The 56,932-nt window shown below is 67.7% G+C and carries 55 protein-coding genes, 1 tRNA gene, 1 rRNA gene and 1 pseudogene (1 of these 58 running past the window's edge); 25 read left to right on the top strand and 33 right to left on the bottom strand.

The features are described 5' to 3' along the window. The 3 genes in view from BN976_RS14525 to BN976_RS14515 are tightly spaced (at most 35 nt apart) and all read right to left on the bottom strand, a layout consistent with a single transcriptional unit that may run on beyond the window. Window positions 1-81, bottom strand: partial view of a thiolase family protein gene (locus BN976_RS14525; RefSeq protein ID WP_011781424.1) — the 5' portion only. It extends 1,128 nt beyond the left edge of the window; only the first 81 of its 1,209 coding nucleotides appear in the window; it begins with the start codon at window positions 79-81; the stop codon falls past the left edge of the window. Between the two features lie 35 nt (window positions 82-116). Next, window positions 117-2,339 (bottom strand): acyl-CoA dehydrogenase family protein, encoded by a 2,223-nt coding sequence (locus tag BN976_RS14520; RefSeq protein ID WP_036371596.1) that lies wholly within the window; start codon window positions 2,337-2,339, stop codon window positions 117-119. After that, window positions 2,336-3,349, bottom strand: a complete 1,014-nt coding sequence (locus BN976_RS14515; RefSeq protein ID WP_011781426.1) for an NAD-dependent epimerase/dehydratase family protein — start codon at window positions 3,347-3,349, stop codon at window positions 2,336-2,338. Before BN976_RS14515 ends, BN976_RS14520 begins: the two co-directional genes overlap by 4 nt. A 110-nt stretch (window positions 3,350-3,459) precedes the next feature. On the opposite strand from BN976_RS14515, the gene BN976_RS14510 reads away from it, so the two are divergent. From BN976_RS14510 to BN976_RS14500, 3 genes are read left to right on the top strand one after another with little or no spacing between them, the layout of a single operon-like run. After that, the gene (locus tag BN976_RS14510) at window positions 3,460-4,035 is read left to right on the top strand and encodes a TetR/AcrR family transcriptional regulator (protein WP_011781427.1); all 576 of its coding nucleotides are present in this window, start codon (window positions 3,460-3,462) and stop codon (window positions 4,033-4,035) included. A gap of 26 nt (window positions 4,036-4,061) precedes the next feature. Beyond that, window positions 4,062-4,508, top strand: coding sequence for an SRPBCC family protein (locus BN976_RS14505; protein ID WP_036372248.1), 447 nt, complete (start codon window positions 4,062-4,064; stop codon window positions 4,506-4,508). Then, window positions 4,505-6,328 (top strand): sulfatase-like hydrolase/transferase, encoded by a 1,824-nt coding sequence (locus BN976_RS14500; protein WP_036371594.1) that lies wholly within the window; start codon window positions 4,505-4,507, stop codon window positions 6,326-6,328. Before BN976_RS14505 ends, BN976_RS14500 begins: the two co-directional genes overlap by 4 nt. Window positions 6,329-6,354: 26 nt before the next feature. On the opposite strand, the gene BN976_RS14495 is transcribed toward BN976_RS14500, so the two are convergent. Then, the gene (locus BN976_RS14495; RefSeq protein ID WP_036371592.1) at window positions 6,355-7,620 is read right to left on the bottom strand and encodes an amidohydrolase family protein; all 1,266 of its coding nucleotides are present in this window, start codon (window positions 7,618-7,620) and stop codon (window positions 6,355-6,357) included. A gap of 24 nt (window positions 7,621-7,644) precedes the next feature. On the opposite strand from BN976_RS14495, the gene BN976_RS14490 reads away from it, so the two are divergent. Next, window positions 7,645-8,508, top strand: a complete 864-nt coding sequence (locus tag BN976_RS14490) for an AraC family transcriptional regulator (protein ID WP_036371589.1) — start codon at window positions 7,645-7,647, stop codon at window positions 8,506-8,508. Between the two features lie 5 nt (window positions 8,509-8,513). On the opposite strand, the gene BN976_RS14485 is transcribed toward BN976_RS14490, so the two are convergent. Next, window positions 8,514-9,140: a TetR/AcrR family transcriptional regulator gene (locus tag BN976_RS14485; protein WP_011781432.1), complete on the bottom strand. Its 627-nt coding sequence runs from the start codon at window positions 9,138-9,140 to the stop codon at window positions 8,514-8,516. A gap of 111 nt (window positions 9,141-9,251) precedes the next feature. Here BN976_RS14485 and BN976_RS14480 point away from each other — a divergent pair, with 111 nt between their 5' ends. Then, window positions 9,252-9,524, top strand: a complete 273-nt coding sequence (locus BN976_RS14480; RefSeq protein WP_036371588.1) for a WhiB family transcriptional regulator — start codon at window positions 9,252-9,254, stop codon at window positions 9,522-9,524. A 5-nt stretch (window positions 9,525-9,529) separates the two neighbouring features. On the opposite strand, the gene BN976_RS14475 is transcribed toward BN976_RS14480, so the two are convergent. After that, window positions 9,530-10,402, bottom strand: a complete 873-nt coding sequence (locus tag BN976_RS14475; protein WP_011781434.1) for an alpha/beta fold hydrolase — start codon at window positions 10,400-10,402, stop codon at window positions 9,530-9,532. A gap of 199 nt (window positions 10,403-10,601) precedes the next feature. On the opposite strand from BN976_RS14475, the gene BN976_RS14470 reads away from it, so the two are divergent. Further along, window positions 10,602-10,853 carry a hypothetical protein gene (locus BN976_RS14470; RefSeq protein WP_036371587.1) on the top strand — a complete coding sequence of 84 codons (252 nt, stop codon included), beginning with the start codon at window positions 10,602-10,604 and terminating at the stop codon, window positions 10,851-10,853. 9 nt (window positions 10,854-10,862) lie between these two features. Here the strand turns inward: BN976_RS14470 and BN976_RS32100 are convergent, their stop codons facing one another. Together BN976_RS32100 and BN976_RS14460 are read right to left on the bottom strand one after the other, a co-directional pair. After that, window positions 10,863-11,846: a hypothetical protein gene (locus tag BN976_RS32100; protein WP_051558435.1), complete on the bottom strand. Its 984-nt coding sequence runs from the start codon at window positions 11,844-11,846 to the stop codon at window positions 10,863-10,865. Between the two features lie 149 nt (window positions 11,847-11,995). Further along, window positions 11,996-12,078: transfer RNA gene (locus BN976_RS14460), tRNA-Leu, on the bottom strand. A 297-nt stretch (window positions 12,079-12,375) separates the two neighbouring features. On the opposite strand from BN976_RS14460, the gene BN976_RS14455 reads away from it, so the two are divergent. The 4 genes and pseudogenes from BN976_RS14455 to BN976_RS14440 form a co-directional block, all read left to right on the top strand. Then, the gene (locus tag BN976_RS14455) at window positions 12,376-12,933 is read left to right on the top strand and encodes a hypothetical protein (RefSeq protein WP_234935331.1); all 558 of its coding nucleotides are present in this window, start codon (window positions 12,376-12,378) and stop codon (window positions 12,931-12,933) included. After that, window positions 12,914-13,339, top strand: a complete 426-nt coding sequence (locus BN976_RS14450) for a hypothetical protein (RefSeq protein ID WP_036371584.1) — start codon at window positions 12,914-12,916, stop codon at window positions 13,337-13,339. Before BN976_RS14455 ends, BN976_RS14450 begins: the two co-directional genes overlap by 20 nt. Next, complete coding sequence (locus BN976_RS14445; protein WP_011781439.1) at window positions 13,336-13,680, top strand: DUF3817 domain-containing protein; 345 nt, start codon at window positions 13,336-13,338, stop codon at window positions 13,678-13,680. The genes BN976_RS14450 and BN976_RS14445 overlap by 4 nt, the downstream gene beginning before the upstream one ends. A gap of 41 nt (window positions 13,681-13,721) precedes the next feature. Beyond that, window positions 13,722-14,828, top strand: a pseudogene (locus BN976_RS14440) (acyltransferase family protein); the annotation flags it as partial. A gap of 26 nt (window positions 14,829-14,854) precedes the next feature. Here BN976_RS14440 and rdgB read toward each other — a convergent pair. The 12 genes from rdgB to clpS all read right to left on the bottom strand — a co-directional run bounded on the left by rdgB (window position 14,855) and on the right by clpS (window position 23,966). Then, on the bottom strand, window positions 14,855-15,469 hold the full coding sequence (gene rdgB / locus BN976_RS14435) for an RdgB/HAM1 family non-canonical purine NTP pyrophosphatase (RefSeq protein WP_036371583.1): 615 nt from the start codon (window positions 15,467-15,469) through the stop codon (window positions 14,855-14,857). Then, window positions 15,469-16,251 carry a ribonuclease PH gene (gene rph / locus BN976_RS14430; RefSeq protein WP_011781442.1) on the bottom strand — a complete coding sequence of 261 codons (783 nt, stop codon included), beginning with the start codon at window positions 16,249-16,251 and terminating at the stop codon, window positions 15,469-15,471. The genes rdgB and rph overlap by 1 nt, the downstream gene beginning before the upstream one ends. A gap of 369 nt (window positions 16,252-16,620) precedes the next feature. Next, a complete protein-coding gene (locus BN976_RS14425) occupies window positions 16,621-17,835 on the bottom strand; it encodes an IS110 family RNA-guided transposase (RefSeq protein WP_036368701.1) in 1,215 nt (404 codons plus the stop codon). Between the two features lie 175 nt (window positions 17,836-18,010). Next, complete coding sequence (locus BN976_RS14420) at window positions 18,011-18,784, bottom strand: cyclic nucleotide-degrading phosphodiesterase (protein ID WP_011781443.1); 774 nt, start codon at window positions 18,782-18,784, stop codon at window positions 18,011-18,013. A gap of 58 nt (window positions 18,785-18,842) precedes the next feature. Beyond that, entirely contained in the window at window positions 18,843-19,688 is an 846-nt protein-coding gene (gene murI, locus BN976_RS14415) for a glutamate racemase (protein WP_036371582.1), read from the bottom strand. Beyond that, entirely contained in the window at window positions 19,685-20,368 is a 684-nt protein-coding gene (locus tag BN976_RS14410; protein ID WP_036371580.1) for a rhomboid family intramembrane serine protease, read from the bottom strand. Before BN976_RS14410 ends, murI begins: the two co-directional genes overlap by 4 nt. Further along, window positions 20,359-21,321 (bottom strand): cysteine synthase, encoded by a 963-nt coding sequence (locus BN976_RS14405; RefSeq protein ID WP_011781446.1) that lies wholly within the window; start codon window positions 21,319-21,321, stop codon window positions 20,359-20,361. The genes BN976_RS14410 and BN976_RS14405 overlap by 10 nt, the downstream gene beginning before the upstream one ends. 9 nt (window positions 21,322-21,330) lie before the next feature. Further along, a complete protein-coding gene (locus BN976_RS14400; RefSeq protein WP_011781447.1) occupies window positions 21,331-21,603 on the bottom strand; it encodes a MoaD/ThiS family protein in 273 nt (90 codons plus the stop codon). A gap of 22 nt (window positions 21,604-21,625) precedes the next feature. Further along, complete coding sequence (locus BN976_RS14395; protein WP_036371579.1) at window positions 21,626-22,039, bottom strand: M67 family metallopeptidase; 414 nt, start codon at window positions 22,037-22,039, stop codon at window positions 21,626-21,628. A gap of 13 nt (window positions 22,040-22,052) precedes the next feature. Further along, entirely contained in the window at window positions 22,053-23,075 is a 1,023-nt protein-coding gene (locus BN976_RS14390; RefSeq protein ID WP_036371577.1) for a P1 family peptidase, read from the bottom strand. Continuing rightward, window positions 23,072-23,656, bottom strand: coding sequence for an oxidative stress transcriptional regulator AosR (aosR, locus tag BN976_RS14385; RefSeq protein WP_011781450.1), 585 nt, complete (start codon window positions 23,654-23,656; stop codon window positions 23,072-23,074). Before aosR ends, BN976_RS14390 begins: the two co-directional genes overlap by 4 nt. Before the next feature lie 7 nt (window positions 23,657-23,663). Further along, window positions 23,664-23,966 carry an ATP-dependent Clp protease adapter ClpS gene (clpS, locus tag BN976_RS14380; protein ID WP_011781451.1) on the bottom strand — a complete coding sequence of 101 codons (303 nt, stop codon included), beginning with the start codon at window positions 23,964-23,966 and terminating at the stop codon, window positions 23,664-23,666. A 94-nt stretch (window positions 23,967-24,060) separates the two neighbouring features. On the opposite strand from clpS, the gene BN976_RS14375 reads away from it, so the two are divergent. The 3 genes from BN976_RS14375 (at window position 24,061) to BN976_RS14365 (ending at window position 28,969) form a co-directional block, all read left to right on the top strand. After that, complete coding sequence (locus BN976_RS14375) at window positions 24,061-25,395, top strand: nicotinate phosphoribosyltransferase (RefSeq protein ID WP_109489614.1); 1,335 nt, start codon at window positions 24,061-24,063, stop codon at window positions 25,393-25,395. A gap of 6 nt (window positions 25,396-25,401) precedes the next feature. Next, the gene (locus BN976_RS14370; protein WP_036371576.1) at window positions 25,402-27,402 is read left to right on the top strand and encodes an ATP-dependent DNA helicase; all 2,001 of its coding nucleotides are present in this window, start codon (window positions 25,402-25,404) and stop codon (window positions 27,400-27,402) included. Between the two features lie 109 nt (window positions 27,403-27,511). Further along, window positions 27,512-28,969, top strand: coding sequence for a neutral zinc metallopeptidase (locus tag BN976_RS14365; protein ID WP_036371574.1), 1,458 nt, complete (start codon window positions 27,512-27,514; stop codon window positions 28,967-28,969). A 19-nt stretch (window positions 28,970-28,988) separates the two neighbouring features. Here the strand turns inward: BN976_RS14365 and glgP are convergent, their stop codons facing one another. Beyond that, window positions 28,989-31,634: an alpha-glucan family phosphorylase gene (gene glgP, locus BN976_RS14360; protein WP_036371573.1), complete on the bottom strand. Its 2,646-nt coding sequence runs from the start codon at window positions 31,632-31,634 to the stop codon at window positions 28,989-28,991. Window positions 31,635-31,856: 222 nt separating this feature from the next. Between glgP and BN976_RS14355 the strand changes: the two genes are divergently transcribed. Together BN976_RS14355 and glgB are read left to right on the top strand one after the other, a co-directional pair. Next, complete coding sequence (locus BN976_RS14355) at window positions 31,857-33,947, top strand: alpha-1,4-glucan--maltose-1-phosphate maltosyltransferase (RefSeq protein ID WP_036371571.1); 2,091 nt, start codon at window positions 31,857-31,859, stop codon at window positions 33,945-33,947. Window positions 33,948-33,951: 4 nt separating this feature from the next. Then, the gene (gene glgB / locus BN976_RS14350) at window positions 33,952-36,165 is read left to right on the top strand and encodes a 1,4-alpha-glucan branching protein GlgB (RefSeq protein ID WP_036371570.1); all 2,214 of its coding nucleotides are present in this window, start codon (window positions 33,952-33,954) and stop codon (window positions 36,163-36,165) included. Window positions 36,166-36,275: 110 nt separating this feature from the next. On the opposite strand, the gene BN976_RS14345 is transcribed toward glgB, so the two are convergent. Genes BN976_RS14345 through BN976_RS14335 form a run of 3 tightly spaced genes read right to left on the bottom strand, consistent with a single transcriptional unit; the run spans window position 36,276 to window position 38,813 of the window. Further along, complete coding sequence (locus BN976_RS14345) at window positions 36,276-37,169, bottom strand: tetratricopeptide repeat protein (RefSeq protein ID WP_011781458.1); 894 nt, start codon at window positions 37,167-37,169, stop codon at window positions 36,276-36,278. Between the two features lie 13 nt (window positions 37,170-37,182). After that, entirely contained in the window at window positions 37,183-37,566 is a 384-nt protein-coding gene (locus BN976_RS14340; protein WP_011781459.1) for a DUF3817 domain-containing protein, read from the bottom strand. A 53-nt stretch (window positions 37,567-37,619) separates the two neighbouring features. After that, window positions 37,620-38,813: an acetyl-CoA C-acetyltransferase gene (locus BN976_RS14335; protein ID WP_011781460.1), complete on the bottom strand. Its 1,194-nt coding sequence runs from the start codon at window positions 38,811-38,813 to the stop codon at window positions 37,620-37,622. A gap of 93 nt (window positions 38,814-38,906) precedes the next feature. Here BN976_RS14335 and mce point away from each other — a divergent pair, with 93 nt between their 5' ends. Next, window positions 38,907-39,392 carry a methylmalonyl-CoA epimerase gene (mce, locus tag BN976_RS14330; protein WP_011781461.1) on the top strand — a complete coding sequence of 162 codons (486 nt, stop codon included), beginning with the start codon at window positions 38,907-38,909 and terminating at the stop codon, window positions 39,390-39,392. Here mce and BN976_RS14325 read toward each other — a convergent pair. Both BN976_RS14325 and nucS read right to left on the bottom strand, forming a co-directional pair. Continuing rightward, window positions 39,389-39,682, bottom strand: a complete 294-nt coding sequence (locus BN976_RS14325; RefSeq protein ID WP_011781462.1) for an Rv1322 family protein — start codon at window positions 39,680-39,682, stop codon at window positions 39,389-39,391. The two genes, mce and BN976_RS14325, sit on opposite strands and share 4 nt — an antisense overlap. Then, entirely contained in the window at window positions 39,682-40,353 is a 672-nt protein-coding gene (gene nucS, locus BN976_RS14320) for an endonuclease NucS (protein ID WP_011781463.1), read from the bottom strand. Before nucS ends, BN976_RS14325 begins: the two co-directional genes overlap by 1 nt. Before the next feature lie 45 nt (window positions 40,354-40,398). Between nucS and BN976_RS14315 the strand changes: the two genes are divergently transcribed. Then, window positions 40,399-42,009, top strand: coding sequence for an adenylate/guanylate cyclase domain-containing protein (locus tag BN976_RS14315; protein WP_036371569.1), 1,611 nt, complete (start codon window positions 40,399-40,401; stop codon window positions 42,007-42,009). Here BN976_RS14315 and BN976_RS14310 read toward each other — a convergent pair. After that, complete coding sequence (locus BN976_RS14310) at window positions 42,006-42,401, bottom strand: Zn-ribbon domain-containing OB-fold protein (protein ID WP_011781465.1); 396 nt, start codon at window positions 42,399-42,401, stop codon at window positions 42,006-42,008. The genes BN976_RS14315 and BN976_RS14310 overlap by 4 nt on opposite strands. Window positions 42,402-42,421: 20 nt before the next feature. Beyond that, on the bottom strand, window positions 42,422-43,591 hold the full coding sequence (locus tag BN976_RS14305) for a thiolase family protein (protein WP_011781466.1): 1,170 nt from the start codon (window positions 43,589-43,591) through the stop codon (window positions 42,422-42,424). A 216-nt stretch (window positions 43,592-43,807) separates the two neighbouring features. Here BN976_RS14305 and BN976_RS14300 point away from each other — a divergent pair, with 216 nt between their 5' ends. From BN976_RS14300 to BN976_RS14285, 4 genes are all read left to right on the top strand, one after another. Then, entirely contained in the window at window positions 43,808-44,902 is a 1,095-nt protein-coding gene (locus BN976_RS14300) for an acyl-CoA dehydrogenase family protein (protein ID WP_036371568.1), read from the top strand. Between the two features lies 1 nt (window position 44,903). Then, a complete protein-coding gene (locus BN976_RS14295) occupies window positions 44,904-46,097 on the top strand; it encodes an acyl-CoA dehydrogenase family protein (RefSeq protein ID WP_036371567.1) in 1,194 nt (397 codons plus the stop codon). Between the two features lie 5 nt (window positions 46,098-46,102). Then, on the top strand, window positions 46,103-48,475 hold the full coding sequence (locus tag BN976_RS14290; RefSeq protein ID WP_036371565.1) for a CaiB/BaiF CoA-transferase family protein: 2,373 nt from the start codon (window positions 46,103-46,105) through the stop codon (window positions 48,473-48,475). A 63-nt stretch (window positions 48,476-48,538) separates the two neighbouring features. Continuing rightward, on the top strand, window positions 48,539-49,471 hold the full coding sequence (locus BN976_RS14285) for a LysR family transcriptional regulator (protein ID WP_036371564.1): 933 nt from the start codon (window positions 48,539-48,541) through the stop codon (window positions 49,469-49,471). Between the two features lie 8 nt (window positions 49,472-49,479). Here the strand turns inward: BN976_RS14285 and BN976_RS14280 are convergent, their stop codons facing one another. From BN976_RS14280 to BN976_RS14265, 4 genes are all read right to left on the bottom strand, one after another. Then, window positions 49,480-50,118 (bottom strand): carboxymuconolactone decarboxylase family protein, encoded by a 639-nt coding sequence (locus BN976_RS14280; protein WP_036371563.1) that lies wholly within the window; start codon window positions 50,116-50,118, stop codon window positions 49,480-49,482. Window positions 50,119-50,183: 65 nt separating this feature from the next. Further along, on the bottom strand, window positions 50,184-51,464 hold the full coding sequence (locus BN976_RS14275) for a cytochrome P450 (RefSeq protein WP_036371562.1): 1,281 nt from the start codon (window positions 51,462-51,464) through the stop codon (window positions 50,184-50,186). Beyond that, on the bottom strand, window positions 51,461-51,925 hold the full coding sequence (locus BN976_RS14270) for a hypothetical protein (protein ID WP_011781473.1): 465 nt from the start codon (window positions 51,923-51,925) through the stop codon (window positions 51,461-51,463). The genes BN976_RS14275 and BN976_RS14270 overlap by 4 nt, the downstream gene beginning before the upstream one ends. Window positions 51,926-51,939: 14 nt before the next feature. After that, on the bottom strand, window positions 51,940-53,349 hold the full coding sequence (locus tag BN976_RS14265) for an aromatic ring-hydroxylating oxygenase subunit alpha (RefSeq protein WP_036371560.1): 1,410 nt from the start codon (window positions 53,347-53,349) through the stop codon (window positions 51,940-51,942). Window positions 53,350-53,547: 198 nt separating this feature from the next. Here BN976_RS14265 and BN976_RS14260 point away from each other — a divergent pair, with 198 nt between their 5' ends. The 4 genes from BN976_RS14260 (at window position 53,548) to BN976_RS14245 (ending at window position 56,733) form a co-directional block, all read left to right on the top strand. Continuing rightward, entirely contained in the window at window positions 53,548-54,054 is a 507-nt protein-coding gene (locus tag BN976_RS14260; RefSeq protein ID WP_051558434.1) for a hypothetical protein, read from the top strand. Window positions 54,055-54,058: 4 nt separating this feature from the next. Continuing rightward, window positions 54,059-54,658 carry a TetR/AcrR family transcriptional regulator gene (locus BN976_RS14255; protein WP_036371558.1) on the top strand — a complete coding sequence of 200 codons (600 nt, stop codon included), beginning with the start codon at window positions 54,059-54,061 and terminating at the stop codon, window positions 54,656-54,658. A gap of 84 nt (window positions 54,659-54,742) precedes the next feature. Then, the gene (locus BN976_RS14250) at window positions 54,743-56,230 is read left to right on the top strand and encodes a DNA-3-methyladenine glycosylase 2 family protein (RefSeq protein WP_011781477.1); all 1,488 of its coding nucleotides are present in this window, start codon (window positions 54,743-54,745) and stop codon (window positions 56,228-56,230) included. Continuing rightward, window positions 56,230-56,733: a methylated-DNA--[protein]-cysteine S-methyltransferase gene (locus tag BN976_RS14245; RefSeq protein WP_011781478.1), complete on the top strand. Its 504-nt coding sequence runs from the start codon at window positions 56,230-56,232 to the stop codon at window positions 56,731-56,733. The genes BN976_RS14250 and BN976_RS14245 overlap by 1 nt, the downstream gene beginning before the upstream one ends. Window positions 56,734-56,799: 66 nt before the next feature. Here the strand turns inward: BN976_RS14245 and rrf are convergent. Continuing rightward, window positions 56,800-56,913 (bottom strand): 5S ribosomal RNA (rrf, locus tag BN976_RS14240). Window positions 56,914-56,932 lie beyond the last annotated feature (19 nt).

The raw sequence follows: 56,932 nt of genomic DNA, 5'->3' as shown, positions 1-56,932 counted from the left end.
CGGGGCCGGGGTGGCCTTGTTGAGCCGTTCCGGGGGCAGCTCCACGTAGCCGACGATCGCGGCTTCCCCGCGCAGACCCATGTGTGTCTCCTGTCCCGTCGCTGTCCGACACCCGCTCAGGCGCGGGGTAGTCCCAGAATCATCTGGGCGATGATGTTGAGCTGTATCTCCCGGGTGCCACCGCCGATCAGTTCGGCGGGCAGGTGGAAGTAGGGCTCGACGATCGCCGGGTCGGAATCCTCGACGAGCGCCGCCGGTGCCGTGAGCTCCAGTGTGGCTTTGAAGGTGCGGCGCAGCATCACGTTCATGGCGACCTTGGCGATGCTCGACGCCGGTCCGGCGGCCTGCCCGTCGAGCAGCCGCATCACCTCACGCACGGCGAGCACCTTGATCGCGTTGGCATACGCGTCGGCCTCGCCGAGCGCCGCAAGCACCCGGCTGCGGTCGGGCCGGTCGGCGGCGGCGAGCCCACGCAGGATGCTGGCCCTGTCGAAGTTGACGTAGCCGCTGATCGCCACCCGCTCCTGGGCCATCGTCGCGATGGCCAGGTTCCATCCGTCGGTGGGTCCACCCAACAGCAGTTCGTCGGGAACGAACACGTCGGTCAGGAACACCTCGTTGAAGTGTGACTCGCCGGTCGCCTGCCGGATCGGTTGCAGCTCAATGCCCTCGGAGCGCATGTCGACGATGAAGTAGCCGATGCCCCGGTGCTTGGCCGCGTCGGGATCGGTGCGGGCCAGCAGCGCCCCGTAGTCGGCGGTGTGCGCGGACGAGGTCCAGATCTTGTGACCGTCGATCCGCCAGCCGCCGTCGACCTTCGTGGCGCGTGTCGTCAGCGATGCCAGGTCCGAGCCGGCGCCCGGCTCGCTGAAGAGTTGGCACCAGCCGAGTTCTCCGCGCTGTGTTGCGGGGATGAACCGCTGCTGGATGTGTTCGGGTGCCGAGCTGATCAGCGTCGGCAGGATCCACTCGGAGATCCCCAGCGACGGCCTGACCAGGCCGGGCCGTTTGGCGAACTCCTCGTCGATGATCAGCTGTTGTAGTTGGGTCGCGTCCACCTCCCACGGCCTGGGCCAGTGCGGCGCGATCAGGCCGGCTTCGGCGATCAGCGTCCGCTGGGGACCGGTGGCCAGGTTCTCGTAATCACCCTGGCGTCCCGGTCGGTCGTTACGCAACGTGCTCGCCTCATCGAGAACCGTTGCCACACTACGGCGGAAGTCGGCGTCGAGGTCGCCGAGCTTGAGGGAGACGTCCCGGTTCTGCGTTCGGCTGAGATCGCCGAGCGACTCCGCGTAGCGGCCTGCCGGCCCGATCGATGCGGCCAGACTGGTGGCCCTGCGCCAGTACAGGTGGAGGTCGTGCTCCCAGGTGTAGCCGATCGCACCGAACATCGCGAGGGTGTCGAGTACCAGATCGGGAGCCGGCGATATCGCCATCAGCGCTGCGCCCCACGCCGCGATCTGGTTCTGCGTCCGCTCCTCCGACGCCGAGCGGACCGCATCCCATGCCGCCGAGGTGGCCAGTTCGCTGTTGACCAGAAGCATCGCCGCCTGATGTTGCAGAGCCTGGAACGCACCGATCGGCTTGCCGAACTGCTCCCGGGTCCGCAGGTGCTCGGTGACGGCGTGCACGCACCAGCGGATGACCCCGGATGCGGCGCCGGCGGCGAGCGCGATCGCGACGCATCGGGCGCGAGCGTCATCGATGCCGGTGAGCACCGCACTGTCGGTGCAGCGGTAACCGTCCAGCCGCACCGCGCCGACGTCGACGGTCTTGTCCGTCCCGCGGCGTCCGACGACGTCGATCCCCGGCCCCTGCGGGTCGATGACGAACCACAGCGTCCGCTCACCGGCATCGGCCGCGGCCAGCATCGTGTGGGCCGAACGGGCGCCGAGGGTCGGAACCGATGCGCCGCTGACCTCCCAGCCGCCTGCGACCGGCACCGCACGGAAGTCGTTGTCCTCGGCGAAGATCACCGCCGCAGAGGCTCCGCCGGCGAGGGCGACGAGCAGGGTGTTCCTCGCCTCGGTGTCGTCGGCCAAAAGCGCGACCGCGCCTGCGGTCACCGTCGACTGCACGGGACCGGGCAGCAGCGCCGTCGTTGCCGCCTCCAGCATGCAGGCGGTGTCGGTCAGCGTGCCGCCCTGACCCCCGACCTCCTCTGGCAGGTGCACGGCGTGGAAACCGTTGGCGACGAACTGGTCCCACCACAGTGGAAGCTCTCCCGCGGCCAGCGCGTCGAACGACCCGCGCGTCTTGTCGATCGGCGCGTGCCGAGCCGCGAACTGTGCGACCGCGGCGGCCAGCTGCTGCTGCTCGGGTGTCAGACCGATGGTCATCGGGCCCCCTGTGCCGCACGCTGACGCCGGTCCCGGAAGAAGTGCGCGGCCGCCACGATTGCCTCCGATGTGGGTTGCGGGTGCCAGTCGAGTTCACGAACAGCCTTGGAATGGTCCATCGGCGACATGATGTGCATCAGGCGGATGTTGAGCGGCGTGAGCATGGTGTCCTTGCCGCGAAGCCGGGCCACTCCTTCGCTCAGATACCCGGCCGCCGACATCACCCGGATCGGGACACCGAACTTCGGCGGCGCGACTCCCACTGCGGCACAACCGATTTCATGTATCTCCCGAGTGCTCATGAACCGCTCGCTGACGATGTAACGCTCGCCGGTGCGGCCACGCTCCGCGGCGAGGATCATCGCGCGCGCCGCATCCTCGATGCCGACCACCTCGGCGTCGTAGCCGTCGATGTAGAACGGGAGCCTGCCCGCCACCGCAGCGGCGAGCATCCCGCCGTGCGGCGTCGGCAGGAAGTCGCCCGGTCCGTAGGTGTTGGCCACGCACATCGCGACTGCGGGCAGCCCCTTCTCCGCGCTGTACCGGAGCACCATCTGTTCGGCCTCCACCCGGGACCGGATATAGGCACCGCCCTTGTCCAGCCAGTTGTGCGCCGTGTCTTCGTCGGCCAGTCCGTCCGCGGCCAGCCCGATCGTGCCGATGGAGCTGGTGAAGACGAAGCGGTGCAGGCCGGCGCCGACCGCGACGTCGAGGACATTGCGCAGCCCGTCGACGTTGGTCCGCCACATCGGTGCCGGATCCCGCAGCCACGGACGTGCATCGACCACGCAGTAGTAGACGACGTCACAGCCGGCCATCGCGGCCCGCAGCGCGCCGGTGTCGAAGATGTCGCCGTAGTGGACTTGCACCGGCAGTCCGTCGATGCCGCGCGTCGAGCTGGTGGTGCGGATCAGGACCCGGACGTCGTCCTCGCCTGCGGCGATCAACTGCTTGGTGACGTGGGATCCCAGGAAGCCGCTGGCACCGATCACCAACTTCGTTCCCGCCATCAGGAAATCACCCGGCTTCTTTCTGCCATCAGCTTAACGAGACGCAACGTCTCGTCTTGTGGCACACTACGGGCGATGCCTCAGCGTGTAAAGCCGGTCAGGTTCTCCTGATGGCCACCGATATCGCGGCGCCCCGGCGGCGTAGTGAGAAGTCGCGCACGGCCATCGTCGAGGCGACCCGCAAGCTACTGATGGAACGTGGCTTCGACAAACTCACCATCGAGGCGGTGGCCGCACGCGCGGGCGTCGGTAAACAGACCATCTACCGCTGGTGGCCAAGCCGGCACGCACTGGTCGCCGATGTCACCCTCGAAGACGCCGACAGGATTCTGCGACCCGTCGCCCGGACCGACGACGTCGCCGCAGATCTGTGCGCATGGGCGGTCACCCTCGCCACCGCGCTGACCACCGTCCGCGGGAACGCGATGCTGCGCGCCCTGACCACCGCGGGCGTCGAGCACCAGGACACCGCGGCACGGCTGCATGCCGGCTTCAACCAGCCGATACACGACGCCGTGCGGGGCCGACTGACCGCCGAGGGACTGACCGCCGAATCGGCCCGCGACGCCACCGACGCGATCGTCGGCGGCATCGTCTACGCCATCCTGAGTGAGGGCCGATCGTTCGACCCGCACCGCGCCGAATCGATCACCCGCACGGTCATCGCCGGCATCACCACGCGGTGAGCCTCGGCAACGTGTTGAATGAGGCGGTGGCCGAAGTGAGCCGATCCCGCACCGTCTCCGCAGAGTCCGCCGCGATCTGGGCGAGGCTCGCCGATTTCGGCTCCCTGTCCGCGTGGGCCGACGGGATCGACCACTCCTGCCTGCTCAACGGTGACGATCATCCCGAGCCGGTGGGACTGACCCGACGCATCCAGAGCGGCCGCGACACGTTCGTCGAGACGATCGTGGCCTTCGAGCCGTCGCGTGTGCTCGGGTACGAGATCGCCGGTGTGCCCAAGGGATTCAGAGTGTCGAACCGATGGAATCTGGAGCCCCGCGCCCACGGCGCGACGACGGTGACCCTGACGACCACGATCCGGACGTCGCGTGCGCTGTTGCGCCCGCTCGGGGAACGTGCCTTCGCGCGGCTGATGGCGCGACGCTCGGACAGCCTGCTCGACTCGTTGGCGAAGGCAACCGAAGGGAACCCATGACCACCGAACGGCCCGACATCGTCGTCGTCATGACCGACGAGGAGCGCGCGACACCTCCCTACGAACCCGACACCGTTCGCGCATGGCGCAGTCGGACACTGGGCGGCAGAAGGTGGTTCGACGAGAACGGCGTCAGCTTCCTACGCCACTACACAGGCTCACTGGCCTGCGTGCCGAGTCGCCCGACCATCTTCACCGGCCAGTACCCCGACCTGCACGGGGTGACCCAGACCGACGGCATCGGCAAGGCACACGACGATTCCCGGCTGCGCTGGCTGCGCCGCGGCGAGGTGCCCACCCTGGGCAACTGGTTGCGCGCCGCCGGCTACGACACCCACTACGACGGCAAGTGGCACATCTCGCACGCCGATCTCATCGACCCCGGCACCGGCCGGTCGCTCGACACCAACGACGACGACGGCGTCGTCGACCCGGCCGCGGTGCACAGGTATCTGGAGGCGGATCCGCTGTCCCCATACGGCTTTTCGGGTTGGGTCGGCCCGGAACCGCACGGCGCCAAGCTTTCCAACGCCGGGATCCGCCGTGACCCGCTGATCGCCGACCGCGTGGTCGCCTGGCTGAAAGACCGCTACGCGCGGCGACGCGCGGGTGACCCCGACGCGATGCGGCCGTTCCTGCTGGTGGCCAGCTTCGTCAATCCCCATGACATCGTGCTGTTTCCGGCCTGGGCGCGCCGCAACCCGCTGCCCGCCTCACCGCTGGACCCTCCCCCGGTTCCTGCCGCACCGACCGCGGACGAGGACCTGTCCACCAAACCCGCCGCGCAGATCGCGTTCCGCGAGGCGTACTACTCCGGATACGGCCCGGCATGGTCGATCGAGCGGACCTACCGGCGCAACGCCCAGCGCTACCGCGACCTGTACTACCGACTGCACGCCGAGGTCGACACCCCCATCGACCGGGTGCGCCGCGCGGTCACCGAGGGTGGATCCGGCGACGGACCTGACGACACCGTGCTGGTGCGCACCGCTGATCACGGCGACCTGCTCGGCGCCCACGGCGGGTTGCACCAGAAATGGTTCAACCTCTACGACGAGGCCACCCGGGTCCCGTTCGTCATCGCCAGGGTGGGCGCCCGTCCGACCACGGCGCGCACCGTGACGGCGCCGACGTCGCACGTCGACCTGGTGCCGACCCTGCTGTCGGCGGCGGGCGTCGACGTCGACGCGGCCGCAACCGTGCTGGCAGAGTCGTTCTCGGAGGTGCATCCGCTGCCGGGAAGCGACCTGATGCCCGTGGTCGACGGCGCGCCGGCCGACGATCATCGGTGCGTGTACCTGATGACGCGGGACAACGTCCTCGAAGGCGACACCGGTGCGTCCGGGTTGGCCCGCGCATTGAAGCTGACCTCGAAAGTGCCTGCACCCCTGCGCATCCGGATTCCGGCCCACACGGCCGCCAACTTCGAGGGTCTGGTGATCCGGGTCGACGAAGATGCCGCGCCGGGCGGACACGGACACCTGTGGAAACTGGTGCGTTCGTTCGACGATCCCGGCACCTGGACAGAACCGGGGGTGTGCCACCTGGCGGCCGACGGCATCGGCGGACCGATGTACCGCACCGATCCGCTCGACGATCAGTGGGAGCTCTACGACCTCACCGATGATCCCGTGGAGCAGCACAACCGCTGGACCGATCCCGACCTGCACGAACTGCGCGCGCATCTACGGGCCCAGCTCAAATCCGTGCGGGCGGAATCCATCCCGGAGCGCAACCGCCCGTGGCCCTACGTCCGGCGTCAGCCCCCGCAGCCGGCACGATGGTCACCGGGGCGCGCACTGCGCCGGCTGCGGGACTGAATCAACGCACGCCGGCGAGCCGGCAATCAGGCCTGAGCGAACTGCTGCTTCTCGTTGTAGAGCCGGGCCCATTCGGCCCTGGGCCGGATCGACGTGTCGACGTCGGTGGCCTTGGCGCGTAAGGCGCCTGCCGTGGCCTGCTCCTTCGGAGTCAGCTTGAACGGATCCCAGGAGAAGAAGCGGCAGGAGTTCTCCCACGTGATCTTGTTGATATCCGAGTCCGACGCCCCCGCTGCGTTCAGTTCCGCGAGCACCTTCTCCGGGGCGTCGGGCCAGAAGCAGTCCGAGTGCGGATAGTCGCACTCCCACGCGATGATGTCGATGCCGATCTCGTGCCGCAGTTTCAGCGAGGTCTTGTCGGTGACGTAGCAGGCCAGCGAGTGCTCACGGAACACGTCGCTGGGCAGCTTGTCGCCGAAGTCGCGGCGCAGCCACTTCTGGTTCGTGTAGTGCCGGTCGCTGCGGTCGAGATAGAACGGTATCCAGCCGATGCCGCCTTCGGAGAACGCGAACTTCAGGTCGGGATAGTTGCGCATCGCCGGTCCCCACAACAGGTCCTGGGCGCACATCGCCGACACCTGGGTGGCGAGGATGATCAGGTTGTCGATGGGCGCGTTGGGCGCCATGCTGATCGCGCCGAAGCCCGTGCCGATGTGCAGGCACATCACCACGTTCTCCTCGCTCAAGGTGCGGAACACCGGGCCCCAGTAGTCGTCGTCGTGGTAGCTCGGAAGCCCTTCCAGGTGCGGCAGTTCGGGCATCGTCACCGCACGGCAGCCCTTGGCGGCCACCCGGCGGATCTCGGCGCACATCGCCTCGACATTCCACGTCGGCAGGATGGCGATCGGGATGAAGCGGTCCGGATACGAGCCCGCCCACTCGTCGATGTGCCAGTCGTTGTAGGCCGAAACCATCACCAGCGTGACGTCCTCGCGGGTCATGTTGAGATGCCGGGCGGAGAAGCCGGTGAACGTCGGGAAGCACATCGACGCGAGGATGCCGTTGCGGTTCATGTCACGGACCCGCTCGTGGACGTCGTACACCCCGGGACGCATCTCGGCGAAGCCGGCAGGATCGCGGCCCCACTCCTCGGCCGGCCAGGAGACCACGGCGTTGAGGCCGCTGACCCCCTGGGGACGGCCCTGATACATCCACTGATCGACACCCTTGTCGTCGGTGACGACGATGGGCGCCTCTTCGCGGTACTTGGCAGGGACGTGCCGCAGGAACATGTCCGGCGGCTCCACCACGTGATCGTCGATGCTCACCAGAATCAGGTCGTCTGTCTGCATATCCCAGTAGTACCGTCTCAGGACATGACCGGCTCTGCGTCTTCGGACAGGATCTTGTCCGAAGCGGCCAACCTGGGTGCGGACTCTCCGCGTCGGGTGATCGACCTGCGCCGAGGCGGCCGCGCACTCGGCGGCAGCTACCTCTACGAAGGTGACGCCCTCATCACCGGCTGGCACTCCCATGACGTGCACCAGATCGAATACGCGCTGCACGGCGTCGTCGAGGTGGAGACCGACTCCGCGCACTATCTCCTGCCGCCGCAGCAGGCAGCGTGGATCCCGGCCGGACTCGAGCATCAGGCGGTGATGAACCCGGACGTCAAGACGGTCGCGGTGATGTTCGACCCCACCCTGATCCCCGACGGCGGGGACCGGGCCCGCATCCTGGCCGTGTCGCCGCTGATCCGCGAGATGATGATCTACGCGCTGCGCTGGCACATCGAACGCAGGCCCGGCGCCGGCGACGATGACGGCGTCGCCGACGGCTTCTTCCGCACCCTGGCCGCTCTGGTCTGCGAGGCGCTCGACCACGAAGCCCCGCTGAGCCTGCCGACGTCCGACAATCCGATCGTGGCCGCGGCGATGGCGTACACCAAGCAGCATCTGGACACCGTCACCTGCGAGGAAGTCAGCAGAGCCGTGTCGGTGTCGGAGCGCACGCTGCGCCGACTCTTCGCCGAAACACTCGGATTACCTTGGCGCACTTACCTTCTGCATGCACGCATGCTGCGGGCCATGGCCCTGCTGACCGCCCCGACGCAGTCCGTGCAGGGAACAGCCACCGCGGTCGGGTTCGACAGCGTCAGCTCGTTCACGCGGGCCTTCACACAGTTCTGCGGCGAGACCCCGTCGGCATATCGCAAGCGGGTCGCCGACGCCTCTGACTGAGACCGCTATTCGGATACCGGGCGCCGAAACAGCCCCTCGCGCAACAGCGCGTCAACCGCCTTCTGCCAACGGGCGAGTTGACCGGGCGAGATGAGCGGTTCGGCGAGATGCCGGTCGAGATGCGACCGGAGGCTGATGGCGCCCAGCGCGAGCACCAGGCCGTTGATCGCGGCCCACGTGATGTCGACATCGGGGCGCAGCTCGCCCCGATCGAGCCGTTGCTGCCAGCGCGCGACGCCGACGGCGAAGAGGGTGTCGAAGATCCTGACCCCGGCGGGGCTGCCGTCGACGAGGGCGCGGCCGAGATAGGTGGCCACGTCAGGATGTTCGGAGAAGAGGGTGGTGACCCGGTCGCCGATCTCGACGACGGAGTCGACCGGCGGGTCCGCCAGGGGCCGGGACATCGTGGTGGTGATCAACCGCAGCACGTACTCGTCGACGTCGTTGATCAAGCCGGCCTTGGTGGCGAAGTGGTGCTGCACGAGCCCCAGCGACACCCCCGCCGCCGCGGCCACCCCTCGCATCGTCGTTGCCGCGGCGCCGTTCGCCGCCAAACTACGCAGTGCCGCGGCGCGGATTCTCTCGATGTTGCGCGGTTCCTCCGCGCCCGTCCGCCCGACATCCGACACCACAGTGTTCACCGTAGACAACATCGCCACCAGCTGAAGTCGACAGTACGGCAGTATTGTTCCTACGATACAAACGTATTGTCGATGACGACGGGGACGGAAGGGAAGGTGTCCATGAATTCGATACGGATCGAAGAGGAAGCATGGACCGCGCCGTGCACGCGCGATCCCGACCGATGGATGGTCACCGCCGACGAGGGCGCGAAGTCGCTGTGCCGCGCGTGCCCACGGCGCTGGCAGTGTGCCCGTGACGCCTGCGTGACGCCGGGCGCGGTGGGGTTGTGGGCGGGCATCGTGCTGCCCGAGGGGGGCCGCAACCGGCAGTTCGCGCTCAAGCAGCTCCGGTCATTGGCGGAACGCAACGGGTTCTCGGCCAGGAGGCGTTGACCCGGTCAGTGCGTCGGCGTCTCGACTGCGCTGGACTGTCCGGTCGTCGAGATGAAGTCCTCGAGCAGATCCACCACCTCGGTCGGCTTCTCGACGTGAGGAAAGTGACCGACCCCGGCCAGGATTTCGAGGCGGCAGCCCGGCCGTGCTTCGTTGAGCGCATAACCGTGTTCCACGGGGATGATGCGGTCCTCGTCGCCCCAGATCACCAGCAGCGGCAGATCCGACGTCAGGTGCAGCCGGTTGAGCGCGCTGACCGCCTGACCGCGGTAATCGACGACCGATCGTAGGGTGCGAAGGAACGCCTGGCGGGTCTGTGCATCAGACAGCGACGAGTACGCGCTCCACATCTCGGCGCCGCGGGGTGACTGGATGTTCACCGCGGAGAACCAGTTGCGGAGTGTGTTGCCGACTCTCACCACCGGCGGTGGCGCGATGACCGGCATGAGCAGCTCGGCGCCTGGCGCGGACAACAGGCGCAGCGTCCAGCCCACGTCCTGACCGAGGCCGCCGCTGCTGATCAGCACCAGCCGCTGGCAGTAGTCGGGATGCTGGTAGACGAACTGCATCGCCACCCCGCCGCCCAGCGACTGACCCACGACGGTGACCCGCGAGATGCCCAGTTCGTCGAGGAAATCACGCAGCCCCACGGCGAAGGCGCCCAGCGAGTAGTCGCTGCGCGGCTTGGCGGACTGGCCGTGTCCGAGCAGATCGGGCGCAATCACCCGGTATCGCTTCGCCAGCTGGGGCAGCACCGCGCGCCAGGTGTCGGAGCTTCCCGCCATGCCGTGAAGCAGCAGGAGCGTCTCCTCGCCGCGACCGACGTCCCGGTAGGCGACGCGATCGCCATGCAGATCCAGATACTTCAGGTCGCTCATACGCCGTAGATCCCCCGTCCTGTGCGGATTACTCGCCATCGTGGCAGAGGATCGCCGCCGACATGCGCATCCGTGGTCATTACCACGCTCTCGATCAGCAGTGAGTGAGGTCACCTGCCGCCGGGCGGGCCGAACGAGGTTTCACGGATTGACGGAGGGGTAACTACCGGAGCAGTCCGGCACCACTGAAGGAGAAGTCATGATCGACAGGGCTGAAGGCACACCCGGCTCAGACGATCCGTTCAACGAGACTGTCGCCACCACTGGGCTCTTTCTGATCGTCACCGCGATCATCGCCCTGGCCTTCGCGTTGGCGAGCTGGGGACTGTCGGAGAACCTGATCGCCCTGTTCGCAGGAGCCATCGCGGTGGTCAGCTTCACGGCCAGCATCCTGTGCTTCATGAACCAGGCCACCGACGCCGCGCCCAGCACCGGCGAGGCCACCGCCTGACCCGCGGTCTCACGCAGCCGAGGCGGCGGCGTAGCCGTCGCACGCTGTCGTGAACCGCTTCCACTGCTGGGCAGTCGGCCTGATCAGGCCCGCGATGACGTCGCCGTCGCGTATCGCGAGGTCAGGGGCGTGGCGGCGCAGCACGGCCAACAGCTCCAGCGCCTCTCCGGCCGGACTGTCCCAGTCGGATCCGAAGACGCGCCGGCGCATCAACTCCTGCACCTCCCGGATCTCGACCGAGAGTTTCCGCGCCGGAACGCGCAGGGCGTCACCACAGCGGGCGAGCTGCTCCTCGTACCGGTCCTCCCAGAACTCGAAGTCCCACCCAGCCCAGATCTCGGGCAGCTGGTCGAGAATTCCCGCCGTGTCGACCGTCTGCCACACCCCGATGGCCTTGCGGGACGGGTCGACGTGCACCCCGGAGGCCGGCTCAATCCTCAGCGAAAGCTTGGGTCGTGCTCGCCGCGGCAGCATGTCCAGCAACGACGGTCCGTACACCTCGGGATGCGAGTACTCGACCATCGGCCAGAACCGCACGCCTCCGTCGGGACCGACGACGGAGATCACCTGGCACGGCGAATACCGGTCCGGCGTCACCTCGATCCTCGGTTCGCGATCGAAATCTCGCGGTGGGCAGTCGACTCCGACATAGGCGGCGAGCTCGCGGGCGCCGCCGTACGCCCAGCCCACCTGAAACCCCGTCCACAGTTCGGCGAGTGCGGCCAGCAACACCCGCCGGTGCGGCACCCGGCCCATCAGGTCGTCACCGAAAAACAGCAGTCGACGGCGGTCGAGATCGAGCACCGCGGCGCTGCGTTCCGGCATCAGGCCGTAGAAGTCGCGATCGTCGGACCGTCGGAACGACGCGATGTGGCGCAATGCCAACTCCGGTCCCCCGATCAACATGTCGAGGATCCGCCGGTCCGCCCAATGCCAGTCATACCCTTGCCATTCGCCGTTCTCGACGACGATGACATCTCCCCAGTTTTTCATCACGCCCCCTTGTCGCGGACACACCGTGCGGTGCGTCTCTTGAGGGCGAGTGTGCGCCGAGAGTCCGACAAGTTGAGTGCGGGCGGCAGGGGCCGCTTGCATGGGGCGAGGAAATGCACTGCAATACAGCACATTTCGCAAATCGAGAGTGCGGGCGGGGGGATTCGAACCCCCACGCTCTTTCGAACACGGACACCTAAAGACCGCGCGTCTGCCGTTCCGCCACGCCCGCAGTGGGTGTGATCGTACCAATCCCCAGCCTGTCGGACCCCGTCGCTAGGTTGCGATCAAGAGCGAGGGGACGTCCGTGACGAAATCCGTTGAAGAGTTCGAGAAAGTCCAGCAGCTCATCGCGGAAGGATTGAACGACTGCGCCGTCGCTCGCGATACCGGAATACCCCGAACCACCGTCCGGGACTGGCGCCGTAGACCTCCTCGAAGGTTGAGCCATCCCAGCGACCCGTTGTCCTGCGGAGTTGTACATGACTTCGACTCACTACACGCAGCCTCCTACGCATACCTGCTAGGCATGTATCTGGGCGATGGCTGCATCTCAAAGGCATCGCGCACCTACACGCTGCGCGTCACGTGCGACAAGCGCTATCCGACGATCATCGCGCGTTGCCGTCTGGCCATCGATGCCCTGTTTCCTCGGCAGCGCGCCGGGGTCTATTGGCGCCGGAGCGGCTGCGCGGATGTGTATCAGTGCTCCAAACACTGGCCGTGCCTGCTTCCCCAGCACGGACCCGGCCGTAAACACCTCCGCAAGATCGCCCTCGAACCGTGGCAGCAGAAGATCGTCGACGGCGAGGCCGAGGAGTTCGTCATGGGCCTGATCCACAGCGACGGTTGCCGCGTCGTCGCCAACGACCGCGGTGTGCTCAGCGTCAGGTATCACTTCAGCAACCGGTCCGAGGACATCATCGGCCTGTTCACCGCCGCGCTCGACCGCCTCGGCATCACATGGCGGCGGTCCGACAAGCACACCGTCTCCATCTACCGCAAGGCCGCGACCGCCCGCATGGATGAGTTCATCGGGCCCAAGGATCTCGCGGTACCGTTGAACGGTGTCCACTACACGACGTAGGAGGCCGGCGCTCATCCTGTTGGTGATCGCCGCCGCTGCCGGCTGCCTCGCGCTCGCTTGGTGGCAGTGGACCCGCTACGAGTCGACGTCCGGCAGTTTCCAGAATCTCGGCTACGCGATGCAATGGCCGCTGTTCGCCGGATTCTGTGTGTACGCCTACTTCAAGTTCGTCCGCTATGAAGAGGCCCCGCCCGAGCCCCACCCGCACGACGCCGTCACCGAGATCCCCGCCGGCCTGCTGCCGGAACGGCCGCAACCGGCCCGCCAGGGCAGTGCCAACCGGGATGCCGACCCGGACAACAACGACCCGGACGACGACCCGACCTTGCGGGAGTACAACGCCTACCTGGCCGAGCTGGCCAAAGCCGATGCCGAAGACCAGAAGATGACAGGAACCGGTACGTGACCGCACCCCAATCCCCCGCCCCCATCACGCCCGTCGAGACCATCCGCAAAGCGCTGACCGGCTACCGCGTCCTGGCGTGGGCGACCGGCATCTGGCTGATCGCCCTCTGCTACGAGATGGTGATGAAGTATGCGTTCCAGGACGACTCGCTGGGCTGGATCGCGGTCGTGCACGGCTGGGTGTACTTCGTCTATCTGCTGTTCACCGCGAACCTCGCCGTGAAGGTGCGCTGGCCGATCGCCAAGACCGTCGGCATCCTGCTGGCAGGCACGATCCCGCTGGTCGGCATCATCGTCGAGCACTTCCAGACGCAGAACATCAAGGAGCAGTTCGGGCTCTGAGCCGGGTTTGCCCAGTGCACCCGTAGCTAGACTCGACCCCGATGTCAGCCAGCCCCGGCGTGCGCTGCGGCGCCGCCCCGGCGGGCCCGCCCGATCGCACGTCTCCACGAGATCCCGCCCTCACCGGCCTGCGCGCGGTCGCAGCGCTGCTGGTCGTCAGCACCCACGCCGCCTTCGCGACCGGCTATCTGCTGCACGGCTACCTGGGGACGATGTACGCCCGCCTCGAGATCGGCGTCGCGGTCTTCTTCGTGCTGTCCGGGTTTCTGCTGTTCCGCCCCTGGGTGAGGGCAGCCGCCGCGGGCCGGCGGGCACCGTCGGCACGCCGCTACGGCCGGCAGCGGATGCGCCGCATCGTGCCCGCCTACGTGGTCACCGTCGTCGCGGTCTTCGAGATCTACACCGTCTTCACGCCGGGCCCCAACCCCGGCCAGACCTGGCAGGGGCTGCTGCGCTACCTGACCTTCACCCACATCTACACCGACGAATACCTGGTGACGCTGCTTCATCCGGGTCTGTCCCAGATGTGGAGCCTGGCCGTCGAGGCGTCGTTCTACGTCGCCCTTCCGGCGTTGGCGTTCCTCGTCCTGCAGGTGCTGTGCCGCGGGCGTTGGCGCCCGGGCCGCGCGCTGGTGGGCGTCGCGTTGCTCGCGACCGTCACCCCCGTGTGGCTCGTCGTGGTGACCGCGACCGATCTCCTGCCCAACTCGGCGGGGATGTGGCTGCCTGCCCACCTCGCGTGGTTCGCCGGAGGGATGGCGTTGGCGGTGCTGGAGGCGGTCGGTGCGCGCTGCGCCGCGATCGTCGCGATCCCGGTGGCCGTCGGGCTGTACCTGGCGGTGTCGACCTCGCTCGGCGGCACATTCGCCGGGCCGGACCCGGCCTGGACACCGATCGTGAAGGCACTTCTGTACGCGGTGATCGCGACACTGGCGGTCGCGCCGGTGGCGCTCGGCAGCCGCGATTCGTATTCGCGGGTGCTGGCCAGCAGGCCGATGGTGTGGCTCGGCGAGATCTCCTACGAGATCTTCCTGGTCCACGTCGCGGTCATGGCCCTGACCATGCATCTGGTGCTGGGTTGGCCGCTGTTCACCGGCTCGATGCCCGGGCTGATCGCCGCCACGCTGACCCTCACAGTCCCGGTGGCCTGGCTTCTCAACCGCGTGACGAGACCTCAGATCAAGGCACGAAGCGACGGTAGCAACGCGGCCAGCGCCCTGCCCCGGTGCGACGACGCGTCCTTCTCCGCCGGGCTGAGCTCGGCGGCCGTCCTCGCCGAACCCGTCGGCAGGAACACCGGGTCGTAACCGAATCCGCCGTCGCCGCGGGCTTCACGCACGATGCTGCCCCGCCACTCACCACGCACCACCACGCGTTCGGCCTCACCGGGGCCGAAGACCAGCGCGCACGCCGACACGAACGCCGCGCCCCGGCGCTCCTCGGGCACGTCGCCGAGCTGGCCGAGCAGCAGCGCGGTGTTCGCCGCGTCGTCGCCGTGCCGTCCCGCCCAGCGCGCGCTGAGCACGCCGGGCATGCCGTTGAGGGCGTCGACCTCGAGTCCGGAGTCGTCGGCCACGGCGGGCAGGCCCGTCGCGGCGAACGCGTCGCGCGCCTTGGCCATCGCGTTCTCTTCGAACGTCGCACCGGTTTCCGGGGCCTCGTCGAACGGCGGCACGTCGTCGAGCGACAAAAGCGTCAGCCCCGACACCCCCGCGGCGTCGAGCACGCGGCGGAGCTCGTCGAGCTTCTTGCGGTTGCGGCTGGCGACAAGTAGCCGAGACTGCCCGATCAGCTTCCGAACGCCTTCTTCGCGGGCTCACCGGGCTCGGGAAGCACACCGGGATACGGAAGTTCGAGCGCGGCGCGCTGGATCTCGAACAGCTGATCGCAGGCCGCCATCGCGGCGTCGAGCATCTTGTCCAGCGTCGAACGCGGGAAGGTTGCGCCCTCGCCGGTGCCCTGGATCTCGACGAGCGTGCCGGTGTCGGTGGCGACGACGTTCATGTCGACCTCGGCCCGCGAATCCTCGGTGTAGGGCAGGTCGACGCGGATGCGGCCGTCGACGACGCCGACGCTGACCGCGGCGATGGCGCACGACAGCGGCCGCGGATCGGACAGCTTGCCTGCCGCGGCCAGATAGGTGACGGCATCGGCCAGCGCGACGTAGGCGCCGGTGATGGCGGCCGTGCGGGTGCCGCCGTCGGCCTGCAGCACATCGCAGTCGATCGCGATGGTGTTCTCGCCCAACGCGGCCAGGTCGATGCAGGCGCGCAGGGACCTGCCGACCAGGCGGCTGATCTCCTGGGTGCGTCCGCCCACCCGGCCCTTGACCGACTCGCGGCCCGAGCGCTCATGTGTGGCGGCCGGAAGCATCGCGTACTCGGCGGTCAGCCAGCCCTGGCCGGAACCCTTGCGCCAACGGGGCACACCCTCGGTGACGCTCGCCGTGCACATCACCCTGGTCTGGCCGAACTCCACCAGCACCGAACCCGCGGGGTGCGTCGTGAAGCCGCGGGTGATGGTGACCGGGCGCAGTTCGTCGTCGAGTCTGCCGTCTTCTCGTCTGGACACGGGCCAACCCTAACTGGCTGTAGGTCGTGTCAAGAACCGGTTTGGGCGTGATGGGTCGACATCCGGGGTTTTCGGGTGTGGTGGTGATGCTCTGGTGTCGGCGGTGAGGCTTTGGGTTTGGGGGGCGGGTGCCGGGCGCCCACGTTGACTTATGCGACCTCGAGGTGTGGGTCATCTGGCGTCGTTCGGGCTGCCGTGGAGGCGAAGGGCCGGGTGCCAAGTTAGATGCGGCGTAACCCGGTGGGTCCGCCATAACCGGAGCGGCATCGGATCCGGCCCTTCGTCCCGCTCCTTCAGCGTGGCACTGCCGACGAGGGTTGTGAAGGGGGTGTTAGGTAACGGCTCCTTCCTGGGCTGGGGTCTGGTTCTTCAGGTCCAGCGGGCGGGGTCGTAGACGGCGTGGTCGCGGACCAGGGCATGGGCGACGCGATTAGCGCGATGCGCCAGCGCGCAGGCGATGACGCCACCGCGCTTGCCGCGGTCCTTGAGTCCGTGGGCGTAGGACTTGGCCGATGGCTCGGTGAGCCACAATCCGATACCGAGATCTATCAACGCTCGACGCAGCGCCACACTGCCCTCGCGGCTGATCGATCCGTCTCGGCGCTTACCGGCCGACTCGTACTGCATCGGAGATAGCCCCGACGCGCGATAGATCTGCCGGGGTCCCGGCCACCGTGTTGGATCACCAAGGGCAGCAGCATAATTCGAGACACGGACGACGCCCCAGCCGGGCACCGAGGTCAGGGTACTGAACGGGCTCAGTGGCAACAGCCGTGCCAATTCAGTCTCTGCATCGGCGATCCGGGAACTCAAGTCAGCCAACAAAGCCATGTCAGAAGCCAGCACCTGTCGAGCCACCACTGCGTCGCGAGTCGGTAACGCGTCCTTGGCCGCGGTCACCAGACGCTCGGCGAGCGGGCGGCGTAATTGGACGTCACGGGCGGCGGCGAATCGGATCAACCGGGTCGTTCCCAGCGTCGCCAACCGCGCCGGATCGGCGAACTCGGCGGCGACCAGGCGGCCGATTTTGGTGCCCAACACATCCGGCAACGCCAGCGTCAGTCCGGGAAACGCCCGATCGAGTTGTGCGAGCAGCTGGTTCTTGGTCGCCGTCCGGGTAGCGACTCGCCGCGACCGATGCTGGGCCCACGCCGCTACTTCGCCGATGAGCACCTCCCGCTCACCGACCACCCGGCCACGACCGGCCAACATCAACTCGGTGATCGCCTCCAAGTCGATTCCGTCGGTCTTGACCCGCCGCCGGCCCATCACTCGGCGCTGCTCGGCGACATGAGCGGGATTGAGCTCGAGCACCTCCCAGCCCGGCGGCCACCGGTAATCCACCACGGGCCGGTGGTAGTGGCCAGCCGCTTCCACACCCACCCTGATCTGCGGACACGAGGGCGCCACGGCTAACACGCGCTGCGTCGCAGCCCTCAGACCCGACCGGGTCATCGCGAACTCAACCGGGCCCATCAACCGCCGACGAGCGCCGTCGGTGACCGACACCGTCGCCGAAGTCTTGCCGACATCGACGGCAACGACGATCGTGGACGACGTGACTGGAGCACTCTGCACAGACACAACAACACCTCCGGGGCGTGCCAGGAGGACCAAGAGCGCACCCACGCTCAGGTCCTCATAGGAATCTTTGACAATCCCTTCCTGACACCCCCGGAGGCGTTTGTGAAGGACTAGCTCAAGTCATATCAACCGGTCAGCCGGACAGGCCGGCCGAGCCGGCCTGTAGATGAAGCCCTCAGGACCGGGTGACCTCGAATGTCTCGTTGCACACCACGGCGTGCACGGGCCCGTCGAATTCCGCCTTCGCCTCGCTGATGACGTCCTCCCGCGACGTCCACGGCGGAATGTGGGTCAGCAGCAGCTCGGACACACCCGCGCGGGCGGCCGCCCGGCCGGCTTCGGTGCCCGACAGGTGCAGGCGCGGCGGACGGGACGGGGAATGTGTCCAGGACGCCTCACACAGGAAGACGTCGGCGCCGCGGGCCAATTCGATGAGCTGGTCGCAGTATCCGGTGTCACCGCTGTACACCAGGGTGGCGCCGGACGGATCGGTGATCCGCATGCCGTAGGACTCGGTCGGGTGGCACACCAACCGCGGCACGACCGTCAGCGAACCGATCTCCACGGCCTGGTTGTCGCGCCAGTGCCGGATCTCGAAGATGTCGGTGAAGTCGTCGATCTCCCCGCCCTCGGGCGACGAAGCGGCGCCCAACCGCGCCCACGTGTTGGCCGGGCCGTAGACGACGCCGCGCTCCGGCGCCGGGGTCGGGTGGTAGCGCCGCCACACGAAGAGCCCAGGCATATCCAGGCAATGGTCGGCGTGCAGATGTGACAGCAACACGTGCACCGAGTTCGGGTCTGCATGACGCTGCAGCGCCCCGAGGACGCCGCCTCCGAAGTCGAGCACCAGGGGCGGGGTGTCGGGCGCGGTGACGAGATATCCCGAAGCGGGCGAATCGGGACCGACAACACTGCCGGAGCAACCGAGAACGGTGATTCGCACGCCCACTAGCTTGCCATGCCCGCGATCGGCATGGCGAAAACATCGCCGCTTTGGGCGACGAACGTCATGTTCGCGTGCCGACGTGACGCTGAACAGGCCGGACACCGTCCAGAGTGGGACCGAGGAAACGAGCCGCGAGCTCGGTGAACGCCTCGGGATCCCCGGTCGCCTCGAATTGCCTGTGCGCCCGCACAGCAGGGTCGCCGGGGTGTGGTTTCAGCAACTCCCGTTCGGTGAGCACCCGGAGCAGATCCTTGGCCGTCTCCTCCGCGCTCGACACCAGTGTCACGTGGTCGCCCATGACCAACTGAATCAGGCCCGACAGCATCGGGTAGTGCGTGCAACCCAGCACCAGCGTGTCGACCTCGGACCGCTGCAGCGGCTCCAGATATCCCTCGGCCAGACCGAGCACCTGGCGGCCGCTGGTCACGCCGCGCTCGACGAAGTCGACGAAGCGCGGGCAGGCCACGCCGAACACCTCGATGTCGCGCGCAGCGGCGAACGTGTCCTGGTAGGCGCCCGACGCGATCGTCGCCGCGGTGCCGATGACGCCGATGCGGCCGTTGCGGGTGGTGGCCACCGCGCGCCGCACCGCGGGCAGGATCACCTCGACCACCGGGATCGGCGCGTAGCGCTCCCGGGCATCGCGCAGGCAGGCCGAGGACGCGGAGTTGCACGCGATCACCAGCGCCTTGATGCCCCGCCCGGCGAGGTCGTCGCCGATCGCCAGCGCGTGCGCGCGGATCTCGGGGATGGTCAGCGGCCCGTACGGCCCGTTGCCGGTGTCACCGATGTAGATGATGTCTTCGTCGGGCAGTTGGTCGATCACCGCGCGCGCCACCGTCAGCCCGCCCACCCCGGAATCGAAGATCCCGATGGGCATCCCGGTGGGCTCGGTCGGCCCGCTCATGTCGTCAGGTAGGGGTTGGTCGCCTTGCGGCGTTCCCGCGCCTTGCGTTCCGGCCCGGACAGCAGATAGGCCGCCAGTACGCCGGCCACCGCGCCACTGAGGTGGCCCTGCCAGGAGACACCGGGGGTGCCCGGCAGCACGCCGAGCAGGACGCTGCCGTAGACGAACAGCACCACGACGCCGACCACGATCTCCCATACCTTGCGGGTGAAGAAGCCGAACACGATCAGGAACGCCAGCCATCCGAAGATCAGGCCCGAGGCGCCGATGTGGTTGGTCTCGCAGCGCACCCCCACGTACGGGCAGTGCGCACCGATGTTGCCGATCAGCCACGTGCCCACGCCCCCGACGATCCACACGATGGCCGTGGCGAAGATGAACCGCGACAGTCCCGCGAGCGTCATCAGGAAGCCGAGCACCAGTGCCGGAACGGTGTTGGCGAGCAGGTGCTCCCAATTGGAGTGCAGCAGCGGAGCGAACAGGATCCCGGCCAGCCCGTCGGTCTCCAGAGGGCGGATCCCGTTGCCGTCCAGGCGATGTCCGGTCAGCGAGTCGAACAGCTCGATGACCCAGAGCAGGACCACGAAAGACAGGACGGTGAGGCCGCCGACCATCCACGCGGGCCGCTTCTTCGGCTCCGCGGGGATACCGGGGTGTCCACCGATTCCCGTCACGCCCAAAGCTGCCCTTCCAACGCGTCCTCCGCGTCGTCCAGGCTACCGGCGTACGCCCCGGTGGACAGGTACTTCCATCCGGCGTCACACACCGTGAACGCGATGTCGGCACGCTCGCCGGCTTTGACCGCCTTGGCCGCCATGCCCAACGCGGCATGCAGGATCGCACCGGTCGAGATGCCGGCGAAGATGCCCTCGACATGGACCAGCTCACGGGTGCGCCGCACCGCGTCGTAGGAGCCCACCGCGAAGCGGGTGGTCAACACGTCAGGGTCGTAGAGCTCGGGAATGAAGCCCTCGTCGATGTTGCGCAGCGCGTACACGCCCTCGCCGTAGCGGGGTTCGGCCGCCACGATCTGAACCCCGGGAACGCGCTCACGAAGGAACCGCCCGGTGCCCATCAGGGTGCCGGTGGTACCCAGGCCGCCGACGAAGTGGGTGATCTCGGGAAGGTCGGCCAGCAACTCCGGCCCCGTGCCGTCGTAGTGCGCCGCCGCGTTGGAGGGGTTGCCGTACTGGTACAGCATCACCCACGAAGGATTCTCGGCGGCAATCTCTTTGGCGTATGCCACCGCGGTGTTGGATCCGCCCTCCGCGGGCGAGTAGATGATGCGGGCACCGTAGAGCTCCAGCAGCTGACGACGCTCGATCGAGGTGTTCTCCGGCATCACACAGACCATCTGGTAGCCCTTCAGCAGGGCCGCCATCGCCAGCGAGATGCCGGTGTTGCCACTCGTGGGCTCAAGGATAGTGACGCCGGGCTGCAGCCGCCCTTCGCGTTCGGCGTCCTCGATCATGCGCAGCGCGGCCCGGTCCTTGATGGAGCCGGTCGGGTTGCGGTCTTCGAGCTTGGCCCACAGCCGCACGTGCGGTGAGCCGTCCCAGTCGGGCGAGAGCCGCTGAAGCCCGACCAGCGGCGTGTTGCCCAGGGTTTCGAGCAGCGAGTTGTAGCGGGCCATCGGGGCGGTCTAGCCTCCTGCGACGGCAGGCAGGATCGTCACCGAGTCACCGTCGGCGATCGTGGTGTCCAGCCCGCCGGAGAACCGGACGTCCTCGTCGTTGACGTAGATGTTGACGAAGCGGTGCAGCTTGCCGTTGTCGACCAGACGCTCGGAGATCCCCGAGTAGTTGGCCTCCAGATCCGCGATCACAGCCTGCAGCGTGTCACCGGAGGCGGAGACGCGCTTCTCGCCACCGGTGTGCGGGCGCAGGATCGTCGGGATCGACACCTGAACGGTCATGGACAGACTCCTCTTTGCTTTCTCAGTACTGCTCGACGACGGTGACGGGCTCTTCGGTGACGACGCCGTCGACGATGCGATAGCTGCGCACCTCGTGTTCGTCGGGGTCACGGGTGGACACCAGGACGTAGTGGGCGTCGGGCTCGGAGGCATACGAGATGTCGGTGCGGCTCGGGTAGGCCTCGGTGGCGGTGTGCGAGTGGTAGATGACGATGGGCGCCTCGTCCGCATGGTCCATTTCGCGCCACACCTTGAGCTGCTCCCCCGAGTCGAACCGGTAGAACGTCGGCGAGCGCTCGGCGTTGACCATCGCGATGAACCGCTCCGGGCGATCGGAACCCTCCGGCCCGGCGATGATGCCGCACGCCTCGTCGGGATGGTCGGCGCGGGCATGGCTGACCATGGCGTCGACCAGGTCGGCACGAATCGTCAGCAACCCCGGCTCCCTTTCACTCGAACGCTCCCGGCAACAGCCCACGGTATGTCGGTATTCCGGCGACCCTGCCGGCGGCCATCACCCCGACCAGGACCGCACGGGCCAGCACCTCGGCGGCTGCGGCGCCCACTGCCGTGACCAGAGGCAGCTCGGGCGTCATCGACGCCGGGGTGGTCGGGTCCGGGTTCACCTCGACCGCGCCGGTGGCCAGCGCGAACACCGTGTCACCGTCCAGCGGGGTGTGGCACGGGTTGATGGTGCGGGCCAGCCCGTCCTGAGCCGCCACCGCCACCCGGCGACAGGCCGCCTTGCTCAGCGCGGCGTCGGTGGCCACCACCGCGATCGTGGTGTTGAGCAGGCCGAGCTCGCCGTGGCGATCGGCGTAGGCAGCCAGCTCGTCCGCGGGCGGGCGCACCAGCCCGAACTCCTCGACGTGCGAGGCCTGCCAGGGCAGGCCGGAGCCGGGATCGATGACGTCGCCCGCCGAGTTGACGACCACCAGCGCGCCGACGGTCACCCCGGACTCCAATGTGACCGACGCCGTCCCGACGCCGCCCTTGAGGACGCCGGCCCGCGCGCCGACACCTGCACCCACGGTGCCGATCCCCGCATCGGTACCCGCAGCGGCGGCGGCCCGATAACCGAAGTCGGCGTCCGGACGGCACTTCCAGCCGCCGACCGGAAGGTCGAAGATCACCGCGGCGGGAACGATGGGCACCACACCCCCGTCCAGCGCCACACCCCGGTTCTGCTCTTCGAGCCACGTCATCACACCGTCGGCGGCCGCGAGGCCGAACGCACTGCCCCCGGTGAGCACCACGGCGTCGACGTGGCGCACCGAGTTGCTGGGGTCGAGCAGGTCGGTCTCCCGGGTTCCCGGGGCGCCGCCGCGACCGTCCACCGCTCCGACGGTGCCTGGCGGGGTGAGCACGACGGTGGTGCCTGTCGCCCAACCCGAACCCATCCCGGCGTCGTCGTCGAGTCGGTGATGATGGCCGACACGGATACCGCCGACGTCGGTGATCGACCCGCTCACCTGTTGTTTCCCATGAGGCAGACCACCAGATACTCCTGCAGCACGGTCAGCCACTGGTACACGTCGAGGTGTCCGGCCATGGGGTGGTCTCCCGGCAGGTGGTCGGGCCCGTCGGAGCCGACGTCGAGCATCGTGCCCAGCGCCAACCGGACGTCGTTGACCGCTGCCGCCCAGGCGTGCGCGTCGTCCTCGGACAGTTCGAATTTGCCGCCACCGGCCGGCACTGTGTCCAGCAAGCGTTGCGCCGCTTCACGTTTGGCGTCGAGGATGGCGGGTTCATGCAGGCTGCGCAACGCGCTGTTGAGGCTTTCCGCGGTGCCTGAACCGGCCGGATGCTCGGTGGCGGGCCGGTAGAAGTCCGGCAACAACCTCTTGAGCGTATCGTCTTGCGGGGGAACGGAATTCCCGGTCCGCATCCCGGTTATCTCGGCGAGTTCGTCGACCGGCGCCGAGGCCTCGCGGTCGTCCAACATTCCCAGTAGAGAGGTGACCAGGCTGCTCAGCAGCTCCGCCTCGTGAGCAGCCAGTGCCGACCGAAACCGCGGGCCGCCGGCGCCCTCGACCCGCTTCCATTTACGCACAGTGTCTTCAGCGGTCCTGTTGCAGTGTCGCCCACAGCCCTGCGGCGTGGAGCCTGGTCACGTCGACCTCCATCGACTCGCGGCTACCCGCCGAGACCACCGCCTTGCCCTCGTTGTGGACCTGCATCATCAACTTGGTGGCATGCGGTTCGCTGTAGCCGAACAGCTTCTGGAACACGTAGGTCACGTACGTCATCAGATTCACCGGGTCGTCCCAGACGATGGTCACCCACGGGGCGTCGGTGGTGGCGTCCTCGCGCACGTCACGGTCTTCGCGAGTCCCCGGTCTGGCCTTCGCCGGCGTCACCATGTGGCCAGGATACCGGGGCCGATACGTGGGTCCCGACCGTCCCTCGAACCGATACGGTGAGGCGGTGACTCCCTCGTCTCCGGACCTGTCGGACATGTCGGGCCTATCCGGCCTCTCCATGGCAATGCTCACCGACAAGTACGAACTGACGATGCTCGCCGCCGCGTTGCGGGACGGCACGGCACACCGGCGCGCCACCTTCGAGGTCTTCGCACGCCGTCTGCCCGACGGCAGGCGCTACGGCGTCACCGCGGGCACGGCCCGATTCGTGGAAGCATTGCAGGCGTTCAGATTCGACGATGCGGAGTTGACCGCCCTCGACGGCTTCCTCGACAGCGCCACCTTGGACTACCTGGCCGACTACCGGTTCACCGGCGATGTGGACGGTTACGGCGAAGGCGAGCTGTACTTCCCCGGCTCCCCCGTGCTGTCGGTGCACGGCACATTCGGTGAATGCGTGCTGCTCGAGACGCTGGCACTGTCGATCTTCAATCACGACACCGCCGTCGCTTCGGCTGCCGCACGCATGGTCAGCGCCGCCGCCGGCCGCCCGTTGATCGAGATGGGATCGCGGCGCACCCACGAACAGGCCGCCGTCGCCGCGGCACGCGCGGCCTACCTCGCCGGCTTCACCGGTTCGTCGAACCTCGAAGCCGAGCGCCGCCACGGCGTGCCCGCACTCGGTACCAGTGCGCACGCCTTCACGCTGCTGCACACGACCGACGGCGGAACCCCGTCGGACTGGGAGAAGTCGGCTTTCCGGGCCCAGGTGGACGTCCTGGGCGTCGGCACCACCCTGCTCGTCGACACCTACGACATCACCGCCGGCGTGGCCAATGCGGTGGAGGTCGCGGGTACCCGGCTGGGTGCCGTACGTATCGACTCCGGCGACCTCGGCGTGCTGGCCCGCCAGGTCCGCGATCAGCTGGACGGCCTCGGAGCGACCCAGACCCGGATCGTGGTGTCGGGCGATCTCGACGAGTTCTCGATCGCCGCGTTGCGCGCCGAGCCCGTCGACGTCTACGGGGTGGGCACTTCGGTGGTCACCGGGTCGGGGGCGCCGACCGCGGGGATGGTCTACAAGCTCGTCGAGGTCGACGGCATCCCGGTCGAGAAGCGCAGCAGCCACAAGGAATCTCACGGCGGACGCAAACAGGCGTCGAGGCTGGCGAAGAAGTCGGGCACCATCGTCGAGGAAGTCGTGTATCCCGCCGGCGATCCGCCGCCGCATCCGGTCGATCTGGAAGCGCGCACCCTGACGGTGCCGCTGATGCGCGCGGGTGAGCCGGTCGCCGACATCGGTCTGGCCGCCGCCCGTACCCGGGTCGGCGACGGTCTGCTCAGCCTTCCGTGGGACGGACTGAGCCTGTCGAGGGGTGACGCCGCGGTCCCGACCCGGATGGTCGCGCCCCGGCGCGGCCGGGTGTAGACGCCGGTGGAGGTCGCCGATTTGTTGGCCACCGCGGTCGAGGCGCTGGGAGGCGCCAGCCGCGACGGCCAGATCGCGATGGCCGAGGCGGTCGCGCAGGCGTTCACCAGCGGCAGGCATCTCGCCGTGCAGGCCGGCACCGGAACCGGCAAATCGCTGGCCTACCTGGTGCCGGCGATCGCCCACGCGCTGGACGAGAGCCGCCCGGTGGTGGTCTCGACGGCGACGATCGCGCTGCAGCGGCAACTGGTCGACCGCGACCTGCCCCGGCTCGCCGACTCGCTGGCGGACGTGCTGCCCCGCCGGCCCACCTTCGCACTGCTGAAAGGCCGGGGAAACTACCTGTGCCTCAACAAGATCCACAACGGCTCCGCGGGCAGCGAACCCGACGATGTGCCACAGGAGGAACTGTTCTCCCCGGTGGCGAGCAGCGCGCTGGGCCGTGACGTCCAGCGCCTCACCGAGTGGTCGGAGACGACGGCGACCGGTGATCGCGACGAGCTGAAGCCGGGTGTCGCGGACCGGTCGTGGTCACAGGTCAGCGTGTCGGCACGCGAATGCATCGGGGTGTCGCGCTGCCCGTTCGGCACCGACTGCTTCTCCGAACGCGCGCGAGGCCGGGCCGGCGACGCCGACATCGTCGTCACCAACCACGCGCTGCTGGCGATCGACGCCATCGGGGATGCCAACGTGCTGCCCGAACACGACCTGCTCGTCGTCGACGAGGCACACGAACTGGTGGACCGGGTCACCGGCGTGGCGACCGCGGAGCTGTCCGCGACGTCACTCGGCGTCGCGCACCGGCGGGCGGCCCGGATCGTGGCCCCCGAGCTCGCCGAACGGTTGGAGGCGGCGACAGCGACGTTCTCTGCGGCGATCTTCGAAGCCCGCCCCGGCCGTATCGACGTTCTCGACGAGGAGCTGGCCAGCTACCTGGCGGCGTTGCGCGACGCCGCGCACGCCGCCCGCACCGCCGTCGACACCGCCCCCAACGATCCGAAGACCACGTCGGCACGGGCCGAAGCGGCCACCGCGCTGTCGGAGGTCGGCGACACCGCCTCACGGATCCTCGACTCGTTCGTCCCCGCCATCCCCGACCGCACCGACGTCGTCTGGCTCGACCACATCGAGGACGCCCGGTCGGGGGGCCGCGCCCTGCTCCGGGTCGCGCCGCTGTCGGTGGCGGGACTGTTGCGCAGCAGGCTGTTCGGACATGCGACGGCGGTGCTGACGTCGGCGACGCTGACCATCGGCGGCAATTTCGACTCGATGGCCTCGGCGTGGGGCCTGACCGGGGCCGCCGACCGGGAGCAGGACAGAACCGGCGAGGGCGCCGGCTGGCGGGGTTTGGACGTCGGTTCGCCGTTCGACCACGCCAAGTCGGGGATCCTCTATGTCGCCGCCCACCTGCCGCCCCCGGGCCGCGACGGGACGGGCTCGGCCGAGCAGCTCGATGAGATCGCCGGACTGATCGAGGCCGCCGACGGCCGCACACTGGGCCTGTTCTCGTCGATGCGCGCGGCGAAGGCCGCCGCCGAGGTGATGCGCGAGCGGCTGGCGACGCCGGTGCTGTGCCAGGGCGAGGACACCACCTCGGCGCTGGTGCAGCGCTTCGCCGACGACGCACAGACGTCGCTGTTCGGCACGTTGTCGCTGTGGCAGGGCGTCGACGTGCCCGGCCCGTCGCTGTCGCTCGTGCTGATCGACCGGATCCCGTTCCCCCGCCCCGACGATCCGCTGCTCACCGCCAGGCAGCGCGCGGTGGCCGCGCGGGGCGGCAACGGCTTCATGGCCGTGGCGGCCAGCCACGCGGCGCTGTTGTTGGCCCAGGGCGCGGGCAGGCTGTTGCGTCACGTCGACGACCGTGGCGTGGTGGCGGTGCTCGATTCGCGGATGGCCACCGCCCGCTACAGCGGGTTCCTGCGCGCGTCCCTTCCACCGTTCTGGGCGACGACCGACGGTGCGGCGGTGCGCGCCGCCCTGCAGCGGCTGCGCGCCCCAAACTGACACCGGACCGGCCGGATACCAGCGGTCAGTGCCGTGAGTTCATTATCCTGTCGAGGAGTTCGGTCGCCGGCCACCACGCCGCCGCGGCCACGACCGAAAGGCGGCGTTCATGAGCCCGTCGAGAAGGCCCGGTACGCGGATCGGCGTCGCAGCCGCGGTGTGCGCGGTGCTCGCGGCCACCGCGTGTTCAACGACGTTGCAGGGCAACGCCGTTTCGGTGTTCGACGACCCGTTCCGGGTGGCCGGCATGCCCGCCACCGACGGCCCGACGGGTGTACGCCCCAATGCCGAGCCGCCCGCCCGCGATGTCGAGGGCACCGACGGCGGCGCGATCGACGAACTCGCCGCGAGCGCGATCAGCGATATCGAGGACTACTGGGCGGTCGCCTACGAGGAGACCTTCGACGAGAAGTTCAGGCCGGTGGCCGAGCTGATCTCGTGGGATGCCAACGGGTTCGACGGCGAGTTCTGCGGCGAGGACACATATGGGCTGATCAACGCCGGCTACTGCTACCCCGACCGGACCATCGGCTGGGACCGCGGCGAACTGCTGCCCGGCCTGCAGCGCGCCCACGGCGACATGGGCGTGGTCATGGTGCTGGCCCACGAATACGGGCATGCCATCTCCCGCCTGGCCGGGCTGACGAAGAAGGACACCCCCACCCTGGTCGCCGAGCAGCAGGCCGACTGCTTCGGTGGTGCGTACATGCGCTGGGTCGCCGAGGACTCGTCGGCGCGATTCACGCTGAGCACGGGCGAGGGCCTCAACAACGTCCTCGCCGGTGTCATCTCGTTCCGCGATCCACTGCTCGCCGAGAACGACCCCGACGTCGGGTTCGACGAGCACGGCACGGCGTTCGAGCGGCTTTCGGCATTCCAGTTCGGCTTCACCGACGGCCCGTCGGCATGCGCGGCCATCGACCCCGCCGAGATCGATCAGCGGCGCGGGGAACTGCCGGTGCTGCTGCCCGAGGACCAAACCGGCGAGCTGCCCGTCACCGAGGACTCGACCCGCTCCATCATCGACGCGATGGGAATCCTGTTCTCCCCCAAGAACCCTCCCGCGCTGAGCTTCGACGCCGACGAGGCCGAGAGCTGCGCCGACGCGCGACCCAGTCCGCCTGCCTCATTCTGTCCCGCGACCAACACGATCGTCGTCGATCTGCCCGCGCTCGAAGAGATGGGCGCACAGGCCGACCCGCAGGACGGCGGTAGCCTCGCCACCGGCGACAACATGGCCTACTCGGTGCTGGTGTCGCGTTACATGCTGGCGATCCAGCAGGAACACGGCGGTGCGGCGCTCGACACCGCCGAGGCCGCCCTGCGCACCGCGTGCCTGACGGGTGTCGCGACCGTCAAGATGACCGAGGAAGTCACCACACCCGACGGCGACACCATCGCGCTGACCGCGGGTGACATCGACGAGGCGGTGTCCGGCATCCTCACCAACGGGCTGGTCGCCAGCGACGTCAACGGTGAATCCGTGCCGTCGGGTTTCTCGCGGATCGACGCCTTCCGGCTGGGTGTCCTCAGTGACACCGAGCGTTGCTTCAAACGCTTTCCGTGAGACCCCCCTTTGATTCACATCAGGCCAGCGTGATCAGCCCGAGTTCGTTGTCTCCGGCCAACAGCCGGTGGTGCGGTAACACCCGCACCGTGTAGCCGACCGACCCGGTGATCGGCAGCGGCATCGTCGCCGTGAAGATCTCGTGGCCGCTCTCCGCCGTCCCCGTGTGGGTCATCGCCACGGTGTCGGGGTCGAACAGCGCGTCACCCGCGTCGACACGGCCGAGGACGGCCTGCACGACCACCTCGTCGGGGCCGAGGCCGCCGAGATCCACCTGCGCGGTGAGTGTCAGCTCGGATCCCAGCAGCGGGGTGTCGGGCAACCCGTAGCTGTCCACGTCGGTGATCTTGATCTGTGGCCACGCCCGCTCCGCACGCCGGCGGTACTCCGCCAACTCGCGCGCCGCGCCGAACGGCACTGCGAACTCCGTGGTATCCGACCGCCCAGGCTCGATAACCAGGCGAAGCGCCTGCGCCGCGGGCAGATAGTACTTCTGCGTGTACTCCTGAACCATCCGCGACGCCAACACCTTCGGACCGAGCACCTGCAGAGTGTGGCGCACCATCTCCACCCACCGGATCGGGACCCCGTTGTCGTTGCGGTCGTAGAACTTCGGCGCGACGGCGCGCTCGAGCAGGTCGTACAGTGCGGCGGCTTCCAGATCGTCACGCCTGCCTTCGTCGGTCAACCCGTCGGCGGTCGGGATCTCCCAACCGTTTTCGCCGTCGTACCACTCGTCCCACCAGCCATCGCGGATCGACAGGTTCAGACCGCCGTTGAGTGCGCTCTTCATTCCCGACGTGCCGCACGCCTCGAGCGGTCGCAACGGGTTGTTGAGCCACACGTCGCAGCCGTGGTAGAGCTTGCGCGCCATCGACATGTCGTAGTCCGGAAGGAAGGCGATGCGGTGCCGCACGTCTTCGCGGTCCGCGAACCGCACGATCTGCTGGATCAGCGCCTTCCCGCCCTCGTCGGCGGGATGGCTTTTACCGGCCACGATCAACTGGATGGGTCGCTCCTCGTCGAGCAGCAGTCTGGCGAGGCGGTCGGGATCGCGCAGCATCAGCGTCAACCGCTTGTAGGTCGGGACCCGGCGGGCGAACCCGATCGTCAGCACACCTGGATCGAAAGCTGTTGCTGTCCAGCCTAATTCGGCGTCAGCTGCGCCGCGCTCCAGCCATGACCGGCGCACCCTGGCGCGCACGTCCTCGATCAGCTCTTCCCGTAGTTGGCAGCGGATCCACCACAGGTGGCCCGGGTCGACCTCTCTGAGCCCGGACCACGCCTCGGTCTCCCGCAACGAGGTCAGGTCGTCGCTGCCGATCAACTCGCGGCCCAATTCCATCCACTGCGGCGCCGCCCATGTCGGCGCGTGCACACCGTTGGTGATCGAGCCGATGGGAACCTCAGCCGGATCGAACCCGTCCCACAACTCGTTGAACATCGAACGGCTGACCCGCCCGTGCAGCAGGGATACCCCGTTGGCGCGCTGCGCCAGTCGCAATCCCATATGGGCCATGTTGAACTTCGTCGGATCGTCCTCCGCACCGAAGGCCAGGATGCGATCGAGCGGGACACCGGGCAGCAGCCGGGATCCGCCGACCGAAGGGTCACCGGGATCGGGCCCGAAGTAGCGCTCCACCATGTCGACCGGGAACCGGTCGATGCCCGCGGCCACCGGGGTGTGGGTGGTGAACACCGTCGAGGCGCGAACCACCGAAAGAGCGGTGTCGAAATCCAGGCCTGCCTCGATCAGCTCGCGGATCCGCTCGGCCCCCAGGAAACCGGCGTGGCCCTCGTTCATGTGAAAGACCTCGGGGGCGTGCAGGCCCTCCAGTTCGGTGAAGGCGCGGATCGCCCGCACCCCGCCGACGCCGGCCAGGATCTCCTGCCGGATCCGGTGCTCCTGGTCACCGCCGTACAGCCGGTCGGTGACCGAGCGCAGGTCGTGTTCGTTCTCCGGGATGTCGGAATCCAGCAGCAGCAACGGAATTCGGCCGACCTGCGCGATCCAGATGCGAGCGAAGAGTTGCGCCCCGTCCGGGAGGGCGAGTTCGACGAGGACCGCGTTGTCGCTGGCGTCCGTGAGCAACCGTAACGGCAGTCCCTGCGGATCGAGCGACGGATAATTCTCGTGCTGCCAGCCGTCGGCGGACAGCGACTGGCGGAAGTAGCCGGAGCGGTAATGCAGTCCGACGGCGATCAGGGGCAGCCCCAGATCGGATGCCGACTTGAGGTGGTCACCGGCCAGGATTCCGAGGCCACCCGAGTAGTTGGGCAGCACCGCGGCGACACCGAACTCCATCGAGAAGTACGCGATGCCCTTCGGCAGCCCCGCCTCGTCTCCGGCGCCCGACTGCTCACCGCCGAGCTGCTGGTACCACAGCGGGCGGGTCAGGTAGTCGTCCAGATCGGCGGCGATGGCGTCGAGGCGCCGCACGAACGAGTCGTCGGCGGCCAGTTCCTCCAGCCGCCCCGGTCCCACCTGCCCCAACAGCGCGGCAGGGTCGCCGCCCACCTGCTCCCACAACGCAGCGTCGATCGCGGCGAACAGATCCTGCGTCGGTTTGTCCCAGGACCAGCGCAGATTGACAGACAGCCGCTCCAGCGCGGCCAGCTGCGCGGGAAGATGGGCGCGGACGGTGAACCTGCGGAGGGCTTTCACGCGTGTTCACCTTACTGCCGTCGGCATGCCGCGGCGGGTGCTCCTGCGTTCTTGCCCCCGAGGCTCGACGAGCCGGGAACCGATGACCCACGAAAGGTTGAGCCGGACACTACGGTGGGTATAGGCGCGACAGGGCTAGAACCAGGCTGTGAACGAAACCGGGCAACAACACGTGCGGCAGACGCCACGCAGTGCTGTTTCGAAAGTGGTAGGGAGTGCCGAGTGACCGCCGGTCGTATCGAGATCGATGACGTCCAGCCCGTGGTGTCCGAAGGGCGGTTTCCCGCCAAAGCAGTCATCGGCGAAATCGTCCCGGTGACGGCAACCGTATGGCGGGAAGGCCACGACGCGGTGTCGGCGACGCTCGTGGTGCGCTACCACGGGACCGGTTATCCGCCGCTGGCCGACGAGCCGCCCGGACGGGTCCGCCCGACCGAGGCGGTACCCATCCAGGAGGTCGTCAAGCCCGGCCAGCGGATCCGGCCCGTCGCGCTGCCGATGTCGCTGGGACGGACACCCGATGTGTTCCACGGCCAGTTCAGTCCCGACGAGGTCGGCCTGTGGACGTTCCGGGTGGACGGCTGGGGCGATCCCATCGCCACCTGGCGCAGGCACGTGGTCGCCAAGCTCGACGCCGGCCAGAGCGAAGGCGAGCTCGACAACGACCTGCTCATCGGCGCCCGACTGCTGGACCGCGCCGCCACCGGAGTGCCGCGGCAGGACCGCTATCCGCTCGCCGAGGCGGCGGCCCGGTTGCGCGAACCGGGCGACCCGTTCTACCGCGCCGGAGCGGCGCTGGCCCCCGAGATCACCGCGCTGCTCGACCAGTATCCGCTGCGGGAACTGATCACCCGCGGCAGGCAGTACGGCGTCTGGGTGGACCGGCCGCTGGCCCGGTTCAGTTCCTGGTACGAGTTCTTCCCGAGGTCGACGGGTGGCTGGGACAGCGCGGGCCATCCCGTACACGGAACGTTCGCCACCGCGACCAAGGCGCTGCCCCGGGTGGCCAGGATGAACTTCGACATCGTCTACCTGCCGCCGATCCACCCCATCGGCAAGGTGCACCGCAAAGGGCGCAACAACAGCGTCACCGCCGCACCCGGCGACGTCGGGTCGCCCTGGGCGATCGGCAGCGACGAAGGTGGTCACGACGCCGTGCATCCCGACCTCGGCACCATCGACGACTTCGACGATTTCGTCAACGCCGCCCGCGACGAGGGGCTGGAGGTGGCGCTGGACCTGGCACTGCAGTGCGCGCCGGACCATCCGTGGGCGCGTGAGCATCCCGAGTGGTTCACGGTGCTGCCGGACGGGACGATCGCGTACGCCGAGAACCCGCCGAAGAAGTACCAGGACATCTATCCGCTGAACTTCGACAACGATCCGACAGGGCTGTACGAGGAGGTCCTACGGGTCGTCAAGTTCTGGGTGTCGCACGGGGTCAAGGTGTTCCGGGTCGACAATCCGCACACCAAACCGCCCAACTTCTGGGCGTGGCTGATCGGCGAGGTCAAGAACACCGACCCCGACGTGCTGTTCCTCGCGGAGGCGTTCACCCGCCCGGCACGGCTGTTCGGGCTGGCCAAGCTCGGATACACGCAGTCCTACACGTACTTCACCTGGCGCACCGCGAAGTGGGAACTCACCGAGTTCGGGCAGTCGATCGCCGATCACGCCGACTACTGCAGGCAGAGCCTGTGGGTGAACACGCCCGACATCCTGCACGAAAGCCTGCAGCACGGCGGGCCGGGGATGTTCGCCATTCGGGCCGTGCTCGCGTCGACGATGAGCCCGACGTGGGGCATGTACTCGGGGTACGAGCTGTTCGAGCACCGCGCAGTCCGCGAGGGCAGCGAGGAATACCTGCACTCCGAAAAGTACGAGCTGCGGCCGCGGGACTTCGACGCGGCACTGTCGGACGGTGAATCGCTCGAACCCTTCATCACCCGCCTGAACGAGATCCGTCGCGTGCACCCGGCGCTGCAGCAGTTGCGCACCATCACGTTCCACCACATCGACAACGACGCACTACTGGCCTACTCCAAGTTCGACCCGGTCTCCGGGGATCAGGTGCTCGTCGTGGTGACCCTCAACGCGTTCGGACCGGAGGAGGGCATCCTCTGGCTGGACATGGGCGCACTGGGAATGGAGCAGCAGGACCGCTTCTGGGTACGTGACGAGCTCTCCGGAGACGAATACCAGTGGGGACAAAGCAATTACGTCCGCCTTGATCCCGCCCGCGCGGTGGCGCACGTGTTGAACATGCCCCAGGTGCCCGCCGACCAACGAGCCAACCTTCTGCGTAGGGAGTGACGACATGACCAACGTGTCCAATCTCAACAACCAGGTCGACAGCCCCCATCTGCGACCACACACCGCCGACCTGAACCGCCTGCTGGCCGGTGAGCACCATGATCCGCACGCGATCCTGGGTGCTCACGAGTACGACGACCATACGGTGATCCGCGCCTACCGGCCCCATGCGGTCGCGGTCGTCGCGGTCGTCGGCGAGAACCGTTATCCGTTGCGGCACATCGAGGCCGGTCTGTTCGCGGTCGCGGTGCCGTTCACCAACCTGATCGACTACCGGTTCGAGATCAGATACTCCGAGGACGAGTCGGCCTTCGTGCACACCGTCGCCGACGCCTACCGGTTCCTGCCCACGCTGGGCGAGGTCGACCTGCACCTGTTCGCCGAGGGTCGCCACGAGCGCCTCTGGGAGATCCTGGGCGCGCACCCGCGCAGCTTCACCACCTCGGACGGGGTGGTCAACGGGGTGTCGTTCGCCGTGTGGGCGCCGAATGCCAAGGGCGTCAGCGTAACCGGTGATTTCAACCACTGGGGCAACGAGGCCCAGATGCGGGTGCTCGGTTCGACCGGGGTGTGGGAGCTGTTCTGGCCGAACTTCCCCGACGGCGGGCTCTACAAGTTCCGGGTGCACGGCGCCGACGGTTCGGTCACCGACCGGGCGGATCCGATGGCCTTCGCCACCGAAGTTCCGCCGCAGACGGCCTCACGGGTGTTCCGCAGCGACTACACCTGGAGCGACCAGGAGTGGATGAGCGGGCGCGCGTTGCGCAACCCGGTGTTCGAGCCGATGAGCACCTACGAGGTGCACCTCGGTTCATGGCGACCGGGACTGAGCTACATCGAACTCGCCGAGCAGCTCACCGACTACGTCGTCGAGCACGGCTTCACCCACGTCGAGATGCTGCCCGTCGCCGAGCATCCGTTCGGAGGGTCGTGGGGCTATCAGGTCACGTCCTACTACGCACCGTCCTCGCGGTTCGGGACGCCCGACGAGTTCCGGTACCTCGTCGACGCACTGCACCGGGCCGGCATCGGCGTGATCGTGGACTGGGTGCCCGCACACTTCCCGAAGGACGCGTGGGCGCTGGGCCGCTTCGACGGCACCGCGCTCTATGAACACGGCGATCCGCGCCGCGGCGAGCAGTTGGACTGGGGCACTTACGTTTTCGACTTCGGCCGATCCGAGGTCCGCAACTTCCTGGTCGCCAACGCGCTGTACTGGCTGCAGGAGTACCACATCGACGGGTTGCGGGTGGACGCCGTCGCGTCGATGCTGTACCTCGACTACTCTCGGCCCGACGGTGGTTGGTCACCGAACATCTACGGCGGCCGGGAGAACCTGGAGGCCGTGCAGTTCCTTCAGGAGATGAACGCCACCGTCCACAAGATCAACCCCGGCATCGTCACCATCGCCGAGGAATCCACGTCGTGGCCCGGGGTCACCCGCCCCACCAATCTGGGCGGGCTCGGGTTCTCGATGAAGTGGAACATGGGCTGGATGAACGACACGTTGGAGTTCATCAAGCGTGACCCGATCCACCGCAGCTACCACCACCACGAGATGACCTTCTCGCTGCTGTACGCGTTCAGCGAGAACTTCGTGCTGCCGATCAGCCACGACGAGGTCGTGCACGGCAAGGGCACGCTGTGGGGCCGGATGCCGGGCAACGACCACATGAAGGCGGCCGGTATCCGCAGCCTGCTCGCCTACCAGTGGGCCCACCCGGGCAAACAGTTGCTGTTCATGGGACAGGAGTTCGGCCAGCGCGCCGAATGGTCGGAAGAACGTGGCGTCGACTGGTTCCAACTCGACGAGCAGGGCTTCTCCGGCGGAATCCTGCGGATGATGACCGATGCCAACGAGATCTACCGCAGCCGCCGCGCACTGTGGTCCCGCGACACCCAGCCCGAGGGTTACTCGTGGATCGACGCCAACGATTCGGCCAACAACGTGCTGAGTTTCCTGCGGTTCGGCGACGACGGCTCGATGATGGCGTGTGTCTTCAACTTCTCGGGCTCCGAGCACACCCGGTACCGCCTCGGACTGCCGCACGCCGGACGCTGGCGCGAGGTGCTCAACACCGACTCCGACACCTATCACGGCACGGGCATCGGCAACTACGGCGCCGTCGAAGCCACCGACGAGCCCTGGCACGGTAGGCCGGCGTCGGCGGTGATGGTGCTACCGCCGCTGTCGGCGCTGTGGTTCGAACCCGAGTAAACCTGAGCTGTAGACCTCGGACCCGCGAGCAGACGCAAAATCGCACGAGTCCACCCGGATGCGTGCGATTTTGTGTCTGCTCGCGCTGGGACCGCAGCGGAGTGACTGCGTCAGTACAACGCGTTGGCGAGATTGCGGCGGCCCGCCACGACCTCGGGATCGGCCGGGTCGAACAGATCGAACAGTTCGATGAGCCGGGTCCGCACCTTGGTGCGATCGTCGCCGGCGGTGCGCTTGACCAGAGCGGTGAGCCTGGTGAAGGCGGCCTGCACATCCTGCTGCAGGATCTCGACGTCCGCAGCGGCGAATGCGGCGTCGATGTCGTTCGGCGACGCGTCGGCCACGGCGATCGCGTCCCTGGGGTGTGCGGTAGCGCGCTGCAGGAAACCGATCTGCCGCACCGCCCCCTTGGCCTCGTCGTGGTTCGGATTGGCGTCCAGGATCGCCTGATACGCGCTCTGTGCCGCCTCGAAGTCACCCGCGTCGAGATGCGCCCGCGCCTGCTCGACCTCCGGGTCGACGGCTTCGGCCTGTTCGTCCTCGCCCGTACCGCCGAGCTTTCCGGCGACGGCGTTCAACAGGGAATCGATCCACCGCCGCAACTGCTCGGGCGGCTGTATGCCTTCGAAGCTCGACAGCGGCCGGCCGGCCGCCAGCGCCACCACGGTGGGCACCGCCTGGACGCCGAACATCTGGGCCACCCGCGGTGTCGTGTCCACGTTGACCGTCGCGAAGGTCCACTTGGCACCGTCGGCGGCCGAAAGGGCCGCGAGCGCGTCGCCGAGTTGGACGCTGGAGTCGCTGCGCGGTGACCACAACAGCACCACGACGGGTACCTCGGTAGACCTGACCAGTACCTCGGCTTCGAGGTTGGCTTCGGTGACCTCTACGCCACCCGGGTTACCTGCCGGCGCACCGCCGCCGGCAGATGCGCGCTGCTTGAGCGCCGACAGATCGACAGCACCCGCCAGGGCAGGCGAGATTCGTGGTCCAGGACGAGTCACATGGACAAGTCTGTCACGTCGTTTCGGGTACCGGCGGCCCTGGTCGGCCGAGACCGGCGACCACGGCCTCGGAACCCATCCGGCCGGTCCGATCGGCCCATATGAGGAACATCACACTGCCCAGTGGCACGATGCTGGCCAGCAACGCCAGCAACCACGTCCCGACGCTCCACCTGACCGCGAGCCCGACCACGAGGGCCGCCACCACGAAGGCGACGAACACCCCGCCGTGCACGGGTCCGAAGACCTTCACGCCGACTTCGGTCCGGGGTGAACCCAGGTACTTGAAGTACATCCCGAGCAGCAGTCCGACCCAGCTGACGGCCTCGGCGAACGCGATCACCCGGAACCAGCCCGCCGGAGTGCGGAGGTCATATGCGCTAGTCATGACCGTCATTGTGCCCGAACGCGCCGCTGGCTACTACGACGCGTCGTTGACTGCGCCGTGTGCTACGGCCGGCGCAGGATCAGGGCGTCACCCTGTCCACCCGCGCCGCACAGCGCGGCGACCGCGTATTTCCCGCCTCGGCGCGCCAGTTCCAGCGCGGCGTGCAGCGTGATCCTGGCGCCGGACATGCCGATCGGATGCCCGATGGCAATGGCGCCGCCGTTGACGTTGACCTTCTCGGGGTCGACGCCCAGCTCCTTGGTCGAGGCCAACGCGACAGCCGCGAACGCCTCGTTGATCTCAAGGACATCGAGCTGATCCAGCGAGATGCCCTCTTTCTCGGCGGCCTTCTTGATCGCATTCGCGGGCTGGCTCTGCAGCGTGGAATCCGGTCCGGCGACCACGCCGTGAGCCCCGATCTCACACAGCCAGGTGAGCCCGAGCTCCTCGGCCTTCGCCTTGTTCATGACGACGACGGCGCACGCACCGTCGGAGATCTGCGACGCCGAACCCGCGGTGATGGTGCCGTCCTTGCGGAACGCCGGCTTGAGGCCGCCGAGCGACTCCGCGGTGGTGTCGGCCCGGATGCCCTCGTCCTCGGTGAACTCGATGGGGTCGCCCTTGCGCTGCGGGATCCTGACGGGCACCACCTCGTCGGCGAACACCCCGTCCTTCCACGCTCTGGCGGCCTTCTGGTGCGACGTCGCGGCCACCTCGTCCTGCTGGGCACGGGTGAACTGGTCGACGTCGTTGCGCTGCTCGGTCAGCGCACCCATCGGCTGATCGGTGAATGCGTCGTGCAGGCCGTCGTACGCCAGGTGGTCGAGCACCGTCACGTCGCCGTACTTGTAGCCCGACCGGCTGTTCATCAGCAGGTGCGGCGCCTGCGTCATCGACTCCTGTCCGCCTGCGACGACGACGTCGAACTCCCCCGCGCGGATCAGCTGGTCAGCCAGTGCGATCGCATCGATACCGGACAGGCACATCTTGTTGATGGTCAACGACGCCACGTCCCAAGGGATCCCGCCGGCCACCGCGGCCTGACGGGCGGGCATCTGCCCGGCGCCGGCGGTGAGGACCTGGCCCATGATCACGTACTCGACCAGTCGGGCGGGATTCTCGATGTTCGGGAAGGCCTTCTCCAGCGCGCCGGCGATTGCCACGCCGCCGAGGTCACTGCCGGAGAAATCCTTCAGCGAACCCATCAACTTGCCGACCGGCGTACGGGCTCCAGCAACGATCACCGATGTCGTCATGACGACCTCCAGACTTGTTTCGAACGGCTGCAAAGAGGCTATACGTGCGCACCGAGCTATTCGAAACCGATCCCGTTGGGTTACTTTTACGTTATGACCGCCGAGCAGACTGACGCCCGTCCGGTACTGGCCACCGCGCTGGTGACCGCCATCGACCATGTCGGCATTGCGGTGCCCGACCTGGATGCGGCCATCAAGTGGTACCACGACCACCTCGGCATGATCGTGCTCCACGAAGAGGTCAACGAGGAGCAGGGCGTCCGCGAGGCGATGCTGACGGTGCGCGGCGCGGCTGTCGGCAGTGCACAGATTCAGCTGATGTCCCCGCTGGACGAGACCTCGACCATCGCGAAGTTCATCGACAAGCGCGGTCCCGGGCTGCAGCAGCTGGCCTACCGGACCAGCGATATCGACGCACTCAGCGAGCGCCTGCGTGAGCAGGGTGTCCGGCTGCTGTACGACACCCCGCGACGCGGCACCGCCGACTCGCGGATCAACTTCGTCCACCCCAAGGACGCCGGCGGGGTGCTGATCGAACTCGTCGAGCCCGCCAAGGACTCGGGCGAAGGCTCACACTAAGACCAGCGGCGGGTCGGGCCGCGCCTCTCGCGGTGCGCCCAGCACGACGTGTGCCAGTGCCGCCGGTCGTCGATTCCGCCCGAGCTGTCGGCGGGCCACACCACCAGGTGGGATGTGGCAGGCCTGATTTCGTGGTCGCAGCCCGGACAACGGTAGATCTTGGTTGCGCGCGCGGCCGCGACCGGACGCACCTCGTAGTCGTATCCGTCGGCGCCCGTCTCGATGCGCCGCGGCGCGGGCAACGGGTCACCCACGGGTTCGCGTCTGCGCGGGACGCGCCGCTTCGCCATCAGAACAGTCGGAACTCGTCGTTGTCCATGCCCCGCATCTTGTCGTAGTCCAATGTCAGACAACGGATTCCACGATCAGTCGCGAGGGTGCGGGCCTGCGGCTTGATCTGCTGGGCGGCGAACACCCCGGCGACCGGCGCGAGCAGGGAATCCCGGTTGAGCAGTTCGAGGTATCGGGTGAGTTGTTCGACGCCGTCGATCTCGCCGCGCCGCTTGATCTCCACCGCGACCGAGCGGCCCTGCTCGTCGCGGCAGAGCAGATCCACCGGGCCGATCGGGGTCATGTACTCGCGGCGCACCAACGTGTATCCGGCGCCGAGCAGTTCGACGTGTTCGGCCAGCAGCGCCTGCAGGTGCGCCTCTACGCCGTCCTTGACCAGACCGGGATCGACCCCCAACTCGTGGCTGGAATCGTGCTCGATCGCTTCCACGGTGATGCGCAGCTGCTCCCCCGCCTTGTTCTCGACCACCCATACCGTCGCGTCGCCGTCCGTAGGTTCGACGATCCAGCACGGCGGGGACATCCAGTTCAGGGGCTTGTAGGCACGGTCGTCGGCATGCACGCTGACCGACCCGTCGGCCTTGAACAGCAGCAGCCGCCGGGCCGATGGGAGATGAGCGGTGAGTCTTCCGACGTAATCCACAGTGCACTGGGCGATGACGAGGCGCACCGATCCACCTTAGATGCCCGACGCCGTCACTAGGCTGACGCCACAATGAACGCGACGAAGAGCGTGCCGTATCGGTTGGGCCGGGTTCTGGAGAGGGTGACCCGGCAGAGCGGGCGGCTGGAAACGCCGGACTACGGCTCCTGGCTGTTGGGCAAGCCGGAAGAGAGCCAGGCCCGCCGACGCATACGCATCCAGGTCATCCTGACGTTCCTCCTCCTGTTCACCAACATCCTGGGCATCGCGGTGTCGCTGTTGCTCAACACGGTCGCCATCCCGGTGCCCAGCGTCTTCTCCGACGCCCCGGCATGGCTGACCTTAGGCGTCGTGCCCGCCTACATGGTGGTCGCGCTGGTCCTCGGCACGGCCTGGATCACGTCGCGGACCGTCGGCTCGCTGCGCTGGGCGATCGAGGAGCGCAGCCCGACCCGCACCGACCAGCGCAACGTGTTCGTCGCCCCGTCCCGGGTCGCGCAGATGCTGTTGCTGTTCTGGGGTTTCGGTGCGGCGCTGCTGACGTTGCTGTACGGACTGCAGGACTCGGCGTTCATCCCCCGATTCCTGTTCGCCGTGGGTTTCCCCGGCATTGTCGTCGCCACCGCGTGCTACATGATCACCGAGTTCGCCTTGCGCCCGGTCGCCGCCCAGGCGCTGGAGGCGGGTCGCCCACCGCGCCGGCTGGCGCACGGTGTCATGGGGCGGACCATGACCGTGTGGCTGCTGAGCTCCGGGGTGCCCGTGCTCGGCATCCTGCTGCTCGCGATTTTCACGCTGTCCCTGCGGAATCTGAGCGCGACGCAGTTCGCCGTGGCCGTGATGATCATCTCCGTCGTCGCGCTGATGTTCGGGTTGATCCTGATGTGGCTGCTGTCATGGCTCATCGCCACCCCTGTCCGCGTCGTGCGCTCGGCGCTCAAACACGTCGAGGACGGCGACCTGGACTGCAATGTGGTGGTGTTCGACGGCACCGAACTCGGTGAGCTGCAACGCGGGTTCAACTCGATGGTGCACGGACTGCGTGAACGCGAACGGGTGCGTGATCTGTTCGGACGGCACGTCGGTCGCGAAGTCGCGCGGGCCGCCGAGAAGCAGAAGATCGAGCTGGGCGGGGAGGAACGTCATGCGGCCGTCATCTTCGTCGACATCATCGGTTCCACCCAGCTCGTCACGAGCAGGCCGGCCGTCGAGGTCGTCGAGTTGCTCAACCGGTTCTTCGACGTCGTCGTCGAGGAGGTCGACAACCACCACGGCCTGGTGAACAAGTTCGAGGGGGACGCGGTGCTGGCGGTGTTCGGCGCACCCGTCTCACTCGACAGCGCCGAGACCGAAGCGCTCTCCGCGGCCAGGGCCATGGCGCGGCGGCTGCGCACCGAGGTCCCGGAGTGCCCGGCAGGCATCGGCGTGGCCGCCGGTCAGGTGGTGGCGGGCAACGTGGGCGCCAAGCAACGCTTCGAGTACACCGTCATCGGCGAGCCGGTCAACGAGGCCGCCAGGCTGTGCGAACTCGCCAAGAACGTGCCTGCGCTGCTGGTCGCCTCGGCCGACGCGGTCGGCGGCGCGACCGAGTCCGAACGTGCGCTCTGGAAGCTGGGCGAGACCGTGACGCTGCGCGGCCACGATCAGCCGACGCGGCTGGCTACACCGGCCGGCGAGCTTTAGACCAGCTCGAAAAACGGGATGGCCTCGGCGGCCTCCGCTTCGCCAAGTACCTCGAAGGCGACCTTCACCCGCGCGCCGAACAGGTCGGCCGCCGGGTCCGCCCCGGGAAACGACGTCCACCACCACGGGCCTTCGTCGAGTTCGACGATTCCCACCGGAAGTCGGTGCACCGCCCCGTCCAAACCCCGCTGGTGCACGACCGACCAGCTGACGACGGTTCCGGTGCCCGCGGCGGGAACCCGGGTGTACCGGTCCGGTTGGACCGACACATCGAACTGCGGCGACAGGATCTCTCCGGTCTCGGTGTCTCGGACGAGCAGGAACTCGCCGCGCTTGGTGCCGTCGAGGAACTCCGCCGACGCGGAATCGCGCTCTATCGGGAACACAGGCATGAGAAAGTCGCGCTCCTTGCTCAGTTGTCGGTGCCGAGCACCAGGGTGGAGTGATAGTCGAGGATGCCGCCGTTACCGGAGACGAGAACGCGGTCGTGGTCGTCGACCTGACGTTCGCCGCCCTGGCCACGCGCCTGCACCACCGCCTCGTGCAGCGGGGTCATCCCCCACATGTAGAACGAGCTCAGTTCGCCGCCACCGGTGTTGAACTTGATCCGTCCGCCCGGTCCGATCATGCCCGGTTCGGCCATCGCCGGCCCCCCTTCACCTTTCGGGACGAACCCGTAGTCCTCCAGCGTCAGCAGTGCGGTGAACGTGTAGCAGTCGTAGATCTGCGCGACGCCGACCTCGTCGAGCGAGGTGTTGGCCATCTTGAGCGCATCGGGACCCGATTGCGCGGCGCCGCTGACGAGGCCGAAGTCGTCGTTGCGGATTCCCGCTCTGCCCGGATGCGCCTGCGCCCAACCCAGCACCCGCACCGGTGGCTGCCGCAGCGCGCGGGCACGCTCGAGCGACGTGACGATGACGGCCACGCCGCCGTTGCTCACCAGGCAGCAGTCGTAGAGGTGGAACGGCTCGGCGATGTAGCGGCTGTCGTGGTACTCCTGCAGGGTCAGCGGCGTCCCGCAGAACTGCGCGATGGGGTTGAGCTGCGCCCAGGCCCGCTGCGCCACCGCGATATGGCCGAGCTGATCGGAAGTGGTGCCGTACTTCTGCATGTGCCTGCGGGCCGCCAACGCATACATGGTGGTGGGCGACATGATGCCGTTGGATGCGGTGATGCCGTCGAATCCCCGCGGCAGCGACCTGCCACCACCCGAGTAGGCCGCCGAGGACCGCGACTTCTCCTTCAACGGCGCGTCGGCCCACACGATCGCGATCGTGCTCGCCATCCCCGACTGCACGGCCATCGAGGCGTACTGCACCATCTGGGCCGCGGTGGAGCCGAACCCCTGCATCTCGGTGAGCAGCTTCAGGTCGACCAGCCCCAGCGCGTTCTGCAGGTTGATACCGATGCGCGCCTTGATTCCGCCGGAGACGATCAGGCCGTCGATGTCGGCCATCTCGATGCCTGCGTCAGCGGCGGCGAGCCGAACGGCCTGGGCCGCGAACTGCCGGGCGGTCCGGCCGTACACCTTGCCCTGCTCGGTGATACCGAGGCCGGCGATGGCCGGCGTTGGATCGCTCATTCGTCGTGTGCTCCTTGTTCTGATGGCACCCGATTGTGTGGGCGGAGTTCTCGGCCTGTAAACGACCGAACGGCTCACCGGTACGTGCGCGGTTGGGAAACCTGTCCGCCCGGCAGCATGTCGCAACCGGAAATCCACTGGTGTCGCGATTCGTGATTTACAGGGGCGCCTTCTGCACCAAGCATGGTGGGGGCAAGCCAGGAGAGGCGGTTGAAGATGACGATCAGTGTGGCCGAACGCGCGGAACTGCGCACCGCGGTCGGCGAGTTGCTGGCCGACAAGTGCACCGAATCCGACGTGCGGCGGGTGATGACCTCCGACGAGGGCTTCGACCGCGACCTGTGGCGGCAACTGGCGAACCAGGGCGTGCTCGGCATGCTCGTCGACGGCGAGTACGGCGGGCTGGGTTTCGGCGCCCTCGAGCTCGAAGCCGTGGCCGAGGAGACCGGAACGGCTGTTCTCCCGGCGCCGTTCATCTCCAGCGCCGTGCTGACCGTCGCACTGATCAACGCCGCAGGCTCCGACGAGGACAAGCAGCGGCTGCTGCCCGCCCTCGCCGACGGAACGGCCATCGGCACCGTGGCACTGACCGGGAAATCCGGTTCGTGGACCCCGGAAGGTGTCGACGTGCAGGCAGCCGCGGACGGCACCCTGACCGGTTCGGCGCACTACGTGGCCTGGGGTCAGGTCGCCGATGTGGTGCTGGTGGTCGCCCGAACCGACCACGGCTTCGGGGTGTTCGAGGTCTCCGTCGGGGCCGACGGCTTCGAGCGTTCCGCGGCAACGGTTTTCGACCCGACCGTGCGGCTGTCGACCTTCAGCTTCGCCGGCACACCGGCCCGCCGACTCGGCACCGCAGGCTGGGACGCCGTCAAAGAGGCCCTCGACCACGCCGTCATCGCCTCGGCCGGTGAGCAGGTGGGCGGCGCGCGCCGGATCTTCGACATGACCGTCGATTACCTCAAGACCCGCATCCAGTTCGGCCGCCAGATCGGCAGCTTCCAGGCACTCAAGCACATGGCCGCCGACCTCCTCATCGAGGTCGAGAACGCCACCTCGGCCGCCCAACATGCCGCGAGCGAGAAGGCCGGCAACAGCGAAAACGCCGACGGCGCAGTGGCGTTGGCTGGCTTCGCCTGCGCGGAGGCGTACGAGACCATCGCCATGAACGCCATTCAGATGCACGGCGGCATCGGCTTCACCTGGGAGCATCCGGCACACATCTTCCTGCGCCGCGCGCGCACCGGCCTGCACCTGTTCGGCGGCCCCCGCCTGCACCGCGAACGCTACCTCGTCTCGAAAGGTGCCTGACATGACCACCCCTTCACTGCCCAGCGCCGACGAACTGCGCGCCGAGGTCCGAGACTGGCTGCGCGACAACTGGACTCCGCTGCCCAAGAACACCGATCCGTGGGCATCCTCGCCGGAGCGGATCGCCTGGCTGGAGAAGGTGCTCGACGCCGGTTACGCGGTGCCGACGTACCCGGCCGAGTGGTTCGGCCGCGGTTACCCCAACAAGCTGGCCAACGTCATCGGTCAGGAGTTCGCGGCGATCAAGGCGCCGGGGTCACGGCAGGACAAGTACAACATCCCGGCCAACACCGTGCTCGCCCTCGGCACCGGAAAGCTGCGCGAAGATCTGTTGCGCGACTTCCTGGTCGAACGGGCCCGCACCTGCCTGCTGTACAGCGAGCCCGGCGCCGGTTCGGACCTGGCCAGTGTGCGCACCACCGCGGTGCGGCAGGGCGATCACTGGGTGGTCAACGGCCAGAAGGTGTGGACCTCGGGCGCGCAGACCGCCGACTACGCACTGCTGTTGGCACGGACCGACTGGGACGTGCCCAAGCACAAGGGTCTGAGCCTGTTCATCATGCCGATGAAGCAGGCGGGCATCGAGGTGCGGCCCCTGGTGCAGATCACCGGTGAGTCGCATTTCAACGAGGTGTTCATCAGCGACGCCACGGTGTCCGACGACTACCTGCTCGGCGGTGAGGGCAACGGCTGGCGCGCACTGCAGACGGCACTGGCCTACGAACGCTCGATCATGGGCGACAGCGGCCGCGGGTCACGAAACCGCAAGGCCGACAGCCTGATCGACCTCGCCCGCGAACACGGCGTCCTCGACGACTCGGCGGTGCGACACCAGCTGGCGTCGGTGCTTGCCATGCGGGAACTCAACAGGCTCAACAACGCCCGCGCGAAAGCCTCGACCACGCAAGGCACGTCGAGTTCGATCATGTCGCTGGGCAAGCTCGCGATGTCGCGAATCCTGCACACCGAGGCGGCGATGAAGACCCAGATCATCGGCGCCGAAGCGCTGCTCGCCGGTCCGGACAACCCGGTGGCCGACGACGTCAACTTCCTGGCGCTCAACGCGTTCTTCACCTCGATCGGCGGCGGCACCGACCAGATCCAGCGCAACATCATCGGCGAACGCGTGCTCGGGCTGCCGAAGGAGCCCGAGGCCGACCGCGATATCCCGTTCCGCCAGGCCCGTCGGAGCTGACCGCCATGTCCTCTCCGGCTGCTGACGGCTCCGCCTACGATCCGCCTCTCGCGGGCGTCCAGATCCTGGACCTGTCCTCGGGCCCGATGACGGCCGTCGGCCGCCTGTTCGCCGATCTGGGCGCCCACGTCACGGCGTTGCACCTGCGCGGCGTCACCGGTGACGAACCGGTCGGCCCGCATGTCGACTCGGTGGCCGTCGGATCGGCGATCAACCGCCACGGCATGGACATCGTCGAGATCGACCCGGGGACCCCGACCGGACGCCAACGGTTCGCCGAACTGGTGGCCGGGGCCGACATCCTGATCGAGAACACCAGGCCCGGGTCGCCGGCCGAGACGGCGCTGTCGATCCGCGAGATCCGTGACCAGCATCCGGCGCTGGTGATCCTGTCCATCAGTGATTTCGGCCGTGACACCGACTACCGCAACTGGCAGGCCAGCGGGCCGGTCTTCCACGCCCTGACAAGCGAACTTTCCCGTTCGGGCATTCCCGGCCGGGAGCCCCTGATCCCGCCGGCGGACCTGCCCTACCAGGTGGCCGCCGCACAGGCCGCGGTGATGACGCTCAGCCTGTTCCTGGACCGGTTGCGCACCGGCGAGGGTGATCTGATCGATTTCTCCGTCCTCGACGGCGCGATGCAGACCCTCGACCCGCCGTTCGGGACGGCGGGCAGCGCGTCGGCCGGGGTCGCCGTCAGCGCCCAGCAGCGTGACTGGAACGCCGAGCGGCAGCGGTACCCGATCATTCCGTGCAAGGACGGACACGTCCGCATCTGCATTCTGTCGAGACGGCAGTGGCACGGCATGTTCGCGCTGATGGGCAGCCCCGAGGAGTTCGCCGACCCGTCCTACGACAAGCTGGGCAAGCGCTTCCGGTCCCCGCACCTACTCGAGGCGATCGAGCGGTTCTGCGCCGACAAGACGCGCGCCGAATTGGAGGCCGCGGGCCAGGCTCACGGTGTGCCGACGGCCGCCCTGCTCACCCTGGCGGAGGCGCTCAACGCCGACCACTTCACCGCGCGCGGTTTCTTCCGCGACGTGGAGCTCGCACCCGGCGTGGTGGCACCGGTCCCGGTGGGGGTCAGTGAGGTCGACGGTCACCGGGCAAGCGCTCTGCAGTCGGCCGCCCGTTCGTCGGAGATCGACCGGCTCGACACCGCCCCGCTGCTGGCGAACCGGCGGCGCGCCGGTCAGGGTCTGCCGTTGGAGGGCATCCGCGTCCTCGACCTCGGTGTCATCGTGGTGGGTGCCGACACCGCACGCCTGTTCGGCGACCTGGGCGCCGATGTCGTCAAGATCGAGCACTCTGCGCATCCGGATGGTCTGCGTGTCGGCAAGCTGACGTCGATGACGCAACCGTTCGCCGCCGGGCACCGCAACAAGCGCTCGATCGGTATCGATCTGCGGTCGGACGAAGGCAGGCGCCTGGCCCATCGCCTGGTCGAGCAGAGCGACGTGGTGCTGACGAACTTCAAGCCGGGCGTGGCGGACGCGCTGGGCATGGACTACGCGACGCTGCGACAGGTCAACCCGAACATCGTCGTGGTCGACAGTTCGGCGTTCGGCCCAACCGGCCCGTGGGCCAAGCGGCTCGGCTACGGACCGCTGGTGCGTGCCGCCGTGGGCTTCACCGACCTGTGGGTCTACCCGGGTGAGGCCGAAACCTACTGCGACACCGTCACCGTCTACCCCGACCATGTGGCGGCGCGGATCGGCGCACTTGCGGCGATGGCGCTGCTGTTGCGCCGTGAGCGCACCGGCGCCGGCGGGTCCGCGAGCATCTCGCAGGCCGAGGTCATGCTCAGTCACCTCGCCGCCGACATCGCCGCCGATGCGCTGCTGCGGAGCGGGCACACCCACACCGGTGCCTCGCGCCCGGATGCCCCGTGGGGGCTGTTCCCGGCACAGGGTGACGACCGCTGGGTGGCCATCACCGTGCGTGACGATGCCGACCGGCGCGCGCTGGGTGAGGTGGTCGGGTTCACCGGGGCGGACCGGCAACTGTTCGACGACGCGGTGCGGGCGTGGACGACGCAACGCTCCCACCTCGAGGCGATGGAGCAACTGCAGGCCGCAGGCGTACCCGCGGGTGCGGTGCTGCACGCAGACGAGATCCCCGGCTGGGGCTACTACGAGCAGCGCCGCGCGTTCCGGGAGGAGTTGCACCCGTACGGGTCCGCTCCGTTCATGATGGAGAACGTGCAGATCCACTGCGATCACGTCGCCGACCCGCCGCTGGGCCAGGCGCCGCTGCTGGGTGAGCAGACCGTGGAGATCGCTGCCGAACTTCTCGGCCTCGATCCCGCCCAGATCGACGATCTGCACCGGCGTGGGGTGCTGGAGACCCCCGAGGTGGAGACCGCCACCCAGTCCTGAGTCGATCTCGTAGCATCACCCTGTATCGGGTGGGCACGGCCACCACGTTCGGATGCGGCAGGTATGGACATCGACTTCACCAGGCTCAGGTACTTCGTCGCCGTCGCAGACGAACTGCACTTCAAGCGTGCGGCCGACAAGTTGATGATCACGCCGCCGCCGCTGAGCAAGCAGATCAAACTGCTGGAGAAGGAGCTCGGCGGACCGCTGTTCGAGCGCGGCTACCACGACGTCCGGCTCACTCCGCTCGGGCAGCGTTTGGTGGGTCCGGCACGGGAGATCCTGAGGCAGGTCGAGGAATTCAAGGCTGTGGCAACGCAGGCGGTGCGCGGGTTGGCGCCGGTCCGGGTGAGCGCGACCGCCTATGCGCCGTCAGATCTGCTCGGTGAGCTCGAGGCCGCGATCGCAAGCCTGCCGGTCCCGACTGAGTTCAGTGTGCCGGGGTCGGCCGCCGAGGTCACCGCCAAGCTCATCGCCGGGCAGGCCGAACTGGGTCTGATCCATCTGCCCGCCGACGACAAACGGCTCCGGTACAAGGTTGTGGCCAGCTACCAGGGCGGTATCGCGGTCCGCTTCGACGACCCGTTGGCCGCCAAGGACCTGGTGTCCATCGAGGAACTGCGCGACCGCGAGGTGGCCATCGACGTCGCGCGACCCAACCCGGTGGTGCTGGCAGGTCTCACGCGTGGCCTCAATCGCAAGGGCGTCCACCGCATCGTCCGGACCACCAACCAGCGTGGCGGGGAGGTCGAGATGGCGACGCAGGTGTTCAACCGACATCTGGTCGCGGTGGTCAGCTATGCCCCCGACTCCTTCATCGGCAAGATCTTCTCGCCGCCGGAGTTCAAGCTGATTCCGTTGGACGAAAGCACCTGGGCACCAGCCGAAATCGCGTTGGCGTGGGTGCCGGAGCGGGTGCAGGCGCGGCTCACCGAGGTCGAGTTGATGGTCGAACAGATCGCCGACCGACTGGGGCCCGTGCACCGGGGAGCCTGACCAGGGATTCAGTGCGTGCCACCCCCGGGCGGTACGCCCGCCGGGGGTTCGGGTAGCGATGCGCTACCGGCGGGCGGCGGGAGGCGCCAGGTGTCGAAGGCCATCGCCAACATGGCGTAGGTGCCGACGACAAATATCAGTTCCATCGCTTGGTGGGTTCCGAGTTCGTCGGTGAGCCGGTGCCACGTGGCGGGCTCGGCGTGGCCGTCATGCAGAAGTTCATCGGTGGCGTCGAGTACCAACCGGTCGGCCCCGGTGAAGGCCTCGTTGCCCTCGGCGAGGCGAGCAATGTCCGCCTCGGGCACACCGCCTTCGGTGGCGACCTTCGTGTGCTCACCCCAGAAGAATGCGGAACGGCGGGTATGCGCGATCCGCAGGATCGCCAATTCCCGCAGCCGCAAGGGCAATTCGCCGCGCTGCAGCAGCCAGCCGTTGAAGGTCAGGAACCGCCGAGCCATCTTCGGGTGGCGGGCGAGCAGGCCGATGATGTCGAATTTGAGCGGGTCGGCGGCATGACCGGAGCCGGCCCGGGGCACCTTTTCTCCCGGCAGTCCCAGTAGCGCGCCGAACGCGGCGTACTCGTCATCGCCCCATTCGGCGGCGGTCAGCGGTGCCAGGAGCGACTCGGCGCCGTCGGTGGAATTCATGTGCTGCGTCCTCCGTTGACGGGGATGACTTGGCCGGGGTTCAAACGGCATTGCTTCGGCGACCTCTACGAGAACTCGATGTGCAGGCGGGTCAGCCCGCGCAGGATGAACGTCGGCAGGTACTTGTAGCGCCTGGCACCGACCGGCCCGTGCTTGTCCTCGTCGATCCAGATGTCCGAAGTTCGGTCCAACAACCGGTTGATGCTCACCTTGGCTTCCGCGCGCGCGAGTGGGGCGCCGGGGCAGCTGTGCGCGCCGCGACCGAAGGCGATGTGTTGCCTGGCATTCGGCCGTTGCAGATCAAAGGTGTCGGGATCGGTGAACCTGCGGGGGTCCCGGTTGGCGGCTGCGTTGTTCAGCATCACCGTGGTCCCTGCCGGCAACTCGACACCGCCGACGGACACCGGCACCTTGGAAAGCCGGAAGTCGCCGCGGATCGGGCTCTCGAACCGCAGCGCCTCCTCGACGAAGCCGGGGATCAGGCTGCGGTCGGCACGCAGCTTCGCCTGCAGCGCAGGGTCTTCGGCGATCATCATCACCGCCGTGCTGAGCAGGCGGACGGTGGTTTCCTGCCCTGCCGCGAAGAGATTGGCCGCCACACACACGACATCGATCACCGGCGGGGTCCGGCCGTCCGGGAAGAGTGCCGAGGCCAGGCCGGTCAGCACGTCGTCGCGGGGGTTCTCCCGGCGATCGGTGATGTAGTCGGTGAACTTGCCGTACAGGTACTCCAGCGGCGAGTGATGCATCGCGTCGCCGCCGCTGGAGCCGATGGTGCCGGTGGAGGTGAGGAGCTGGTCCTTGAAGTCGTTGTGGTCGGACTCCGGCACCCCGAGCAGGTCGGCGATCACGAGCATCGCGAACGGGTTGCCGAATTCGCCGACGAATTCACAACGCCCACCGGCGAGCGCCTCGTCGTACTGGCGGTCCGCCAGCCGCCACATGAACTCCTCGTTCTCCTTGAGGCGTTTCGGCGTGATCATCCGCGACAGCAGGGCCCGATGATCGGTGTGCAGCGGCGGATCCAGGGTCGGCAGCTGATCGTTGAAGGGCAGCTTGTCGCGGTGTTCGGCGATCAGTCCCGACACGTCGTCACCTACGAGGGGAACCGGGAACCCGGGGAACGGTCCGGTGACCGCCGTACACGAGGAGAAGCGCGCGTTGTCGTTGTAGACAGCGACGGCTTCCTCGTAGCCGGTGATCATCACGACGTCGTGGTGGCGCTCGCGACGCACCGGGCACTCGTTGCGCATCGCCGCCAGGTACCCGTACGGATCGTGCAGCACGGTGTTGTCGGTGAAGAAGTCGACCTCGTCGATGTCGGTCGGTGTAAGTTGCTCCGTCACTGAGCATCCCCGGCGTTCTGAAAGTTCGGCAGCGCGGCCGGGTCGGGAAGCTGCATCTGGAGGTAGACGGCGATGTACCGAATCTTGTTGTCCGCGTCGAATTCATACACCGAGGCGCTGTTGACGACACTGCTGAAGTCACCGATTCGACTGCGCTCCTCCAGTTCGAGGAAGACGACATCTCCCGCCTCACTGATGCGCTTGAACGAGCATTCCCAGTCCGAGGATGTGGCCCAGGCGGTGAGGAACTCGGTGTATTCGGCCCAGTTCTGCACCTCTTTGAACGGGCCGATCCGGACGAAGTCGTCGATCGCGACCAATTCGCCCAGCGGCGCCCAGCTGTGCACCGAGAATCCCGGCTCCTTGGCGCTTTTCACCAGACGGCTCATTGTCTGGCTGTACTCCAGCACCGCGCGCGACCGCCCGGTGGCCTCACCGATGACATCGTCGATCGTGGTCATGCCGCCCTCGATGCTCAATCTCTACTCTCTTTCAATGATGAAGTTGACCGTGCTGTGTCAGCGGTTACCGAGTCAGCCAGGTGGCGGTCCACCACCGAGTGGTAGTGCGCGATGACGACTTCCTCCTTGACCAGCGACATGTGGTCGAGTCGGTCGTTGCGCAGACCCTTCTGCTGACGCGGCATCTGCTCGTAGTCCTGCTGGAGCGCCTCGAAGTACTTGTAGCTGCCCGGGGTGTCCACCACGAGCGCCTCGGCCCGGACGGCGTCGCGGAAGTCCTGGGGCACATACATGTAGCTGGCCACATGCCAGATGCACCGGTTCGGATCGCCGTCGGGATGCGGTACGGACATGATGACGTGGCATTCACCGGCACGCACGGTCATGAAGTAGTTGGGGAACAGCACCCAGCCCTGGTTGTCGACCATCTGATCGTCGGTCAGACGGCTGACGTCGAGCCCCATACCGGTCAGCACCTCGCGGGTCGCCTGCTGCAGCAGCGCGCGGGCGGTGACGCCGTCGGGGAACGCCACGTTCCCGTCGCTGTCCTGGTACGGCGCGATCAGCTCCTGGAAGCGCGGAATCACCGCGACCGTGCCGGGAAAGGTCTCGGGCAGAGCCAGGATCCCTGCGACCTGATCCTGCACGCCGGCGCCGACCACCTCGAAGGGAGCCATTGCGACGCTGTGGTTTTCGAAGAACCGATACCGCGCAGTCTTCGGATTGATGTGCAGCACCTGCAACAACTGGGGATGGATCCCGTTGATGTGGTAGCCCTCTTCGAAGGCATCCATGACAACTTTCCAGTTGCACTCGATGGCCTCGGTGACGTCCATGACAGTGGTGAACTGTTCGATGTTGTAGGGCTCCAGCAGACTGACCACGTCCTCGCCGAGGTACTCACGCAGCGGTGCGGCGTCAACATCCGGGTTGACGAAGATGAAGCCGGCGAAAGTGTCGACCGACACCTGGAGTAGCGAGTTCTGGGTCTTGTCGATCGGTCCGGCCAGGTTTTCCCGCAGCAGGCCCTTCAACTTCCCCTCGAGGTCGTAGGACCAGAGGTGGTACTGGCACAGGAAACCCCGCTTGGCGTTGCCCGTGTCGGTCGTGCACAGCGCGTTACCGCGGTGCCGGCACGCGTTGACGAAACCGCGCAACACATCGTCCTTTCCGCGGACGATGATGAATGACTGGTCGAGGATTTCGTACTTCTTCCAGTCGCCGGGTTTGGGCAGGTCCTCGACGCGACCTGCGATCTGCCAGGTGCGCATCCAGATCGATCCCCGCTCGCGCGCAGCGTAATCCGGGCAGGTGTACCGGTCCGTGGAGATGGTCATGTTGAACGTTCCGGGTTGGACGTCGTCCAGACCAAGGCCGAGACCTGAAGCAGGATCGAGCCACTCTCCGGGGCGGGTTGCTGGCATCAAGGGAGTCCTCCTCTGTCGGCGTCGGTCACGTTGCTGAGGCGTCCTTCGGACGAGGACCTGCCGGCTCACGCTGTTGCGATGCCGCGGGCCGCGAGCCTCAGTTGTGACAGGACTCACCATATACACACGTGTATGTTAGATACAACCATGTATACGTGGTGGCATCACCCACTCGGGTCACGGGGAGGAGCGATCGTGGGCTATCGAGTCGACGTGATCACCGACAGCGTCTCGGAGGCCGTTCGTCATGCCGGCGGCCTGATGTTCGACCGCAGCCGTGCCGGGTGGGACGTCGTCGTACTCACCGACGACCCCGACAACTCACGAGCCCTGGCCATCCTGGGTGCCCGCACCCAGGGCCCCGGGCAACTCGATGACCGGTTTCACCGGCGGGAGCGAGAAACTCGTACCGTGGTTACAGCGATCGGTGGCTTCGGAGCGGAGGGGACATCGGCAGCCGTCCCGGGACTCGAGCCTCACGCCCAGCTGCTGCTGTGGGGCCAACAGGTCGATGATGAGCTTGCGCGCGTACTACAGCCGGTGAGGCACAGACTCGGCGCGGCCGCGCTGTCATTCAAGACGCACGCGCTGCACGCCATCGGCGTGGCCACCACCGTCGAAGAATGTGAGCATTTCTGGGCGGACCCCACCCACGGCGCCGATCGGACCGCCGCCCGATCACCGACCGCGATGGGAGGATGAGCCCGTGGCTGAACGCTGGACCAAAGAGCGCCGTACCGAGCACACCCGGCAGATCCTGCTGGACGCCGCCGAGGAAGTGTTCGCCCGCAAGGGCTTGACCGGTGCCGCGCTCGAAGAGATCGCCGAGGCGGCAGGGTTCACACGCGGTGCCATCTACTCCCAGTTCGGCGCGAAGGAAAAGCTGTTCCTTGCGGTCGTGGACCGCCAGCGCCAGCGGTTTCTCGACGGCTTCGCCGAGGTGATGATGTCCTTCCATCGCCTCAGCGACGTCGATATCGACGAGCTGGCCGAGCGGTGGCGCCAGTTGAGCAGCGGGCCCGACCGGGCGGCCCTGGGCCACGAGCTGACGCTGTATCTGCTGCGCAACCCGGAGGCGCGGGAAAGCGTGGCCGGCCAGCGACGCGAGACGGTCCGCGCCCTGGGCGAATTCATCAGCAAGAACGTCGCGCGGATCGGCGGCACCTTGACCATCGAGGCCGAGACACTGGCCCGGGTGGTCCTGGCCGCCAACGACGGGATCACCCTCAACAGCCACCTCGACGGCGAGAACCTCTACCGCCCCTATCTGCAGCTGGTCATATCCAGCGTCCAGACCCCGCCCTAGCACGTTCGGCCGGCGGTCCTGCGCCTCGACGACGATGTCGTTTTTCCGCCAGTTCTGTCGGTTCCGGCGTGTAATTGTCGAGGCATGCACACCGACTTCGACCGCTGCTATCGGGCGGTCCAGTCCAAGGACGCCCGCTTCGACGGGTGGTTCGTCACCGCTGTGCTCACCACCAGGATCTATTGCCGGCCCAGCTGCCCGGTCCGGCCACCGTATGCGCGCAACATGCGGTTCTATCCCACGGCGGCCGCGGCGCAGCGGGCCGGCTTCCGCGCGTGCAAGCGGTGCCGGCCGGACGCCTCACCCGGATCCCCCGAATGGAACGTGCGCGGAGATGTGGTTGCCCGCGCCATGCGCCTGATCACCGACGGAACCGTCGACCGGGAGGGCGTCACCGGTCTCGCGGCACGGGTCGGATACACGGTGCGGCAGCTGGAACGCCTGATGCAGGCGGAAGTGGGGGCCACCCCACTGGCGCTGGCGCGCGCACAGCGGACGCAGATGGCGCGGACACTCATCGAAACCACCGAAATGCCGTTCAGCGATGTGGCATTCGCAGCGGGATTCTCCAGCATCCGGCAGTTCAACGAGACCATACGTACCGTGTGCGCGCTGACACCGAGCATGCTGCGCACCCGGGCTCGGGCACGGTTCGGGCGAGACCACACCGCAGGCGCCGGCGTTATGTCGCTGCGACTTCCTGTGCGTGCCCCCTTCGCGTTTGAAGGTCTGTTCGGACACCTGGCCGCAAGCGCGGTACCCGGCGTCGAGGAGGTGCGCGACGGCGCCTACCGCAGGACGCTGCGCCTTCCGCGCGGAAACGGCATCGTCAGCCTGACACCGCACCCTGACCATGTGCGCTGCCACCTGGTGGTCGACGACTTCCGCGACCTCGCTGCGGCGATCGCGCGATGCCGGCGCCTGCTCGACCTCGATGCCGACCCGGAGGCGGTCGTGGACGCGCTCAGTGCTGACGACCGGTTGGCCGCTCTGGTCGCCAAGGCTCCGGGCCAGCGGATCCCCCGCTGCGTTGACGAACACGAACTCGCGTTGCGGGTGGTGCTCGGCCAGCAGGTGTCGATGGCCGCCGCGCGTACGCACGCCGGGCGCGTCGCAGCGGCGTACGGTCAGAGCGTCGACGATCCCGAAGGACAGTTGACCCACGTGTTCCCTTCCGTGGCAGAGCTTTCCGAGATCGATCCTCGTCATCTGGCCTTCCCGAAGGCGCGGCAACGCTCTCTGGGTGCACTCGTCACGGCGCTGGCCGAAGGCACCGTGGTCCTCGACCCGGGGTGCGACTGGAACGCCGCCCGCGAGCGGCTGCTGGCGCTGCCGGGCATCGGGCCGTGGTCGGCCGAGATGATCGCCATGCGCGGGCTCGGAGATCCCGATGCGTTCCCGGTCACCGACCTGGGCGTGATCACGGCGGCCGAACAGACCGGGTTACCCACCGCGCCGCGACTGCTGGCCGACCACAGCGACAGGTGGCGGCCCTGGCGCTCCTACGCGACTCAACACCTTTGGACCGCACTCGACCACAGCGTGAACCAGTGGCCCCCGAGGGAGAAATGATGGACAACATGCGATACCGGACGATGGACAGCCCGGTCGGGCTGCTGACGCTCGCCGGCAGCACAGGACGGTTGCAGCATCTTCGGATGGTCGACCAGACGTACGAGCCCGACCGCGCCGGCTGGGAGAAAGACGACAGCGCATTCCCCGAAGCGGTCATGCAGCTGCAGGAATACTTCCGTGGGGAGCGTCGAGAATTCGATCTCGACCTCGAGCTGGCCGGAACCGCGTTCCAACGCCGGGTGTGGGAAGCCCTGCTGACCATCCCGTACGGCGAGACGCGGTCCTACGGTCAGATCGCTCAGCAGATCGACGCCCCCGGCGCCTTTCGTGCGGTCGGGTTGGCCAACGGTCACAACCCGATCGGCATCGTCGTGCCATGCCATCGGGTCATCGGCGCCAACGGGAGTTTGACGGGTTACGGCGGCGGATTGGACCGAAAGAAAATGTTGCTGGGAATGGAGCGAAAAAACTCGCCGACTATTCCTACGCTATTCGACTGAATTGCCGGAAACGCACAAATGCCTGTGCCCCCCAATAGAATTGGGGGGCACAGGACTTTAATTTGTGTTCGGCGGTGTCCTACTTTTCCACCCGTGTGGGTAGTATCATCGGCGCTGGCAGGCTTAGCTTCCGGGTTCGGGATGGGACCGGGCGTTTCCCTGCCGCTATGGACCGCCGTAACTCTATTCACTTGTTTCA

Source organism: Mycolicibacterium austroafricanum (assembly GCF_000612725.1).
GTDB classification, from domain to species: Bacteria; Actinomycetota; Actinomycetes; order Mycobacteriales; family Mycobacteriaceae; genus Mycobacterium; species Mycobacterium austroafricanum.
This window is presented reverse-complemented; position numbering and strand designations above follow the sequence as displayed.

Excerpts from the sequence above, each read along its gene's own strand:
- BN976_RS14520 (WP_036371596.1), bottom strand. The coding sequence starts at position 2,339 with ATGACCATCGGTCTGACACCCGAGCAGCAGCAGCTGGCCGCCGCGGTC.
- BN976_RS14515 (WP_011781426.1), bottom strand. The coding sequence starts at position 3,349 with ATGGCGGGAACGAAGTTGGTGATCGGTGCCAGCGGCTTCCTGGGATCC.
- BN976_RS14510 (WP_011781427.1), top strand. The coding sequence starts at position 3,460 with ATGGCCACCGATATCGCGGCGCCCCGGCGGCGTAGTGAGAAGTCGCGC.
- BN976_RS14500 (WP_036371594.1), top strand. The coding sequence starts at position 4,505 with ATGACCACCGAACGGCCCGACATCGTCGTCGTCATGACCGACGAGGAG.
- BN976_RS14495 (WP_036371592.1), bottom strand. The coding sequence starts at position 7,620 with ATGCAGACAGACGACCTGATTCTGGTGAGCATCGACGATCACGTGGTG.
- BN976_RS14490 (WP_036371589.1), top strand. The coding sequence starts at position 7,645 with ATGACCGGCTCTGCGTCTTCGGACAGGATCTTGTCCGAAGCGGCCAAC.
- BN976_RS14480 (WP_036371588.1), top strand. The coding sequence starts at position 9,252 with ATGAATTCGATACGGATCGAAGAGGAAGCATGGACCGCGCCGTGCACG.
- BN976_RS14475 (WP_011781434.1), bottom strand. The coding sequence starts at position 10,402 with ATGAGCGACCTGAAGTATCTGGATCTGCATGGCGATCGCGTCGCCTAC.
- BN976_RS14470 (WP_036371587.1), top strand. The coding sequence starts at position 10,602 with ATGATCGACAGGGCTGAAGGCACACCCGGCTCAGACGATCCGTTCAAC.
- BN976_RS32100 (WP_051558435.1), bottom strand. The coding sequence starts at position 11,846 with ATGAAAAACTGGGGAGATGTCATCGTCGTCGAGAACGGCGAATGGCAA.
- BN976_RS14455 (WP_234935331.1), top strand. The coding sequence starts at position 12,376 with ATGTATCTGGGCGATGGCTGCATCTCAAAGGCATCGCGCACCTACACG.
- murI (WP_036371582.1), bottom strand. The coding sequence starts at position 19,688 with ATGAGCGGGCCGACCGAGCCCACCGGGATGCCCATCGGGATCTTCGAT.
- BN976_RS14405 (WP_011781446.1), bottom strand. The coding sequence starts at position 21,321 with ATGGCCCGCTACAACTCGCTGCTCGAAACCCTGGGCAACACGCCGCTG.
- BN976_RS14400 (WP_011781447.1), bottom strand. The coding sequence starts at position 21,603 with ATGACCGTTCAGGTGTCGATCCCGACGATCCTGCGCCCGCACACCGGT.
- clpS (WP_011781451.1), bottom strand. The coding sequence starts at position 23,966 with ATGGTGACGCCGGCGAAGGCCAGACCGGGGACTCGCGAAGACCGTGAC.
- BN976_RS14375 (WP_109489614.1), top strand. The coding sequence starts at position 24,061 with ATGTCGGGCCTATCCGGCCTCTCCATGGCAATGCTCACCGACAAGTAC.
- BN976_RS14365 (WP_036371574.1), top strand. The coding sequence starts at position 27,512 with ATGAGCCCGTCGAGAAGGCCCGGTACGCGGATCGGCGTCGCAGCCGCG.
- glgB (WP_036371570.1), top strand. The coding sequence starts at position 33,952 with ATGACCAACGTGTCCAATCTCAACAACCAGGTCGACAGCCCCCATCTG.
- BN976_RS14340 (WP_011781459.1), bottom strand. The coding sequence starts at position 37,566 with ATGACGGTCATGACTAGCGCATATGACCTCCGCACTCCGGCGGGCTGG.
- BN976_RS14335 (WP_011781460.1), bottom strand. The coding sequence starts at position 38,813 with ATGACGACATCGGTGATCGTTGCTGGAGCCCGTACGCCGGTCGGCAAG.
- mce (WP_011781461.1), top strand. The coding sequence starts at position 38,907 with ATGACCGCCGAGCAGACTGACGCCCGTCCGGTACTGGCCACCGCGCTG.
- BN976_RS14325 (WP_011781462.1), bottom strand. The coding sequence starts at position 39,682 with ATGGCGAAGCGGCGCGTCCCGCGCAGACGCGAACCCGTGGGTGACCCG.
- BN976_RS14315 (WP_036371569.1), top strand. The coding sequence starts at position 40,399 with ATGAACGCGACGAAGAGCGTGCCGTATCGGTTGGGCCGGGTTCTGGAG.
- BN976_RS14310 (WP_011781465.1), bottom strand. The coding sequence starts at position 42,401 with ATGCCTGTGTTCCCGATAGAGCGCGATTCCGCGTCGGCGGAGTTCCTC.
- BN976_RS14305 (WP_011781466.1), bottom strand. The coding sequence starts at position 43,591 with ATGAGCGATCCAACGCCGGCCATCGCCGGCCTCGGTATCACCGAGCAG.
- BN976_RS14300 (WP_036371568.1), top strand. The coding sequence starts at position 43,808 with ATGACGATCAGTGTGGCCGAACGCGCGGAACTGCGCACCGCGGTCGGC.
- BN976_RS14295 (WP_036371567.1), top strand. The coding sequence starts at position 44,904 with ATGACCACCCCTTCACTGCCCAGCGCCGACGAACTGCGCGCCGAGGTC.
- BN976_RS14290 (WP_036371565.1), top strand. The coding sequence starts at position 46,103 with ATGTCCTCTCCGGCTGCTGACGGCTCCGCCTACGATCCGCCTCTCGCG.
- BN976_RS14285 (WP_036371564.1), top strand. The coding sequence starts at position 48,539 with ATGGACATCGACTTCACCAGGCTCAGGTACTTCGTCGCCGTCGCAGAC.
- BN976_RS14280 (WP_036371563.1), bottom strand. The coding sequence starts at position 50,118 with ATGAATTCCACCGACGGCGCCGAGTCGCTCCTGGCACCGCTGACCGCC.
- BN976_RS14270 (WP_011781473.1), bottom strand. The coding sequence starts at position 51,925 with ATGACCACGATCGACGATGTCATCGGTGAGGCCACCGGGCGGTCGCGC.
- BN976_RS14265 (WP_036371560.1), bottom strand. The coding sequence starts at position 53,349 with ATGCCAGCAACCCGCCCCGGAGAGTGGCTCGATCCTGCTTCAGGTCTC.
- BN976_RS14250 (WP_011781477.1), top strand. The coding sequence starts at position 54,743 with ATGCACACCGACTTCGACCGCTGCTATCGGGCGGTCCAGTCCAAGGAC.
- BN976_RS14245 (WP_011781478.1), top strand. The coding sequence starts at position 56,230 with ATGGACAACATGCGATACCGGACGATGGACAGCCCGGTCGGGCTGCTG.